The organism is Stappia sp., from assembly GCF_048268045.1.
In the GTDB taxonomy this organism is placed as follows: domain Bacteria; phylum Pseudomonadota; class Alphaproteobacteria; order Rhizobiales; family Stappiaceae; genus Stappia.
Window position 1 is genome coordinate 511,438 of sequence record NZ_JBLWWG010000001.1, and the last position, 47,525, is coordinate 558,962.

53 protein-coding genes and 1 pseudogene are annotated in these 47,525 nt (G+C 64.9%); 31 read left to right on the forward strand and 23 right to left on the reverse strand.

Annotated elements, in window-relative coordinates; translation table 11 throughout:
* Positions 1-52: 52 nt before the first annotated feature.
* The 5 genes from ACN0WF_RS02300 to ACN0WF_RS02320 all read left to right on the forward strand — a co-directional run bounded on the left by ACN0WF_RS02300 (position 53) and on the right by ACN0WF_RS02320 (position 3,676).
* Complete coding sequence (locus ACN0WF_RS02300; RefSeq protein WP_417771147.1) at positions 53-571, forward strand: GNAT family N-acetyltransferase; 519 nt, start codon at positions 53-55, stop codon at positions 569-571.
* Positions 568-1,422: a 23S rRNA (adenine(2030)-N(6))-methyltransferase RlmJ gene (locus ACN0WF_RS02305; protein ID WP_417771148.1), complete on the forward strand. Its 855-nt coding sequence runs from the start codon at positions 568-570 to the stop codon at positions 1,420-1,422. Before ACN0WF_RS02300 ends, ACN0WF_RS02305 begins: the two co-directional genes overlap by 4 nt.
* Positions 1,423-1,507: 85 nt before the next feature.
* Positions 1,508-1,960, forward strand: coding sequence for a cytoplasmic protein (locus tag ACN0WF_RS02310; protein WP_417771149.1), 453 nt, complete (start codon positions 1,508-1,510; stop codon positions 1,958-1,960).
* A 38-nt stretch (positions 1,961-1,998) separates the two neighbouring features.
* A complete protein-coding gene (locus ACN0WF_RS02315; RefSeq protein WP_417771150.1) occupies positions 1,999-2,646 on the forward strand; it encodes a ribonuclease T2 family protein in 648 nt (215 codons plus the stop codon).
* Positions 2,627-3,676 (forward strand): DUF1176 domain-containing protein, encoded by a 1,050-nt coding sequence (locus ACN0WF_RS02320; RefSeq protein ID WP_417771151.1) that lies wholly within the window; start codon positions 2,627-2,629, stop codon positions 3,674-3,676. The genes ACN0WF_RS02315 and ACN0WF_RS02320 overlap by 20 nt, the downstream gene beginning before the upstream one ends.
* A gap of 23 nt (positions 3,677-3,699) precedes the next feature.
* On the opposite strand, the gene ACN0WF_RS02325 is transcribed toward ACN0WF_RS02320, so the two are convergent.
* Entirely contained in the window at positions 3,700-3,954 is a 255-nt protein-coding gene (locus ACN0WF_RS02325) for a hypothetical protein (RefSeq protein WP_417771152.1), read from the reverse strand.
* Between the two features lie 276 nt (positions 3,955-4,230).
* On the opposite strand from ACN0WF_RS02325, the gene ACN0WF_RS02330 reads away from it, so the two are divergent.
* Complete coding sequence (locus ACN0WF_RS02330; RefSeq protein WP_417771153.1) at positions 4,231-4,845, forward strand: glutathione S-transferase family protein; 615 nt, start codon at positions 4,231-4,233, stop codon at positions 4,843-4,845.
* A 12-nt stretch (positions 4,846-4,857) separates the two neighbouring features.
* Here ACN0WF_RS02330 and ACN0WF_RS02335 read toward each other — a convergent pair whose 3' ends face one another.
* Positions 4,858-5,679, reverse strand: a complete 822-nt coding sequence (locus tag ACN0WF_RS02335; RefSeq protein ID WP_417771154.1) for a phosphate/phosphite/phosphonate ABC transporter substrate-binding protein — start codon at positions 5,677-5,679, stop codon at positions 4,858-4,860.
* 126 nt (positions 5,680-5,805) lie between these two features.
* A complete protein-coding gene (locus tag ACN0WF_RS02340; RefSeq protein ID WP_417771155.1) occupies positions 5,806-6,483 on the reverse strand; it encodes an outer membrane protein in 678 nt (225 codons plus the stop codon).
* 418 nt (positions 6,484-6,901) lie between these two features.
* Here ACN0WF_RS02340 and ACN0WF_RS02345 point away from each other — a divergent pair, with 418 nt between their 5' ends.
* The 5 genes and pseudogenes from ACN0WF_RS02345 (at position 6,902) to ACN0WF_RS02365 (ending at position 11,701) form a co-directional block, all read left to right on the forward strand.
* Positions 6,902-7,924 (forward strand): calcium/sodium antiporter, encoded by a 1,023-nt coding sequence (locus ACN0WF_RS02345; protein ID WP_417771156.1) that lies wholly within the window; start codon positions 6,902-6,904, stop codon positions 7,922-7,924.
* Positions 7,925-8,101: 177 nt separating this feature from the next.
* Positions 8,102-8,860, forward strand: a complete 759-nt coding sequence (locus ACN0WF_RS02350; RefSeq protein WP_417771214.1) for an SDR family oxidoreductase — start codon at positions 8,102-8,104, stop codon at positions 8,858-8,860.
* A gap of 104 nt (positions 8,861-8,964) precedes the next feature.
* A complete protein-coding gene (uvrC, locus tag ACN0WF_RS02355; RefSeq protein WP_417771157.1) occupies positions 8,965-10,953 on the forward strand; it encodes an excinuclease ABC subunit UvrC in 1,989 nt (662 codons plus the stop codon).
* Between the two features lie 194 nt (positions 10,954-11,147).
* Positions 11,148-11,339 (forward strand): annotated as a pseudogene (locus ACN0WF_RS02360) (thymidine kinase); the annotation flags it as partial.
* A gap of 65 nt (positions 11,340-11,404) precedes the next feature.
* Positions 11,405-11,701, forward strand: coding sequence for an HlyU family transcriptional regulator (locus ACN0WF_RS02365; RefSeq protein WP_417771158.1), 297 nt, complete (start codon positions 11,405-11,407; stop codon positions 11,699-11,701).
* Between the two features lie 18 nt (positions 11,702-11,719).
* Here the strand turns inward: ACN0WF_RS02365 and ACN0WF_RS02370 are convergent, their stop codons facing one another.
* A complete protein-coding gene (locus tag ACN0WF_RS02370) occupies positions 11,720-12,427 on the reverse strand; it encodes a GNAT family N-acetyltransferase (protein WP_417771159.1) in 708 nt (235 codons plus the stop codon).
* 224 nt (positions 12,428-12,651) lie between these two features.
* Between ACN0WF_RS02370 and pgsA the strand changes: the two genes are divergently transcribed.
* The 4 genes from pgsA to ACN0WF_RS02390 all read left to right on the forward strand — a co-directional run bounded on the left by pgsA (position 12,652) and on the right by ACN0WF_RS02390 (position 15,529).
* The gene (gene pgsA, locus ACN0WF_RS02375; RefSeq protein WP_417771160.1) at positions 12,652-13,230 is read left to right on the forward strand and encodes a CDP-diacylglycerol--glycerol-3-phosphate 3-phosphatidyltransferase; all 579 of its coding nucleotides are present in this window, start codon (positions 12,652-12,654) and stop codon (positions 13,228-13,230) included.
* A gap of 28 nt (positions 13,231-13,258) precedes the next feature.
* The gene (gene moaD / locus ACN0WF_RS02380; RefSeq protein WP_417771161.1) at positions 13,259-13,510 is read left to right on the forward strand and encodes a molybdopterin converting factor subunit 1; all 252 of its coding nucleotides are present in this window, start codon (positions 13,259-13,261) and stop codon (positions 13,508-13,510) included.
* Between the two features lie 10 nt (positions 13,511-13,520).
* Complete coding sequence (locus ACN0WF_RS02385; protein WP_417771162.1) at positions 13,521-14,000, forward strand: molybdenum cofactor biosynthesis protein MoaE; 480 nt, start codon at positions 13,521-13,523, stop codon at positions 13,998-14,000.
* A gap of 251 nt (positions 14,001-14,251) precedes the next feature.
* The gene (locus ACN0WF_RS02390; RefSeq protein WP_417771163.1) at positions 14,252-15,529 is read left to right on the forward strand and encodes a multidrug effflux MFS transporter; all 1,278 of its coding nucleotides are present in this window, start codon (positions 14,252-14,254) and stop codon (positions 15,527-15,529) included.
* A 94-nt stretch (positions 15,530-15,623) separates the two neighbouring features.
* Here the strand turns inward: ACN0WF_RS02390 and ACN0WF_RS02395 are convergent, their stop codons facing one another.
* Complete coding sequence (locus ACN0WF_RS02395) at positions 15,624-16,526, reverse strand: branched-chain amino acid aminotransferase (RefSeq protein ID WP_417771164.1); 903 nt, start codon at positions 16,524-16,526, stop codon at positions 15,624-15,626.
* A gap of 316 nt (positions 16,527-16,842) precedes the next feature.
* Between ACN0WF_RS02395 and ACN0WF_RS02400 the strand changes: the two genes are divergently transcribed.
* The 3 genes from ACN0WF_RS02400 (at position 16,843) to ACN0WF_RS02410 (ending at position 19,539) form a co-directional block, all read left to right on the forward strand.
* On the forward strand, positions 16,843-17,367 hold the full coding sequence (locus ACN0WF_RS02400; protein WP_417771165.1) for a MarR family winged helix-turn-helix transcriptional regulator: 525 nt from the start codon (positions 16,843-16,845) through the stop codon (positions 17,365-17,367).
* Positions 17,368-17,377: 10 nt separating this feature from the next.
* The gene (locus tag ACN0WF_RS02405) at positions 17,378-18,115 is read left to right on the forward strand and encodes a response regulator (protein ID WP_417771166.1); all 738 of its coding nucleotides are present in this window, start codon (positions 17,378-17,380) and stop codon (positions 18,113-18,115) included.
* A 128-nt stretch (positions 18,116-18,243) separates the two neighbouring features.
* The gene (locus tag ACN0WF_RS02410; protein ID WP_417771215.1) at positions 18,244-19,539 is read left to right on the forward strand and encodes an ATP-binding protein; all 1,296 of its coding nucleotides are present in this window, start codon (positions 18,244-18,246) and stop codon (positions 19,537-19,539) included.
* Positions 19,540-19,581: 42 nt separating this feature from the next.
* On the opposite strand, the gene ACN0WF_RS02415 is transcribed toward ACN0WF_RS02410, so the two are convergent.
* From ACN0WF_RS02415 to ACN0WF_RS02435, 5 genes are all read right to left on the reverse strand, one after another.
* A complete protein-coding gene (locus tag ACN0WF_RS02415) occupies positions 19,582-19,947 on the reverse strand; it encodes a tRNA-binding protein (protein ID WP_417771167.1) in 366 nt (121 codons plus the stop codon).
* Between the two features lie 216 nt (positions 19,948-20,163).
* Positions 20,164-20,856, reverse strand: a complete 693-nt coding sequence (locus tag ACN0WF_RS02420; RefSeq protein ID WP_417771168.1) for a TetR/AcrR family transcriptional regulator — start codon at positions 20,854-20,856, stop codon at positions 20,164-20,166.
* Between the two features lie 145 nt (positions 20,857-21,001).
* Positions 21,002-21,835: a pyrroline-5-carboxylate reductase gene (gene proC / locus ACN0WF_RS02425; RefSeq protein WP_417771169.1), complete on the reverse strand. Its 834-nt coding sequence runs from the start codon at positions 21,833-21,835 to the stop codon at positions 21,002-21,004.
* Positions 21,832-22,332 carry a YbjN domain-containing protein gene (locus ACN0WF_RS02430; RefSeq protein WP_417771170.1) on the reverse strand — a complete coding sequence of 167 codons (501 nt, stop codon included), beginning with the start codon at positions 22,330-22,332 and terminating at the stop codon, positions 21,832-21,834. The genes proC and ACN0WF_RS02430 overlap by 4 nt, the downstream gene beginning before the upstream one ends.
* A 414-nt stretch (positions 22,333-22,746) precedes the next feature.
* Positions 22,747-23,016 (reverse strand): accessory factor UbiK family protein, encoded by a 270-nt coding sequence (locus ACN0WF_RS02435; RefSeq protein ID WP_417771171.1) that lies wholly within the window; start codon positions 23,014-23,016, stop codon positions 22,747-22,749.
* Positions 23,017-23,219: 203 nt separating this feature from the next.
* Between ACN0WF_RS02435 and lgt the strand changes: the two genes are divergently transcribed.
* The 5 genes from lgt (at position 23,220) to ACN0WF_RS02460 (ending at position 27,886) form a co-directional block, all read left to right on the forward strand.
* Positions 23,220-24,053 carry a prolipoprotein diacylglyceryl transferase gene (gene lgt, locus ACN0WF_RS02440; protein WP_417771172.1) on the forward strand — a complete coding sequence of 278 codons (834 nt, stop codon included), beginning with the start codon at positions 23,220-23,222 and terminating at the stop codon, positions 24,051-24,053.
* Positions 24,054-25,181 carry a class I SAM-dependent methyltransferase gene (locus tag ACN0WF_RS02445; protein ID WP_417771173.1) on the forward strand — a complete coding sequence of 376 codons (1,128 nt, stop codon included), beginning with the start codon at positions 24,054-24,056 and terminating at the stop codon, positions 25,179-25,181.
* Between the two features lie 105 nt (positions 25,182-25,286).
* Positions 25,287-26,057: a peptidoglycan editing factor PgeF gene (gene pgeF, locus ACN0WF_RS02450; RefSeq protein WP_417771174.1), complete on the forward strand. Its 771-nt coding sequence runs from the start codon at positions 25,287-25,289 to the stop codon at positions 26,055-26,057.
* Positions 26,058-26,226: 169 nt separating this feature from the next.
* Positions 26,227-26,703: a hypothetical protein gene (locus ACN0WF_RS02455; RefSeq protein WP_417771175.1), complete on the forward strand. Its 477-nt coding sequence runs from the start codon at positions 26,227-26,229 to the stop codon at positions 26,701-26,703.
* Positions 26,704-26,953: 250 nt separating this feature from the next.
* Positions 26,954-27,886 (forward strand): ribose-phosphate pyrophosphokinase, encoded by a 933-nt coding sequence (locus ACN0WF_RS02460; RefSeq protein ID WP_417771176.1) that lies wholly within the window; start codon positions 26,954-26,956, stop codon positions 27,884-27,886.
* 112 nt (positions 27,887-27,998) lie between these two features.
* Here ACN0WF_RS02460 and ACN0WF_RS02465 read toward each other — a convergent pair whose 3' ends face one another.
* Positions 27,999-28,436: a DUF4399 domain-containing protein gene (locus ACN0WF_RS02465; RefSeq protein WP_417771177.1), complete on the reverse strand. Its 438-nt coding sequence runs from the start codon at positions 28,434-28,436 to the stop codon at positions 27,999-28,001.
* A gap of 190 nt (positions 28,437-28,626) precedes the next feature.
* Between ACN0WF_RS02465 and ACN0WF_RS02470 the strand changes: the two genes are divergently transcribed.
* Entirely contained in the window at positions 28,627-29,079 is a 453-nt protein-coding gene (locus tag ACN0WF_RS02470; RefSeq protein WP_417771178.1) for a DUF411 domain-containing protein, read from the forward strand.
* Positions 29,080-29,089: 10 nt separating this feature from the next.
* Here the strand turns inward: ACN0WF_RS02470 and ACN0WF_RS02475 are convergent, their stop codons facing one another.
* The 5 genes from ACN0WF_RS02475 to ACN0WF_RS02495 form a co-directional block, all read right to left on the reverse strand.
* Positions 29,090-29,911 carry an ABC transporter permease gene (locus ACN0WF_RS02475; RefSeq protein ID WP_417771216.1) on the reverse strand — a complete coding sequence of 274 codons (822 nt, stop codon included), beginning with the start codon at positions 29,909-29,911 and terminating at the stop codon, positions 29,090-29,092.
* 10 nt (positions 29,912-29,921) lie between these two features.
* On the reverse strand, positions 29,922-30,695 hold the full coding sequence (locus ACN0WF_RS02480; protein ID WP_417771179.1) for an ABC transporter ATP-binding protein: 774 nt from the start codon (positions 30,693-30,695) through the stop codon (positions 29,922-29,924).
* Between the two features lie 42 nt (positions 30,696-30,737).
* Positions 30,738-31,748, reverse strand: coding sequence for an ABC transporter substrate-binding protein (locus tag ACN0WF_RS02485; RefSeq protein ID WP_417771180.1), 1,011 nt, complete (start codon positions 31,746-31,748; stop codon positions 30,738-30,740).
* 231 nt (positions 31,749-31,979) lie between these two features.
* Positions 31,980-34,109 (reverse strand): methyl-accepting chemotaxis protein, encoded by a 2,130-nt coding sequence (locus tag ACN0WF_RS02490; RefSeq protein ID WP_417771181.1) that lies wholly within the window; start codon positions 34,107-34,109, stop codon positions 31,980-31,982.
* Between the two features lie 152 nt (positions 34,110-34,261).
* Entirely contained in the window at positions 34,262-34,834 is a 573-nt protein-coding gene (locus tag ACN0WF_RS02495; protein WP_417771182.1) for a hypothetical protein, read from the reverse strand.
* Between the two features lie 424 nt (positions 34,835-35,258).
* Between ACN0WF_RS02495 and ACN0WF_RS02500 the strand changes: the two genes are divergently transcribed.
* The 7 genes from ACN0WF_RS02500 to ACN0WF_RS02530 all read left to right on the forward strand — a co-directional run bounded on the left by ACN0WF_RS02500 (position 35,259) and on the right by ACN0WF_RS02530 (position 41,449).
* Positions 35,259-35,879, forward strand: a complete 621-nt coding sequence (locus ACN0WF_RS02500; protein ID WP_417771183.1) for a 50S ribosomal protein L25/general stress protein Ctc — start codon at positions 35,259-35,261, stop codon at positions 35,877-35,879.
* A gap of 63 nt (positions 35,880-35,942) precedes the next feature.
* A complete protein-coding gene (pth, locus tag ACN0WF_RS02505; RefSeq protein ID WP_417771184.1) occupies positions 35,943-36,680 on the forward strand; it encodes an aminoacyl-tRNA hydrolase in 738 nt (245 codons plus the stop codon).
* Complete coding sequence (gene ychF / locus ACN0WF_RS02510) at positions 36,680-37,780, forward strand: redox-regulated ATPase YchF (protein ID WP_417771185.1); 1,101 nt, start codon at positions 36,680-36,682, stop codon at positions 37,778-37,780. The genes pth and ychF overlap by 1 nt, the downstream gene beginning before the upstream one ends.
* Positions 37,781-37,954: 174 nt before the next feature.
* Entirely contained in the window at positions 37,955-39,040 is a 1,086-nt protein-coding gene (locus ACN0WF_RS02515) for a linear amide C-N hydrolase (RefSeq protein ID WP_417771186.1), read from the forward strand.
* Positions 39,041-39,171: 131 nt separating this feature from the next.
* On the forward strand, positions 39,172-39,630 hold the full coding sequence (locus ACN0WF_RS02520) for a MaoC family dehydratase (protein WP_417771187.1): 459 nt from the start codon (positions 39,172-39,174) through the stop codon (positions 39,628-39,630).
* Entirely contained in the window at positions 39,627-40,130 is a 504-nt protein-coding gene (locus ACN0WF_RS02525; RefSeq protein ID WP_417771188.1) for a MaoC family dehydratase, read from the forward strand. Before ACN0WF_RS02520 ends, ACN0WF_RS02525 begins: the two co-directional genes overlap by 4 nt.
* Positions 40,131-40,372: 242 nt before the next feature.
* A complete protein-coding gene (locus ACN0WF_RS02530; RefSeq protein WP_417771189.1) occupies positions 40,373-41,449 on the forward strand; it encodes a hypothetical protein in 1,077 nt (358 codons plus the stop codon).
* On the opposite strand, the gene ACN0WF_RS02535 is transcribed toward ACN0WF_RS02530, so the two are convergent.
* From ACN0WF_RS02535 to petA, 7 genes are all read right to left on the reverse strand, one after another.
* The gene (locus ACN0WF_RS02535) at positions 41,446-41,928 is read right to left on the reverse strand and encodes a GNAT family N-acetyltransferase (RefSeq protein WP_417771190.1); all 483 of its coding nucleotides are present in this window, start codon (positions 41,926-41,928) and stop codon (positions 41,446-41,448) included. The two genes, ACN0WF_RS02530 and ACN0WF_RS02535, sit on opposite strands and share 4 nt — an antisense overlap.
* Positions 41,929-42,030: 102 nt before the next feature.
* Positions 42,031-42,723, reverse strand: coding sequence for a 5,6-dimethylbenzimidazole synthase (gene bluB / locus ACN0WF_RS02540; RefSeq protein ID WP_417771191.1), 693 nt, complete (start codon positions 42,721-42,723; stop codon positions 42,031-42,033).
* Positions 42,720-43,268 carry an adenine phosphoribosyltransferase gene (locus ACN0WF_RS02545; protein ID WP_417771192.1) on the reverse strand — a complete coding sequence of 183 codons (549 nt, stop codon included), beginning with the start codon at positions 43,266-43,268 and terminating at the stop codon, positions 42,720-42,722. Before ACN0WF_RS02545 ends, bluB begins: the two co-directional genes overlap by 4 nt.
* Positions 43,269-43,367: 99 nt before the next feature.
* Complete coding sequence (locus ACN0WF_RS02550) at positions 43,368-44,249, reverse strand: S-methyl-5'-thioadenosine phosphorylase (protein WP_417771193.1); 882 nt, start codon at positions 44,247-44,249, stop codon at positions 43,368-43,370.
* A gap of 144 nt (positions 44,250-44,393) precedes the next feature.
* Positions 44,394-45,281 carry a cytochrome c1 gene (locus ACN0WF_RS02555; RefSeq protein ID WP_417771194.1) on the reverse strand — a complete coding sequence of 296 codons (888 nt, stop codon included), beginning with the start codon at positions 45,279-45,281 and terminating at the stop codon, positions 44,394-44,396.
* Positions 45,282-45,310: 29 nt separating this feature from the next.
* Positions 45,311-46,576 carry a cytochrome b gene (locus ACN0WF_RS02560; protein WP_417771195.1) on the reverse strand — a complete coding sequence of 422 codons (1,266 nt, stop codon included), beginning with the start codon at positions 46,574-46,576 and terminating at the stop codon, positions 45,311-45,313.
* A 26-nt stretch (positions 46,577-46,602) separates the two neighbouring features.
* Positions 46,603-47,202 (reverse strand): ubiquinol-cytochrome c reductase iron-sulfur subunit, encoded by a 600-nt coding sequence (petA, locus tag ACN0WF_RS02565; RefSeq protein WP_417771196.1) that lies wholly within the window; start codon positions 47,200-47,202, stop codon positions 46,603-46,605.
* Positions 47,203-47,525 lie beyond the last annotated feature (323 nt).

Below are 47,525 nucleotides of genomic sequence, written 5' to 3' on the forward strand. Positions count from 1 at the left end.
CTTCGTCTGCGGACGCCGGCCCCGCATTCCCAGATCGCACCGGACCGTACCCATGGTGGATATCAGACCCTTCTCCCGCGCCGACACGGATGCCGTTCTCGCTGTCAACGAGGCCAGCCTTCCGGCGGTCAACAGCATAGGCGCGGCCGAATTGCATGCGCTGGCGGATGCCAGTGTCATGACCCTCGTCGCGGTCGAGGACGAGATCCCGGTCGGCGTGCTGATCTGTCTCGACCATACCGCGACCTACGACAGCCGTAACTTCGCCTGGCTGAAGCGCGAGGTCGGCGAGTTCCTCTATGTCGACCGCATCGCGCTGGCGCCGTCCGCGCGGGGCAAGTCCTATGGCCAGAAGCTCTACGAGGCCGTTCTTGAGCGCGCGGTGGCGGATCCGCGCAACGCTGCGCTGCCGCTTGCCTGCGAAGTCAACACCCGCCCGGCCAACCCGGGTTCGCTGCGTTTTCATTCCCGCCTCGGTTTTTCCGAGATCGGCGCCGCCGACCATGGCGACAAGGCGGTTGTTTTTCTAGCCCGCCCCGTGGCGGCCATACTCAAGGAGGCCGGACAGTGAACTACCGCCACGCCTTTCACGCCGGCAACATCGGCGATGTGCTCAAGCACATGGTCTTCGCCCGCGTCATCACCTACCTGCAGTCGAAACCCGGCGGGTTCCGGATTATCGACACACATGCCGGCCTGGGCCGCTATGACCTGACAAAAGGCGATGCGCAGCGCACCGGCGAATGGCGCCAGGGCGTCGGCCGAGTGCTCGAAGCCGACATGCCGAAGAAGGTCGCCGAGATCCTGGCACCCTGGCTCGACGTCGTGCGCGGCATGGAGGAGAACGCGAAAAAGCTCTCCGTCTACCCGGGATCGCCGCTGCTTGCCCGCAAGCTGATGCGCGAGCAGGACCGCCTGACGGTCACCGAGCTGCATCCCGACGATTTCCAGAAGCTGGCCGAGCTTTTCGCCGGCGACGTTCACGTCAAGGCGATCGAGCTTGACGGCTGGAACGCCTTGCGCGGCTTCGTGCCGCCGAAGGAAAAGCGCGGCATCGTGCTGATCGACCCGGCCTTTGAGGAAACCAACGAGTTCGAGAAGCTGGCGACCGGCCTCTACAAGGGGTGGCGGCGCTGGGGCACAGGCTGCTTCATCGCTTGGTATCCGATCAAGGACAAGAAGACCGTGAAGCGCTTCTACGACGCGATGAGCGTTTCGGGCATCGAACGGATCATGGTCGCAGAGCATTTCGCCGGGCAGGCGCGTGCCGACGGTCCGATGATGGGAAGCGGCCTGATCATGATCAATCCACCCTGGACGTTGAAAGGCGAACTCGACACCGTTCTGCCCTGGCTGACGACGACGCTCGCGCAGGGCCGAGGCGCGGACTGGCGCGTTCTCCAGCTCACGGGCGAGAAATGATCCGCGTGGAGCCCCTCCCGCCAGCTTGACCGCCAAGACGCACTGCCGCATCGTGCATTCGAAGCAGCCTCCCGAGGAGACCGACATGCCCGCTTTCGCTTCGCTGCGAGCCCTTGCCCCCCTGTGCGCCGGCGCAATTCTGATTGCCGCTTCGGCATTCAGTGGAGCAAAGGCCGAAGAACGCCCCTATTTATCCTGGAACGGGGATCCCCGCGTTCCCGCCTGCGAGGATGTGGCGGTTCAGAACGCGGTTGCCGGTCGCGTTGCCCGTGCCGACGTCGAATACGGTCGCGGCCTGACGATCCGCGCCATGGAACGCATCGTAGAGACAGGCTTTTCGGTCAACCGGCCAAGCCCCTATGCACGGCGTTTCTGCGAGGCCCGCGCCGCGATGAGCGACGGGCGCGAGCGCCGCGTCTACTACGCGATCATGGAACACGCCGGTTTTGTCGGCCTGGGGTGGAAGGCTGAGGCCTGCGTTGCCGGCGTCGATCCCTGGCGGGTCTACGACGCACGTTGCCGCACTGTCCGTCCGTGAGGCATCGCATTGCCAGCGCGGCATATCGTTGCCGCGCTGTGGATCTCTGTCTTGTCGCCCTGCTCGTGTTCTTCGGTCTTGCAACGGCGGGACCGCAGTCGGCGCATGCGGCCGAAAGCGGAGAGTTCGACTATTATGTGCTCTCGCTCTCATGGTCGCCGAGCTATTGCGCCCGCGCCGGGCGCAAGGCCGATCCGACCCAGTGCAAGGTGGCAAAGCCGTTCCGCTTCGTCGTTCACGGCCTCTGGCCGCAGAACGAGCGCGGATATCCCTCATCCTGCCGGACGCGATACCGTGAGCCGGGCCGCGGCACGGTGGAGCGCATGCTCGACATCATGCCGAGCCGGGGGCTGATCCGCCACGAGTGGCGCAAGCACGGCAGTTGCTCGGGGCTCGAGCCCGACGACTATTTCGCTCTCACCCGTCAGGCATTCGAGAAGATAAGGATCCCCGCTGCTTTCGCCACGACGCGCGACGGCGGACGCGTCGCCCCGGCTGCGGTCGAAACAGCATTTCGTCTCGCCAATCCGGGCCTGCGCGATTCGGCGATGGCCGTCACATGCGAGGCCGGAAGGCTCTCCGAGGTGCGCATCTGCCTGACCAGGGATCTCGACTTCAGGTCCTGCCGCGCGGTGGACAGACGCGGCTGCAGGCAAAGGCAGATCAATGTTCCCGCGCCGCGCTGAAACACCCGTCTTTCCGCTGCGCGGCCTCTGGCTGACGCTGCTGCTCGTCTGCGCGCCAACGGCGCAGGCCCGCGATGACACCGGCGGCTGGCGGGTTTCCTGCGCCGCGCAGGCTCCCTGCTTCGCCGAGGCAACGGGCGTTGATGCGGCGACAGGCGCCCCCGTCTACCGCCTGCGCCTGGAACGGACGCTAGGCGGCATCGCGCTTGCCTTCGAGACGTCGTCTCCACGTCCCGACGACCGGCGCGCCATGCAATGGGAGATCGACGACCGGCCCGTCCATGTGCTTCGGCCCGACGAGTTCGCACCCGCAGACAGGATAGAACGGCTTCATGTGACCGCGCCGCGCGCCGGACGCACGCTTGTCGAGGCCCTGCGCCAGGGCCAAGGCCTTCGGATTTCCTTTCTCGATGCACTCGGCGGCGCTCATGAGGCCCTGTTTTCTCTGAGCGGATCGAGAGCTGCGATGGACGAGCTTGCCAGCGACACGGGAGACGCCGGAGCATTCGCGCCGATACCGCCCGCGCGCCGGTTGCCGCGCCTCAGCCGGGAAGAAGCGGTGCGCGCCCTCGGCGTCCCTTATGCCGTGCTGGAACGCCATGCCCGCACCTCCGACTGCGAGGCATCCGAAAGCCCGGGGCTGGCGGATGCCCCTGTCGTCATCGGCGTGCTCTCCGATGTCGCGACTTTCTACGCGCTCCCCTGCACATCAGGTACCTCCGGAGGCGAGACATACCGGCTCTATCTGCGGGATTCAGGTGAGATCGGCGGCGTCGAGACACTCGTCTTCGCCGTTCACGACCCCCGGTTCGGCTGGGTCGGAACCGATCTTCTGCCCCGCCCGCGCTTCAACGCGGACACGGGAGAACTGACGGCGGAGCACGTCGGCCCCTCCGACCGCCATTGCGGATATCGCGCGACCTGGAAATGGCAGGACTATGCCTTCCGCCTCGCGAGCCTGTGGGGACCCGACACCTGCAAGGATGCGGCGCGCCCGGCGCGCTGGCAACGCATCCACCCGCCAGGCTGAGGGCTGCGGAAAGGTGCGAGGGATTACCTCTTCAGCATCGCCTCAAACCGCTGGCGCACGACCTCCGGCATCCGACGCAGGGCGTCGGGAACCTGGTCGAAACTGCCCCAATTGTCCGTGAAGATGGAATTCACGGCCGCATGATAGCGGGACAGCGGTGCGTCGATTACCTCGGGACGCAGCGGCGCAAGCAGCGGAAGGGACGCCAGATAGACCAGCCCCATCAGCAAAAGCACGCGCCGCACAGCGACAAATGGAGAGGCAAGGGAGAAGCGCATCCGGCGGTCCTGCTGCTCGTCGCACCGACCTGCGACCGGCACTTTTCAGCAAGCTAGAAACCGCCTGTTAACGCTCCGTTACCCCTTCGAGCGCAATTTTCGACAATAAAGCACTGAAGATATTGCTTCTTTTCAAGCGACAGGCATTCAATACAATCTCGCGTTAACCAGCCGGTGTCGGGTTCCGGCAAAAACCGCCCGACCCGTATTCGTTTCACGCCCGGGCCCGGGAGCATCGAATCGACTGCTCCCGCCCCATGAAACAGGGATCCATCCGTGCTCGTTCTTCGCTCGTCTCCCGCCTCCCCGTTCGGCCGCAAGGCCAAGATCGCCGCCGCCGTCCTCGACCTTGCCGCCCTGCTGCATGTCGAGGCCACCGACACGACCGATCCGGGCGACTCCATCCGCACGCAGAACCCCCTCGGCAAGATACCAGCCCTCCTGCTCGAGGACGGCACCGCGCTCTATGACAGCCGGGTCGTGGTGGAGTATCTCGACCACCTGGCGGGCGGCGGACGTATCATTCCAGCAGGCGACGCCCGTTTCCCGGTGCTCCGCCTGCAGGCGCTCGCCGATGGCATCGCCGATGCGGCGCTGCTTCAGGTCTATGAGGTGCGCTTCCGCCCCGAGGAACGCCGGCATCCGGACTGGCTGGCCTATCAGGCGGAGAAGGTCTCCCGCGGGCTCGGGGAACTGGAAAAGACGCCGCCGGCAACGGTGAACGAGGGCACAACGCCCGATATCGGCCAGATTGCCCTGGCCTGTACGCTCGGCTATCTCGACCTGCGCTTCGAGGGCTCCTGGCGCAATCAGCACCCGACGCTCGTTGCCTGGCTCGACGCCTTCGAGGCGGCCGTTCCGTCCTACGGCACGACACGCTTCGCCGGCTGAAGCCGGCCGCGATCAGGCCAGGCAGCCATACCCGAGCGCGGCTGCCTTCCGGTCGCGCTCGCGGATGACCTCATAGTCCCGTGGCTCGAACGCGACGAAGCCAGCCAGGAGCAGAGCCTCGCGGATCCCCGGGTCGAGCGCTGCGATGCCCTGTGCGACCCCGCGCCTGATCCTGGGCAGATCCGCCGCGCGCCCGACGGCCGAAATGAGCGGCAGGCCGGGCGTCGGCGGCGTATAGGCAAGCACCCTCACGCTGGCTGCGGCCGGCTCGTGCCGCTTCGCCAGCTCCCAGCTCACCGCATCGAGGCAGGCGATGTCGGCCGCCCCATCGGCAACCGCACGCAAGGCATCGCGGTGGGAACCCGCCTCCAGCGCCTGCGAGAAGAACCGCCCCTCCTCGCTCAACGGCGCAACCAGATGCCGCAGCGCGCCCTCCCCCGACTGAGAGCCCGGGTGGTTGAAGGCGACCCTTCGGCCGCGAAACGCGGCGATCCCCTCCGACAGGTCATCTTCCCGCACGACGAGCGCACTGCGGTACTGGCCCGGCGCGCAGCCGTCCAGCCGGTAGGCGGGGGCACCGACAAGCGTCACCCGCCCGGCAAGATGGCGCACGTAGGGCAGGCCACAGGTCTGAGCCAGGAGAAGGTCGGGATCGCTCCAGAGCGAGAACAGCTCGCGCTGTCGCTCCAGCACTTTCGGCGGGTCGAGCCCCTCGTCGCGCAGCGCGCGCGCAAGCGCCGCCCACAAGGCATCCGTTTCAGTGCGGATTTCCGGCCAATCATACATGGCAAGCGCGGCTGGCCCCGCTCCAGCACCGTTTCCCGCGTCGCTCATCTCGCCCCTCTTCACCGCCCACTTCGAGGCGGCAAGCCTAGGGCGGAGGCAACGACACCTCAACCGCACAAAAAAAGAGGGAGCCCAACGGCTCCCTCTTGGCATTTTCCCGATCGAATTCGTTGATCAGAACTTGTAGCTCATGCCGAAACGGACCTGATTGTTGGACAGATCCGTCTTGTAGGCCTGACCGCCGAGCGCGAAGGTCTCGCTGCCGAAGCCCTGGTGCTGGTATTCAAGGCGGGCCGTGACGTTCTGGGTAACGGCACCCTCGACACCGGCACCCGCGGCCCAGCCGACCTTGGTCGTGCTATCCTTGACGCCATTCGCCGCAACATCGATGTCGGCGATGGCAAGGCCAGCGGTACCGAACACGAGGAAGCGATCAAACGCCCAGCCTGCACGGGCACGCACGGTGCCGTTCCAGTCGCTCGACGTCTTGTAATTGACGCCCGCAACCGTGCGGGTCTTGTCGATGGCCGACAGATTGAAGTCGGCCTCGGCGCCCAGCAGGAACTCCGGCGTCATCATGTAGTTGTAGCCGGCATGCACACCGCCGGTGAAGCCGTTGTCGACGTTCTTGAAACGGCCGGTCGTCGTGGCGCTCGTCTCGAAGTCGGAACGATTGCCGCCGATCTGCCCACCGAAGTAGAAGCCGGTCCAGTCGAAACGCGCGGCCGGCACCGGGTCGTCGTAGGTGTAGGACTGGGGCTCGGCCGGCTGCGGAAGGTCGGCCGCGTGTGCCGTCGCGGCCGCGGCGAATGAGACGACGGCTGTCATGCCTGCAGCTGCTAGACGTTTCATGCGGATACTCCAATTACAAAGGTGGTTCGTGCGAACGGCCAGAAGCCGCGTGCCCCCCGAGCCTCCTATATGGGATCCGAATGTGGCAGCGCCCGTCATGAATTGAGGAGATCTGCGGGCAAAGATTGATTTTTTCGTGACAGGGTAAGCAAATGGTTACCATACCGGCACCGGGCGGATCCGCCCTTGGCGGCGGTTCCCTCCCGCACGCAACCCGCCATGACGGGTTTTCATCGGCCCGCGAATACATATATAGGGTCGGAGCGCGTCGGAAGGCGTGCTCAAAGACGGTGGAGCGGGATGACGGAAGACGGTGAAGGGCGCGAGAATGTCGCGCGCCTCGAGCTTGCTGTTCCGCGTGTCACGCGCTGCTCGCCAGTTTCCGCAAGCCATCCTTACGCCCGGGTCCTCAGAGTTCATGATCATCGACTATGTCAGCCTCATTGGCGGCCTCGTCGTCCTTATTGTTGCGGGCGACGTTCTTGTGCGGGGTGCGGTTGGCATAGCCGAAAAGCTCGGCATTCCGGCCCTCGTGATCGGCCTGACGATCGTTGCCTTCGGAACCAGCGCTCCTGAAATGGTGATCTCGCTCGATGCCGCGCTGAGCGGCCAGCCAGGCATAGCCATCGGCAATGTTGTCGGATCCAATATCGCCAATGTCCTTGCCGTGCTCGGGCTTCCCGCGATCTTCGCCGCCACGCGCTGCTGCGAGGACGGCGCGGTGCGCAACTCGATCTTCATGGTGGTCGTCAGCGCGGTCTTCGTCGCCATGTGCTTTCACACGCCGATATCGCGCGTCGACGGGGCCATCCTGCTGCTGCTGCTTGCCGTGTTCCTATGGGAATCCGTACGCGCGACCCGCAAGCATCGTGCCGCCAGCGGCCACGGGCAGCCTGTCGCCGAGGCCTGCGGGCCGGCTCCTGCGGATGACGCCTGCGCAAGCGGCGAGCCTCCCTTCGAGGAGGTTGAGGGCGTTCCGGAGAGTTCGGCTCTTGCAATCGTCTTCATCGTGGTCGGCCTTGTCGGCCTGCCGCTTGGCGCGCATTTCACCATCGAAGGCGCATCGGCGCTCGCCCGAAACTGGGGTGTCTCCGAAGCGGTCATCGGCCTTACGGTGGTCGCGCTTGGAACCTCTCTTCCCGAACTGATGACATCGCTGATGGCAGCCCTGCGCGGCCATGCTGCCGTCGCGCTTGGAAACGTCATCGGCTCCAACGTCTTCAACCTCGTCGCCATCATGGGCATCACCGCCATGGTCGTGCCGGTCGACATTCCCGCCGAGGTTCTGAAGCTCGACGTCTGGGTGATGCTGGCAGCAGCCGTGCTCGTGCTTGCGCTCGCCTATTTTCGCGCCACGATACGCTGGCCCGCAGGCGTCGTTTTGTGCACACTCTATGGGTTGTATATCCTGGCCGTGTTCCAGTTGGGCAAGGTGGTCTGAGCAGGCGCAAGCGCCAGCACCGATCCGCCGCCGGGAACTCCGCGTAGGAACTCCCGACGCAGCGGGCAGCCGGACGGACGACTGCCCGCCCCCAGCCATTGAGGATCCCAGATGCGCAGCCTTGCGACTGCCGAACCGACAACCGGCTCGAACGCCCGCGACCAGGCAAGCAGCGAGATGCGGCAGCCCGTGGCGCTCGTCACGGGCGCTGCACGGCGCATCGGCCGCGCCATCGCCGCAGACCTCGCCGCCAACGGCTTCGCCCTCGCGATTCACGCCAACACCTCGCAAGACGAGGCCGCAGCCTTCGCCGCGGAGATCCGCGATGCCGGCGGGCGGGCCGAGACCGTCTCCGGTGACCTCACCGATCCCGACGTCGCACCCGATCTTGTCGACCGAGCCAACCGGGCACTCGGCCCGGTGCGCCTGCTGATCAACAGCGCCTCGATCTTCGAACCGGACGAGATCGGCACGCTGACGGGCGATCTCTACGAGCGTCACATGGCGATCCACACCCGCGCGCCGATCTTCATGACCCAGCAGATGGCCAGAGCCCTGCCGCCGGGAGAGAGCGGCCTCGTCGTCAACATCATCGACCAGCGGGTGTGGAAGCTGACGCCGCAGTTCTTCTCCTACACGCTCTCCAAGGCCGCCCTGTGGAGCGCGACTCAAACCATGGCGCAGGGCCTTGCCCCGCACATCCGCGTCAACGCCATCGGACCGGGGCCGACGCTCGCCAACACGCGCCAGAAGCCAGAAGATTTCGCCATGCAGGTGGCGGCCGTGCCGCTGCAGCGCAAGGCGGAGCTGGAGGAGTTCGGCCGCACGATCCGCTTCCTGTGGGAAACCCCCTCGATCACCGGGCAGATGATCGCGCTCGATGGCGGACAGCACCTTGCCTGGGAGACGCCTGACGTCGTAGGCATGATGGAATGAACCACGAACAAACGGACGGCGACGGCGAACGCGACGACAAGCGGACCGCGCCGGAAACACCTGACACTGCAACTCCGACAGCCGAGGCGTCGGACACGCAAGACATGTCCGCCCCCGTGTTCGAGAGCGCCGGTGCGCCGCTCGCGCCCGACTCGCGCGGCGTCGACGTGATCTCTCATTTCGTCCGCCGCCTGCCGCTCGCCCCCGGCGTCTACCGCATGCTCGATGGCGATGGCGAGGTTCTCTACGTGGGCAAGGCGCGCTCGCTGAAGAAGCGGGTAACCAGCTACACGCGGCTGCAGGGCCAATCCAACCGCATCATGCGGATGATCCTTGCCACCGCCTCGATGGAATTCGTCACGACACGCACGGAAACCGAAGCGCTGTTGCTCGAGGCGAACCTGATCAAGCGGCTGCGCCCGCGCTTCAACGTGCTGCTGCGCGACGACAAGTCCTTCCCCTATATCCTCGTCACCGGCGATCACGATGCGCCCGCGCTCGTCAAGCACCGCGGCGCCCGCCGGCGCAAGGGCAGCTATTTCGGCCCCTTCGCCTCTGCCGGTGCGGTCAACGGCACGATCAACGCGCTTCAGAAAGCGTTCCTCGTCCGAAATTGCAGCGACAGCTACTACGCCAATCGCAGCCGGCCCTGCCTTCTGCACCAGATCAAGCGCTGCGCGGCGCCGTGCACGGGCGAGATCTCGCTGGAGGACTACGCCGGCCTCGTCGCCGAGGCGAAGGCCTTCCTGTCCGGACGCAGCCAGATCATCAAGAAGGAACTGGCGACCCAGATGGAGCAGGCTTCGGAGACGCTCGACTTCGAGCGTGCCGCCGTCTACCGCGACCGGCTCGCCGCCCTCTCCCACGTCCAGTCGCACCAGGGCATCAATCCGCAGACCGTGGAAGAAGCCGATGTCTTCGCCGTCCACCAGGAAGGCGGGCAGACCTGCGTCCAGGTGTTCTTCTTCCGCACAGGGCAGAACTGGGGCAACCACGCGCAGTTCCCGCGCGCCGACCGCTCGCTCACGGAAGCGGAGGTGCTGGAGAGCTTTCTCGCCCAGTTCTACGACGACAAGCCCGTTCCCCGCCTCGTGCTTCTGTCGCATGACATCGAGGAGCGCGACCTGCTCGCCGCGGCCCTCACGGAACGCTCCGGGCACAAGGTCGAGGTCTCGGTGCCGCGACGGGGCGAAAAGAAGGAACTCATCGAACACGCCGTCAGGAACGCCCGCGAGGCGCTCGGGCGCCGGCTTGCCGAGACGAGCAGCCAGGCGCGTCTTCTCAAGGGTGTCGCCAAGGTGTTCGGCCTCGACGCCACGCCGCACCGGATCGAAGTCTACGACAACTCGCACATCATGGGCACCAACGCCGTCGGCGGCATGATCGTCGCCGGGCTCGAGGGGTTCGCCAAGGGCCAGTACCGCAAGTTCAACATCAAGTCCCAGGACCTTGTCCCGGGCGATGACTACGGCATGATGCGCGAGGTTCTGACGCGCCGCTTCTCCCGCCTCCTCAAGGAACACGCCGACGAACGCCCCTCCGTGCGCAAGGCGCGCGCCGAGGCGGATCTGCGTGCCGAGGGGGCACCGATCGCCGCGGAGACCGAAGCTGAGGGCGCGGAGAATTCCGAGCCCGTCGTCATGCCGGCCTGGCCGGATCTCGTCTTCATCGACGGCGGTCTTGGCCAGCTCAACGCGGTTCGCGAAACGCTTCAGGAAATGGGCATCGACGACGTGCCGCTGGTCGGCATCGCCAAGGGGCCGGACCGCGACGCGGGCCGCGAGAAGTTCTTCATTCCGGGTCAAGACAGCTTCATGCTGCCCGAACGCGATCCGGTGCTCTATTTCGTCCAGCGCCTGCGCGACGAGGCGCACCGCTTCGCCATCGGCACCCACCGGGCGCGGCGCAAGAAGGACATCTCCAAGAGCCCGCTCGACGAAATCGCCGGCGTCGGCCCGGCGCGCAAGCGCGCGCTCCTTCGCCACTTCGGCACGGCAAAGGCCGTTTCCAAGGCGGGCATTTCCGACCTGATGGCCGTCGAAGGCGTGTCGGAATCCGTCGCCCGCACGGTCTATGACCACTTCCACGAATAGGCGCCTGCCGCGCAGCGCGGCGAACCTGTGAAAATCCCGACCGGCCCCTACCAGTGGAATCCGGCGGAAATAGCCAAAACAGTGGATCAGGCACGGAGGCGGACCTGTTCAAGATCGGCACGAACCTCATGGCCGTGGTCGAGGCCTAATTCCTGACCAGGCACAGGTCTGGCAACTTGCAACCATCGCCGACACTGCGCGAGGTGAAGACGATCTGCCGGTGCGGCCGCAAGGCGACGATGGTGTCCCGGATCGACGGGGGCGAACAGGTGGTGATCGTCGGCGAGGACCGCTATGTTTCCCTGCGCCGTCGTCACTGGCGTGAGCGCGATCTCGGCCATGACAGAGCCGAGACCAGGCGGGCGGAGCCGGAAGCCGCAGTCTGACATAGCGCCATCGGGACAGCAGCAGCGACGAGCGATCGGATCAACGACGGGAAGGAACGGACAGCATGGTGTTCGGCAAGATCTTTGACGGGCTCTTCGGCGGCGGAACGGAAAAGAGCGGAGGCGGTACGCGTTTCGACGCGACCGACTACAAGGGCTTTGCGATCACCCCCGCCCCAACGAACCGCGACGGGCAGTGGCAGGTCGCCGGCGTAATCGCCAAGGCGGGAGCCGATGGCGAGATGCGCGAACAGCCATTCATTCGCGCCGACCTGATGCCGACGGCGGAGCAGGCCGCCGAATTCGCGTTGCGCAAGGCTCGCCAGATCATCGACGAACAGGGCGACCGCCTGTTCTCCTGAGCGACAGGACCTGTCAGGTCACCCCCGGCGGGCATCGAGCCGGCGCTTCTGGCGGCCGGCCTCATCGAAATTCGCCGGATCGAGCCAGCTTTCGAAGGCGTCTCGAATTGCAGGCCATTCGCCGTCGAGGATCGAGAACCAGGCGGTGTCCCGGTTCCGCCCCTTGTAGATCATCGCCTGGCGGAAGGTTCCCTCGTAGGTGAAACCCAGGCGCGCCGCGGCGCGGCGCGAGGGGGCGTTCAGCGCATCGCATTTCCACTCGTAGCGCCGGTATCCCAGTTCGTCGAAGACGCGACGCATCATCAGGTACATCGCTTCCGTCGCCAGTGCGGTGCCCTGCATTGCCGGAGAGAAGTGGATATGCCCGACTTCGACGACGCCATTCGCCGGGTCGATGCGCAGATAGCTGGCGACGCCAACCGCCCTGCCCGTTTCCCTGTCGATGATCGCATGAAACAGCGGATCATCGCCGGTGTAGGTGGCTTCGGCGAAACGCGCGAACTCTTCCGACGTCGCGAACGGTCCATAGCCGAGATAGGTCCAGTTGCGCGCCTCCGCATCCAAGGCATAGGCGGCAAAGAGATCCTGCCCGTGGCGGGCGCCGTCGTAGCTCTCCAGACGGCAGAGCCTGCCCTGCATCGGCGTGCGCGGCGGTGCCGGCCGAGCCGTCCAGCCGGCCAGTTCCACGCCGACCGGCTGGCCCAGATCGTTCGTCCTCTCGCTCATCTCGCAGTCCTCTCGCATAATTGAACCGTTGCCCGGCGCACCGCCTCGCGATCTTTGCCAGTGCATCCTTCCCTCCGCCAGTGCCACTTGCCCGGTAAAATGCCTGTCGGCTGGCTCCCTGGTTACCACCTGACGGACGCTGCCAGATTGACGGCGGCCTGCCTACATGGTTGAAGGTTCGCAACCATCCGTGCCGCTCGGCAAACCGCGAGACCGTCAGAGACATGTCGCGATCCCACGTCTGGAGCCTTCCCAACATCCTGACCTACGGGCGCATCCTTGCCGTGCCCGCCGTCATGATGTGCCTGCTTCCCGATTTTCCGGGCCATGGCGCCCGTTGGACCGCGCTCGCGATCTTCATCGTCGCCGCGATCACGGACTTCTTCGACGGCTATCTTGCCCGTGCCTGGCAGCAGCAATCACGCCTCGGACGGATGCTCGACCCGATCGCCGACAAGCTTCTGGTCGCCGTATGCCTGCTGCTGCTTGCCGCCAAGGGCGATATCGGTGGCTGGTCGATGATAGCCGCCGCCATTATCCTGTGCCGGGAGATCCTCGTCTCGGGCCTGCGTGAATATCTGGCGGAACTGCGCGTCAGCGTGCCCGTGACGAAACTGGCCAAGTGGAAGACGACGGTGCAGCTCATCGCCATGGCGCTACTGCTCGCCGGGCCCGCAGGCGAGGCGGTTCTTCCGGGAACGCAGATCGCCGGGCTGACCGCCCTTTGGATTGCCGCGGTTCTGACGCTATATACGGGATACGACTATTTCCGCGCGGGCATCGGCCACCTGATGGGCGACTGAGAACCGCGCGACGGAAACGGGGGACAGGATGCAGCTTCGCTATTTCGCCTGGGTGCGAGAGCGCGTCGGTCTCGAGACGGAAACGATCGAGGTTCCGGCCGGTGTCGGGACGGTCGGCGAGCTGATCGATTGGCTCGCCGAGCGCAACGAAGCCCATGCGCATGCCTTTGAGGAACGCGACGCAATCCGCGTCGCCCTCGATCACGAGCACGCCGAACACGATGCATCAATTGCCGGCGTGCGCGAAATCGCGTTCTTCCCGCCGATGACCGGCGGCTGAGCAAAGCGCCATGGACGCCCCCGCCGCCATTCCTATCACCGTGCGCATCCAGGCCGAGGACTTCGATGCCGCACACGAGGTCGCGGCGCTGTCCGCTGCCAGCGCGAACATCGGTGCTGTTGTCACCTTCAGTGGCCTTTGCCGAGACGAGGATGGGCGTCTGGAGGCTCTCGAGCTCGAGCACTATCCGGGCATGGCGGAAGCCGAGATCATGCGCATCGCCGAGGAGGCCTCCCGGCGCTGGCCGCTCGCCGGTCTCACCGCGATCCACCGCCACGGACGAATTCCGCCCGGTGGAAACATCGTTCTGGTCGTTGCAGCCTCGCGCCATCGCCGCGCGGCGTTCGAAGCGGCCGAATTCCTGATGGACTATCTCAAGACCCGCGCCCCGTTCTGGAAGAAGGAACATCTCAGGGACGGAAGCGCCGGTGCCTGGGTGGATGCGCGCGAGGCCGACAGCGCCGACGCGGAACGCTGGCGTCGCCTCTGACACGGCCCTCCCCGGACCGTCAAAAAACAGTGGCTTGACCCCGGCACGGTTTGGACCGAAGGTTCCGGACCTGCCTGGTTGGTCTGCAGTATCTGCAACCCGGCGCGCCTCCACGCGCCGCATCCACCGGGTCGCCCCGTTTCAGCAATGCTGCCGCACCAGAGCGCCAGCCTTCCTTCTTCCCGCACGCCAAGGTGTGCCCACGCCCCTCGAACCCGTTTCGCGGAGCGCGACATTCGTTCGGAAAAGACATGCCACCCTCCTCTGCCCCCGCCACCACCGCCGCACCGCTTGCCGGTGCCATGCTCGGTGCCACCACCGGCGGGCAAACTCCTCGCCACGGCCTTTCCTTCCGCGAGTTCGTGGCGCTTGCGGCCGCGCTAATGGCGCTGAACGCTCTCGCAACCGACATCATGCTGCCCGCGCTCGGCGAGATAGCCCGCGACTTTCTGGTCGGCGATCCGAACGAGCGCCAGAAGGTGGTGATCGTCTATCTGCTTGGCTTTGGCGCCGCACAGCTCATCTGCGGACCGCTTTCTGATCGCTTCGGGCGTCGATCCGTGTTGCTGTGCGGGATCGCGCTGTATGCCGCCGCAGCGCTGCTCGCGATCTTCGCCACCACCTACGAGCAGTTCCTGTTCTGCCGCTTGCTCCAGGGAGTCGGCTGCGCTGCCCCGCGTGTCGTCGCCGTCTCCATGGTGCGAGACTGCTACTCCGGAGCCAAAATGGGACGCATCATGTCGCTGGTCATGATGGTGTTCATGACGGTGCCCATTCTCGCTCCCTCGGCCGGACAGGCGGTTCTGCTGTTCGGGCCATGGCGAGCAATCTTCCTGCTTCTCGCCTTCGGCGGCTTCGCCCTGTTGGCATGGAGCGGATTGCGTCTCGGCGAGACACTGCCGGGCGAGGAACGGCATCCGTTCTCGTTGCGCGGCATGTTTGCGGCATTCGCGCATGTTCTGACCAACCGTACGTCGCTGGGATATACGCTCGCCTTCACCTGCATCATCGGCGCACTCTTCGCATTTATCGCTTCCGCCCAGCAGATCTTTGCCGAAGCCTTCGGCCTTGGCGAGTTGTTCCCCCTCGTCTTTGCCATGACCGGTCTGGCGCTTGCCGTGTCTTCCTTCTTCAGCGCCTCGGTGGTGGAGCGGATCGGACTGAAGCCGCTGTCGCACATGGCTCTGACCTTCTATGCCGTCGTCTGCGTGTTGCAGGTCATCGTCGCAATGGCCTTCGGGCCGAACCTCTTCACGTTCACCGGCCTGTTACTGCTCGGCATTTTCGCCTTTGGCATGATCGGTCCGAACTTCAACGCGATCGCCATGGAGCCGCAGGGCCACGTCGCCGGAACGGCTTCCGCCCTGATCGGTTTCATCACGACTTGCGGCGGTGCCGCGCTCGGCTTCCTGGTATCGAGCCAGTATGACGGCACGGTCGTGCCGCTGACAGTCGGCTTCGCCGTCTTCGCGGTGGCAGCCTTGATCATCGTTGCGATCACCGAGCGCGGACAGATGTTCAAGGCCTGAGCGGCGGCCTCTGGATCCGAACAAGGACATACAAAAAAGGCGGCCCTTTCGGACCGCCTTTTTTCTTCCGCGTTCAGCTTGAGCGCTGTTTGGGTCAGACCGCGGCGGCGAGCTTCGCTTCCGCCTTCGGCTGAACCTCCGCCTGATAGTCTTCCATCAGGGCGGTCGTGATCGCGTCGACAGCAAAATTATACGATCCGATCTCCGAGACCGGCGTCACCTCGGCGGCGGTTCCGGTGAGGAAGCAGGCCTCGAAGCCTTCCATTTCCTCCGGCAGGATCACCCGCTCGATCACCTCGATGCCACGACGCTTGGCAAGGTCGATGACCGTACGGCGCGTGATGCCGTCGAGGAAACAGTCCGGCTTCGGCGTGTGCAGCTGGCCGTCCTTCACGAAGAAGACATTCGCACCGGTCGCCTCGGCGACATTGCCGCGCCAGTCGAGCATCAGGGCGTCGGCATACCCCTTCCGCTCCGCCTCGTGCTTGGAGATGGTGCAGATCATGTAGAGGCCGGCGGCCTTCGAGCGGCTGGGTGCCGTTGCCGGGTCCGGGCGACGGTAGGGCGCCATGTCGAGGCGGATGCCCTTGAGGCGCGCTGCCGGATCGAAGTAGCTCGGCCACTCCCAGGCGGCAATGGCAAGGTGGATCGTGTTGTGCTGCGCCGACACGCCCATCATCTCGCTGCCGCGCCAGGCGATCGGACGCACATAGGCATCGACCAGATTGCCGCGGCGCAGCAGTTCGCGTGTCGCATCGTTGATGGTCTGCGCCGAATAGGGAATCTCGAAGCCGAGAATGCGGGCCGACTCATGCAGGCGGTCGGTGTGCTCGCCAAGCTTGAACACCTCGCCGCCATAGGCGCGCTCGCCCTCGAACACGCCGCTGGCATAGTGCAGGCCGTGGCTCAGCACATGCAGCTTGGCATCGGCCCAGGGCACGAATGCACCATCGTACCAGATGTATCCGTCGCGTTGATCAAAAGGGATCTGCGCCATCTCGTCTAAACTCCCGATCTGCAGCGGGCTTCATCCCGCTTGCGATTGCCTGCGCGGCGCCTTCGCACGCCACGTCCCGAATGTCCTTCCCGTCCGACCGGGCCATGGCCCGGCAACTCCCTTTTGCGCGCTTCGTCAACTCTTTGTATGGTGTCGAAACCGCAAGGCAGGACCACCTGAAACAAGGCCGTCACGACCGGGAATGAGACGCTCTGCAAAGCCGAAGGACAACATCCACCATGCTTGACGGACGATGACGTACGATCGTTTCGCAGAAGACCTCCAACGTGTAACAATCGGTCGGATATAAGTCAATATGACTGACGTAAATTTCTCAAACCCCGGAATCCCGCCGTCGAAGGCCGCCTCCGGGACCGATCCGACGGGACCGGACTGCGCCGTGGACCTGATCGAGTTGCTGTTCTTCGCCTATCGCGATTTCACTTCCGATCCCGACGCAGTCCTCGCGGAATTCGGCTTCGGGCGGGCGCATCACAGGGTCCTGCATTTCGTCAATCGCAACCCCGGCCTGCGCGTTTCAGATCTCCTCGGCATCCTGCGCATCACCAAGCAGAGCCTGGCCCGCGTGCTCAAGCAACTCGTCGAGGAGGACTTCATCCTCCAGGAGCCGGGCCCGCACGACCGGCGGGAACGTCTTCTTTTCGCCACCGAACGCGGTCACGCTCTGGCGGAGCGGCTGACGGATCTTCAGGCGCGCCGCATCCACCGAGCTCTCGACGACATGGCGCCCGAGGCCCGAGGCATCGCACGCCAGTTCCTTTTTCACATGATCGACACCGACCAGCGCGCCGACGTGGCCCGACTGATCGAGAGAAGCTGAGGAGCCCGCGTTGAGCCCCGATACACTCGATGCCCGCGCCCAAGGCGACCGAAAAGGCAGCGCGCCGGATGACGATGCCGCGCACCTGCTGCTCGTTGACGACGACACGCGGATCAGGACGCTGCTGCGCCGCTTCCTGAGCGAGCACGGGTTCCGCATAACCACCGCCGCAACCGCCGCCGAGGCCCGCCGCCGGCTTGAGGGACTTTCCTTCGATCTGCTCGTCGTCGACGTGATGATGCCCGGTGAAAGCGGTCTCGAACTGGCTGCCGCCCTGCGCGCGCGCAGCGATGTGCCGATCCTGATGCTGACCGCGCGCTCTGATTCATCCGACAGGATCGCCGGTCTCGAGGCCGGCGCCGACGATTATCTCGTCAAGCCCTTCGAACCGCGCGAACTGCTGCTGCGCATCCGCGCCATCCTGCGCCGGCGCACCGACACCGACACGCCGCCGCCCGCCGATATCCGCTTCGGCCCCTTCATCTTCGACGCCGCCCGCCGCGAGCTCAAGCGTGGCGACGAAGCCGTGCGCCTGACCGACCGCGAAAAGGAGATTCTCTCGATCTTCGCCGACAAGCCGAACGACACCGTGCCCCGCGCGGAGATCGTCGGCAGCGACAGCGGCCTGGGCGAACGCACCGTCGACGTGCAGATCAACCGCCTCCGCCGCAAGATCGAGGCCGATCCCGGCAATCCGCTCTTCCTGCAGACGGTGCGCGGCATCGGCTATCGTCTCGTATGCGACTGACCCGCTTCGCCGGGGAACGGCTGCGCGCCCTTCGCCGCAAGGTTCCTGCGTTTCCCGCCCCCGCAAGGCGCCTCGCGCTCAGTCTCGTGCTGCCCTATCGCTGGCTCGCGCACACGCTCTATCGGCACATGCCGAAAGGCCTGTTTCCGCGCACGCTTCTGATCCTGGTGGTTCCGCTCGTGATCATGCAGGCGGTGCTCGCCTTCGTCTTCATGGAACGCCACTACAATCTCGTCACCCAGCGCCTGTCGGATTCCGTCGTGCGCGACATCGCCATGCTGGCGGAACTGATAGAGCGCCATCCCGACGAACAGGACATCGAGCAGCTGGTCGAACTGGCTCGCCTGCAACTCAACCTGGCGGTCACCGTTCTGCCGCCCGAGCCGCTGCCGCCGCCTCGGCCCAAGCCCTTCTTCGACATCGTCGACCGCTATCTTTCCCAGCAGATCAGCCAGCGTATCGGACGACCGTTCTGGATCGACACCGTCGGTCGGTCGAGCTTCATCGAGATCCGCATCCTGCTCGAGGACCACACCCTGAGGGTGATCGCCCGACGCAGCCAGACCTACGCTTCCAACTCTCATTTCTTCATCGTCTGGATGGTGTCGACATCGCTTGTCCTGATGATCATCGCGCTGCTGTTCCTGCGCAATCAGACAAGACCCGTGGAACGCCTTGCGAATGCTGCCGAAAGCTTCGGCAAGGGACGCCCGATGGAGAATTTTCGCCCAAGCGGCGCCCGCGAGGTGCGCCGCGCCGCGCAGGCTTTCATCGAGATGCGCCGCCGCATCGAGCGCCAGATCGAACAGCGCACGGCAATGCTCGCTGGCGTCAGCCACGATCTGAGGACAATCCTCACGCGCTTCCGCCTGCAACTGGCGCTGTTTCCGCAAAGCGAGGAAGTGAACGCGCTCCAGCATGACGTGGACGAGATGAAATCCATGCTGGAAGACTATCTCGCCTTCGCCCGCGGCGAAGGCGACGAGCAGGCCCAGCCGACCGACATGGCGCTCGTCTTCGAGGAGTTGGAGGCGGAAGCCGAGATCCTGGAGGCCAATGTCTCCTCAAGCTTCACCGGACCGCCGACGGTCACGGTCAAGGCGCTCGCCTTCAAGCGCGCGCTCACCAACCTGGTCACCAATGCCGCACGCTATGGCGACAACGTTCATATCGAGGGTCGCAATTCCGACGGCTGGCTGACCATCGTCATCGAGGATGACGGCCCCGGCATACCGGAGGAAGAGCGCGAAAGCGTGTTTCGGCCGTTCTACCAGCTCGACCAGGCGCGAAACCGCGACGCGGGAGGCAGCGGCCTGGGACTGGCGATCGCCCGCGATGTCGTGCGCGCCCATGGCGGTGATATCGTTCTGGGCGAGAGCGCGACGCTGGGAGGGCTGTCCGCGCGGGTTCGGATCCCTATCTGAAAGATGCCGGGCGTGAAACCTACAGGCCGCGCGGAAAGCGCCTCAAAAGAGGCGCCCACCCACCGGCACGTCCTTGTCGGGACACAGCAGCACCACCTCGCCATTTTCGTCCGGAACGCCAAGGGTCAGGACCTCGGACATGAGCGGGCCGATCTGGCGAGGGGGGAAGTTGACCACTGCCATCACCCGCCGGCCGACGAGTTCCTCGGGCGTATAGTGCACCGTGATCTGGGCCGAGGATTTCTTGACGCCGATGATCGGGCCGAAGTCGATCATCATGCGGAACGCCGGCTTGCGCGCTTCGGGAAAGGGCGCTGCCTCGACAATCCGACCGACGCGAACATCCACTTTCATGAAGTCGTCGAAGGAAATCGTCGGGGCGACCTCGCTTGCGTCATGCGTTGCCATGCTGCGCTCCTGCCTTGTCTATCTGTCTGCCTGTCCGTCGTCCGGCCCGCCCCGGTGGGGACGCACTCCGGAACGACAGTCTTCCAGCATGTCTGCCTTGTCTTTTCGGGATTGCCAACCGCCGGGCGGCGGAAGCGAAGGAGCGTCAAGACTAGACCAACGGCATGTAGCCTGCCTGCCACACCGGTGGAAAATCAATGGTGACACCTGCCTTGGTCAGGCCGGCGCGGAACCGGGTTCATCCGACGACGGGGGCGCTGATGCGGAGGTTTCAGCCTTGCCGGTTGCGCCCCTGCGTGTCGCACCAGCTGCCCTGAACAGCGGTTTCAGGAAGGATCCAAGCCTGTCGGCGCGACCGATCCAAGTCTCGCCCTCGTCGAGTTGTCTGTCCAGCGCGGCCATGGTCTTGGCAAGGCCCGGATCCTCATCGTCGAGCCACACATCCACGACCCGTGCAAAGCCAAGCACCAGACCTTGCGCAATCATGCGCGCGCGAAACCCGCTTGCAGGAATTCCGGCTGCCGTGAGCATCCAGCGCTGGGAGCGGGCGCTCTCGCCGTTGAGAGCAAGGGCGAGCTGCGGATCGCGTCGTACATCCCGGCTAAGGGCCCGCAGCGCAGGCTTGCTCGGCTCCAGCGCATCGAGGCGCGCCATCAGCACGTCGAAAAGGCGGTCGCGGGCGGGCTCGTCCTTCATCGACGGATCGATGCTGTCGAGAACGGTCTGGTCGACCTGGGAGAGGAACGCCTTGTAGCAGTGGATCTTGTCCGGAAATTCCGCACGCAACGCCGACAATTTCACGCCGGCGCGCTCGGCGAGCTCGGCCATCTCGAAGCCGCCCCAACCACGCTCGCCAACAAGCTCGAGAAAGGTCTCGACGATCTTCCGTCTGGTCTTCTGGCTGGCCATCTCGTGCTCCTGTCTGCTGTCGGCGGCACCCGCCTGGCAAACCTACATGTAGGAACGATATGCGAGGATGGCGACCCCACCGCAAGGCGCAGCGGAGCCTGGAGCAAACACGCGGCGAAGGGAGACGGGCCGCACGGGCCCGCTTTCAGCCGGCGAGTTCTTCCGAGCGACGCTTCGCAGCGGCAACCGCCGCGTCCATCACCGGCTGAATGCCGTCCGGCGCCATCAGGGCCTCAAGCGCGGCCGCCGTGGTTCCGTTGGGCGAGGTGACATTGCGCCTCAGTTGCTCTGCCGGCAGGTCCGAGCGGAAAAGAAGCTCGCCCGCTCCGCACACCGTCTGACGCGCGAGCGTCATCGCGAGATCCTCCGAAAGCCCGGCCTTGACACCGGCGGCAGCCAGGGCCTCGACAAGGTAGAACACATAGGCCGGCCCGGATCCGCTGACCGCGGTCACCGCGTTGATATCGGCCTCCGCGTTCACCCATGCGGTCTTGCCGATTGCCTGCATCAAGGTGTCGACGGTTTCGCGATCATCAGCATCGGCATGCGCATTGGCGAAACCCACGCTCATCCCGCGCCCGACCTGCGACGGCGTGTTCGGCATGACGCGCACGACACGCGGCGTACCGGACGCGGCTCCCGCGAAGGCCCCCTCGAATACGGCGGCAGGCGTTCCCGCGGCAACCGAAATGACGAGCGTGTTCGCATCGACGGCGCCGGCAAGCGCGCCCAGCGCTCCCGCCATGATCTGCGGCTTCAGCGCCAGTATCATCACACCGGCGATCTGCCCGTCGGAAAGGCCCGGGGCATGAGAAAAACCGCTCTTCGCGGCCATCGCCTTCAGCTCGTCGGAAGGATTGGGATCGACCACCAGGATCGCGGCGGGATCGACACCCGACTCAAGCCATCCGGCGAGCATTGCGCCACCCATCTTGCCCGCACCGACCAGAACAAGGGGACGCGCCTTCGAAAAACTCATGCTTCACCCGCAGTTTCGAAAAGAGCCGTATCGATCGCCTCAGAGGCGGACTTGCCCGCCCAGACGACGAACTGGAAGGCCTGATAGTAGCGCTCGCAGGATTCAAGCGCATTCGCCAGAAGCCCCTCGATCTGGCGCGATGTCGCCTCGGCTCCGCCGGCAAGCAGCAGCGACTGCCGGAAAATGACCACGCCCTCGCGGTTCCAGAGGTCGAAATGCCCCATCCAGAGCTGCTCGTTGACAAGCGCGAGCAGGCGTACGACTTCCGTACGCCGCGGCTCCGCGACCTTGAGATCGAAGGCGCAGGCAAGATGCAACGCCTCCAGATCCTCCATCCAGGAGAAGGAAATGTGATAGTCGCACCAGCTTCCCGAGACGGAGATTGTGATCTCCTCGTCGCAGGAACGCTCGAAAACCCAGTCGTTGATCGCCGCGACATGCTCGATCGTGTCGACTGGATTGGCGGGCCGTTCGAATTCGATGTCGATGAGGCTCATGAAGGTTCCTCTCGGCTTGCGGTAACCCGCGCCGTCGCACCAGGCGCGCATCCGCCGTGTCGGTCCGCAGGGTGCTGGCCTGCCGTTCGCGAAACTTAGATGACCGCCGCGATGATCTTCTCCGGAAACGGACGCGGCGCCCGCGAATCTTCGCTTGTTCTCAGTATACAGGCAGTTTTCCGCCCAATGATATGTTCACTCTAAATTTACGCTTTTCGAACTGTGGACCGCCAGTCGCGAAACCACAGGAAATCTCAAGCCCGAAACCGCCGGAAGCCCGAGACTTCCACGAAAATTCAGCCGATTTCTCAAGGACTTGAAAGAGAGAAAACAACGCCCCCTCAACACCTCTCGCACTGCGGCGGGTGGCACGATTTTCCGTGGATCGTCTCGGCCCTTACCCGGCCCGCCAGGTCACTCCCCGGCCGGAGCCTCCTTGCCCGCGGCCTTTTCCAGCTCCGCCACGCGCGCTTCCAGCGCCTCGACCGCATCGAGCGCGCGCGCGGCCATGTCGCGCACCACGTCGAACTCCTCGCGCTTCACCAGATCCATGTCGCCGAGAAAGCGCTCGGCCTGGGCGCGGAACATCGTTTCCACCTCGCGCCGTGCTCCCTGCGCGACACCCGCCGCGTCCGTCATAAGCTTGGCGAGATCGTCGAGTACGCGATTGGGACCCTGTGTCATCCTGGAAGCCCTTCCATCGAAGATTTACCGCGCCCCTTTCAACCCGGAGCGCCTCTCTTACCTAATGCGGTTTGCGACGCGGTAAAACACCCGCGCCATGCGAAATTGTCGCGGCCCACGGGAAAGCGCCCGCCCGCCTGCTTGACGGGGCCCTGCGTTCGGCGGCAACGTCGCGCCGCGCCAGCTCACCCCCCGGAGACGACATGCCGACACTGGTCCTGCCCTTTCCCGCGATCGACCCGATTCTGATCGAATTCGGCCCCTTCGCGATTCGCTGGTACGCCCTCGCCTATATTGCCGGCCTGATGCTTGGCTGGCACTACATGCGCCGGCTTGTCGCCAGCGAGCGCCTTTGGGCCGGCATGGCCCGCCCGAGCCTGCTCGATATCGACGATTTCGTCGTCTATGCCACGCTCGGCACGATCCTCGGCGGACGGCTCGGTTATGTGCTGTTCTACGCGCCAGGATACTACCTCAGCCACCCGCTGGAGATCCTCGAGGTCTGGACCGGAGGCATGTCCTTCCATGGCGGCTTCCTCGGCGTCGTAGCGGCGATGGTGGTCTTCGCCTGGCGGCGCAAGCTTTCGCTCTGGACCCTGTTCGACCTGGCCGCCACGGTCGCCCCGATCGGCCTGCTCTTCGGCCGACTGGCCAATTTCATCAATGGCGAGCTCTGGGGTCGGCCAACCGACGTGCCCTGGGCGATGGTGTTCCCGGGCGCGGGACCGGAGCCACGTCATCCCAGCCAACTCTACGAGGCGGGGCTGGAGGGGCTGGCGCTGCTTGTCATCACCGCACTTGTCGCGCGTGCCGGCGGCTACCGCCGGCCGGGGCTCGTCGCGGGTGTCTTCGCGGTCGGCTACGGCCTCGCCAGGTCGTTTTCGGAGCTCTACCGCGTTCCCGATGCACAACTCGGCTATTTCGGCCCCGGCCTTACCATGGGAATGCTGCTGTCGCTGCCGATGGTCATGGCCGGAGCCTTCGCCATCTGGCGCGCCCTGCGCAAGGAGCGCAAAGGCGGCGGGGAGACGGCCTGAATGAACAACGCAGCAAGCCCGGCGAACGCGCCCCTGCTCGACCGCATCCGCTCGCTCATCGAGCAGAACGGCCCGATGCCGGTTGCAGACTACATGTCGCTCTGCCTCGCCGACCCGCATCATGGCTACTACATGCAGGCCGAACCCTTCGGAGCGAGAGGCGATTTCATCACCGCGCCCGAGGTCAGCCAGGTCTTCGGCGAGCTGATCGGCGCCTGGCTCGTCACGGCCTGGATGCGCTCGGGCGCGCCCGAACGTTTTCATCTTGTCGAGCTCGGCCCCGGGCGCGGAACGCTGATGGGGGACATCCTGCGCGTCGCAGCCCTGCGTCCGGCGTTTCTCTCGGGCCTGACGCTGCACTTCGTCGAGACCAGCAAGCGCCTGCGCGCGGTCCAGAAAGAAACGCTGGAGACCCGTGCTCCCAAGCTGCTGCGCGCGCCCGTCTGGCACGATCGCATCGATGCGCTGCCCGACGACGCTCCCCTTTTCGTCGTCGCCAATGAATTCTTCGACGCTCTCCCGATACGCCAATACGCGTGTGTCGGCGGACAATGGCGCGAGCGCTGCGTGGCGCTCGACGACGACGGCAGGCTTTGTTTCGCCCTCGGCCCTGGGCTTCTTTCCAAGTCCGATCTGCCGGCGCTGCCGGCCGCCCCCCGGGACGGAGCCGTCCTTGAGACCCAACCACTGGCGAACGCCCTTGCCCAAACGCTCGGGCAGCGGCTGTCCGCACAGGGCGGGACGGCGCTCGTCATAGACTACGGCTACGGACAAAGTGCGCTCGGAGACACGCTCCAGGCCATGAGGAACCATGCCTATGTGCCGGTGCTCGACGATCCGGGGCGCGCCGACCTCACCGCCCATGTGAACTTCGAGGCGCTGGCGCGCGCCTTTCGCGCCGGTGGAACGCACGCCCATCCGCTGATGCAGCAGGGCGCGTTCCTGCTTGCCATGGGTCTTCTGGAACGGGCGGGCCAGTTGGGTGCGGGCAAATCCGGCGAGGAGCAGGAGAGAATCAGGGGAGAGGTGCAGCGTCTCGCGGGGCCCGAGGAGATGGGCAGTCTCTTCAAGGTCCTGGCGCTTGGCGCCGAGGACGTCGTCCTGCCACCGTTCGACCGGCAGGACTGACCGGCTCCGGCCTTCGCCATATTGCCGACGCGATCGCAGACTTGGTTTGACAGCCGTCCCGTCACCTCCCACCATCGCCGGGCCTTCACGGAGCCATATCGCCGCATGCTGACATCTCCCGACCTCGCCGCCCTCGACGGAATTGCCCACGGCTTCTTCACCCGGACAGGCGGTGTCTCCCGCGGCATCTACACCTCTCTCAACGTCGGTCACGGTTCGCGAGACGACCCGGCCGCCGTCGCCGAGAACAGGACGCGGATCAAGAGCCTGCTCGGCCTGCCGAGCGGAGCGCTGGTCTCTCCACACCAACATCATTCAACGACCGCCATCGTCGTCAGCGCGCCCTGGATCGCAGAGAACCAGCCCAAGGGCGACGCACTGGTGACGGACCGACCGGGCATCGCGCTCGGCATCTCCACCGCAGACTGCGGGCCGGTGCTCTTCGCCGATCCGCATGCCCGCGTCATCGGTGCAACGCACTCCGGCTGGCGCGGCTCCGTGACCGGCGTGCTGGAGGCGACTCTCGCCGCCATGGAGACCCTCGGCGCCAGGCGCGACCGCATCATCGCCGTGCTCGGCCCCACCATCTCGCAAACCAACTACGAGGTCGGAGCCGAATTCGTCGAACGCTTCACCCTCGTCGACCCGGACAACGAGCGCTTCTTCATTCCCGGTGCGGGAGAGGACAAGGCACTGTTCGATCTGCCAGGCTATATCGGCTTCCGGCTCACCTCGGCCGGCGTGGCAAAGGCGGCAGATCTCGCGCGCTGCACCTATGGCGAGGAAGACTTGTTCTTCTCCTATCGCCGCGCGACCCACCGCGGCGAGCCCGACTACGGCCGGCTCATGTCGGCGATCGCGCTTGCAGACGCATGAGCCGTTCGCGCGCCTTCGTCACACGCCCCCTCGACCTGCCGGCAAAGGCGGGCTAAACGATGAAACGGAAACCGCGCCCGCGTTGTCGGGACGGCACATTTCGAGACGGACAGCAGACCGACAAGGCCATATGAGCGTGACCCGACCCAAACGCCCGACCGTTTTGCGCATGACTGTCCTTTCGACAGCGATGCTCGCCCTTGCCGCCTGCGCCGGCAATCAGGTGCCGCCGGCCTATGTCAGCCCGGGTTCGACCACAGCCTCCGCGCCCGCGGTGACCGACCCGCAAAAGGTCACGGTCGCTTTCGAGCCCTTCACCGGCGCCCCCGGAAACATTGCCGACGAACTGTCGCGCGCCATCGGCACCGAAGCGCGCAAGCAGGATCTGAAGCTGGTGCGGCGCGTTGGTGCGCCGGCGACATTCCGGGTGAACGGCTATCTCTCGGCATCGGGCGATCAGTCGTCGACAACCATGTTCTATGTTCTCGATGTCGTCGACAGCGGGGGCAACCGCGTCCATCGCATCGTCGGCCAGGAGACGGCGCCTGGATCCTCCGGCGACCCCTGGGCCGGCCCGAACAGCGACACGCTCTCGCGCGCCGCACGCCGTGCGGTCACCGAGCTTGCCGCCTGGATTCGCAGCTGACCCGAACGGGCGCCAAAAGCGCCCGTTCACCAAAATTGCCACGCATGACCCAAAGCCCGGTTGTGAAAAGGCGGTGCGGTTGTTAAAACGCCGCCGCCTGTTGGAGGAACGGCGGGTCCTTGCAGAAGTAGCACTGCCCCGTCTGTCGCGTCCTATCATGGCCAACGAGAACACCTGACAGACCACGTGTGACCCTGTCGCCCGACGCTGCGCCCCCGCGGCTCGGACCCAATCAAAGGACTAGCGGGCCATGAAGATCGTCGCGGGCAATTCAAATCGCGCGCTTGCCGAAGAAGTTTCCACCTATTTGAGCGCCCCCCTGGCCAAGTGCCAGGTCCGACGCTTCGCCGATCAGGAAGTTTTCGTCGAGATCCAGGAAAACGTTCGCGGTGAGGATGTTTTCATCCTCCAGTCGACCAGCTTCCCGGCGAACGATCACCTGATGGAGCTGCTGATCATCATCGATGCCCTGCGCCGGTCCTCGGCCAAGCGGATCACGGCCGTGATGCCGTACTTCGGCTATGCCCGCCAGGATCGCCGCGCCACGGGCCGCACGCCGATCTCGGCCAAGCTGGTCGCCAACCTGATCGCCCATGCCGGCGCGCACCGCGTGCTGACGCTCGACCTGCACGCCGGGCAGATCCAGGGCTTCTTCGACATTCCGACCGACAACCTCTTCGCCGCCCCGGTGATGACCCGCGACATCAAGGAGCGCTACTCGACCGACAACGTTCTCGTCGTCTCTCCGGACGTCGGCGGCGTGGTTCGCGCCCGCGCGCTGGCCAAGCGCATCGATGCCCCGCTCGCCATCGTCGACAAGCGTCGCGACAAGCCTGGCGAGTCCGAGGTGATGAACATCATCGGCGATCCGGTAGGCCGCGACTGCATCCTCGTCGACGACATCGTCGATTCGGGCGGCACGCTGTGCAATGCCGCCGAGGCCCTGCTCGACAAGGGCGCGCGCTCTGTGACCGCCTACATCACCCACGGCGTCCTGTCCGGCGGCGCGGTCGCCCGCGTCACGTCCTCCAAGCTCAAGGAACTGGTCATCACCAATTCCATCGAGCCGACCGCCGCCGTGCTCGCCGCACCGAACATCCGCACGATCTCCATCGCCCCGCTGATGGGAGAGGCGATCTCGCGCACCGCGCTCGAGCAGTCGGTGTCGAGCCTCTTCAGCTAAGGCGCGACAAGCGTTTCTTACATCATGACGATCTGAAGAACGGCGGGGCTCTGCTCCGCCGTTTTGCGTGAGGCCCGCCAACATCGCGCCACGACGGACCTCCCTGCCCGCCCTATTCGACGGTCACGGTGATCACGGGCGATTCGACCGAGGGGTCGAACGGGACGTGGTTCATGTCGCCGAGCAGAAGCTGCAGTGTATGCGTGCCGGGCGTCAGCTCGACCATGGTCTCCGTCTGACCGCCGCCGAAGTGGCGATGCGTCTCGTCTGACGGGATGGCGCTGTTGTAATCCTCCAGCTTCTGATCGATGAGAAGATGGTGATGGCCGGTCTTCTCCTTCTCCACCCCCGCCGGCGCGACCCCCATTCCCTTCAGACCGAAAGTTACCTTGAACGGGCTCTTCACCGTGTCCCCATCCTTGGGAGAGATGAAATAAACCTCGGCGCCCTCGGGCGCCGGCGTACGGTGATCCTGTGCGAAGGCGGCCGCTTGCGGCAAGAGCGCCGAAAAGGCAAGCGCCGCAACGGCGACAGTGACTGGCTTCAGCATGGATATCTCCTCGGGTCTGCAAGGGTGACCTGCCGGTTGCCCTCGCCTGCATCGCCCCCTCATCGATACTAGGCCACGCAGACGCGGCGGCAAGGGGCGAAGCGGCGCCGCGGTCCGGCATGCGCGGCCTTGACCTTCCCTCTGGTGGAAGGTGCATGACAGGCGCATCGACACCGACAGGACGAACGCCATGACCCTCCGCGCCACGCTATCGCTGATCGCACTTCTGCCGCAGATCGCCCTCGCCCAGCCGGCGATGGCCGACGAGACGGCAATGACCGTGTTCAAGTCGCCCTGGTGCGGCTGCTGCGAGACCTGGAGCGAAGCCATGCGCGCCGCCGGCTTTAGCGTTACCATCGAGGACCGCGAGGATCTCGCCCCGATCAAGTCGAAGGCCGGCGTTCCCGCGGACATGGAAGGCTGCCACACGGCGATGATCGGCGGCTATTTCGTCGAGGGCCATGTGCCCGTCGCCTCCGTCCGGCGCCTGCTGTCACAACGCCCGGACGTGGCTGGCATCGCCGTTCCCGGCATGCCGGCGGGCTCCACCGGCATGGGCGACGACCCGCAGGCCAGCTATGTCGTTATGGCTGTCGGGCGCAACGGCAACGCCTCGCTCTACGAGCGGATCGGCCCGCGCTAGTCGCGGGTCCTCAGCTGCGCCAGCGCAGAAGCCAACGCTCCGCCCGTCCGATGAGCCAGGAAACCACGAGCCCGAGCATCGACAGGATCGCGACGCCGGCAAGAAGCTGGTCGGTGGCGAACAGGCTTCCGGCCATCAGCACATAGGCGCCAACGCCATATTCGGCGCCAATCATTTCCGCCGCGACAAGCAGGATGATGGCGATCGACGCCGAAATCCGGCAGCCGGACAGGATCGCCGGCATCGCGCCGGGCAGCACGATCTTGCGCACGATCGACCACCACGAAAGCCCGAACGACTGCCCCATGCGGATCAGCGTGCGGTCGACATTGTCGACGCCGCCATAGGTGGCGATCACCGTGGGAAAGAACGACCCGAAGAGAATGGTGGCGACCTTCGACCCCTCGCCTATGCCGAACCAGATGACGAACAGCGGCAGCAGGGCGATCTTCGGGATCGGGAACAGCGCCGAAACGAGCGGCAACAGCCCGGCCCGGGCGAGCGAGAACAGCCCGACCATGAGACCGACGGCGACGCCCAGCGCCGTTCCAAGCGTCCAGCCGATGGCCAGTCGCTGCAGCGACGCACCGAGGTGCAGCCAGATCTGGCCACTCTCCACCAGATAGCGGAACGCGGCGAAGGCTTCGCTTGGAGCCGGCAGCACCAGGTCGCTGATCACGCCGGTCTGCGAGCCGAGCTCCCACACAGCAATAAGCAGGAAGAACACGGCCAGCCCGACAAACCGGATCTTCACCGGGCGAAACCCGCCACCGCGGTAGGGAACCGGACGCAGGTCCGGGCCGGACCCGGCGACGCCTGTCCGTGCGTCCATGGTCTCGCTCTCAGAAGGAGGCATCGGCAAGCTCCCGATCGGCGGCACGCGCCTCGTCGCGCAGGAGATGCCAGAGATCCCGCTGTATCGCCTCTAGCCGGGTATCTCCCGGTCCGCGATCCGCCAGGTCACGGTCGATCGATACGATCTCGCGGATCTTTCCCGGTCGGCGGGACAGCAACACGATGCGATGACCGAGACGCACGGCCTCTGCCAGATTGTGGGTCACATAGCAGGCGGTGAAGCGCTCGCGCTGCCAGAGCCCGACCAGATCGTCCATCAGCAGTTCCCGGGTCTGGCTGTCGAGCGCGGAAAGCGGCTCGTCCATCAGCATCACGGCGGGCCGGACGGCCAGCGCCCGGGCGATGGCAACCCGTTGGCGCATGCCGCCGGAAAGCTGGCGCGGAAGCGCCTTGCGGAAATCGGTCAGCGAGGTGCGCGCAAGCACGTCGTCGATCACCCGGGCGCGCTCCGCCGCGCTCAGAGGATGGTCCTCCAGCACCAGCGAGATATTGCCCTCGACACTGCGCCAGGGCAGAAGGGCAAAGTCCTGGAAGACATAGGTCAAGGGGTTGAGGCATCCCTCCGGTGCGGTGCCGGAGACCAGCACCTCGCCGGCCGTGGGCAGCTCCAATCCCCCGATGAAGCGCAAAAGCGTCGACTTCCCGCAGCCGGAAGGGCCGATGATGCAGACGATTTCCCCCTCGCTGATGGCGAGATCGATGCCGCTAAGGACCTCGGTCTCGCCATAGCTGTGGCAAATGCCTTTCAAGATGAGATCCATCGGACCTTCCGTTCCGGTTGTCAGGCCCCTTGGCCTGTCCTGTCACTCGGTTTCGACGAACTGGCTGTCGACAAGCATGTCGAGCGTCACGCCTTCCGGCACGAGCTTCTCGGACTTGAACCAGTCAAGCTGGTCGGTGATGGAGGTCAGGTTCAGCTTGGCGTTCTCATTGACGCGCATCGCGCCATTGCGGATCGAGGTCGATGCCTTTTCCAGCGGCTGGTCGGCATAAACGTACTTGTGCAGGAGCTCGACCATCGCCGCCGCATCCTCCTCGCCCGAGGTCTTGTCGACCAGCGCCGCGTTGAAATCCGCAGCGCCCTTCGAGAAGGCGACAAGGAAACGCTTCACCAGCTCCGGCTTGTCGACAGTATTGGCCGTGGAAGTGAAGACGGTCGTGACCTGGTAGTTGGGAATATAGTCGGCGACCATGCCGATGGCCTCGATCTGGTCACCGGCGGCAAGCGGCTTGGCAATGTGCGGCACGATTGCCCAGGCATCGATCTGGCCGCTCTTCAGCGCGCCGATCACCGCACCCACCTTCTGCAGCGGACGCAGGGTGATCTCGGACCGGTCGAAACCTTCCTTGTCAGCGATCTTGTGGGCGATGTAGTGGAACGAGGAGCCTGTCTGTGTGATGCCGAAACTCCGCCCCTTGAGCGCGGCCGGAGTGGTCAGGCCCGCGTCATAGGCAGCCTTCGAGGCAAGGATCATCTGCCCCTCGATGCCCGGCTCCTCCTGCAGCGCGCCGCCAACCACCTTGATCGCGCCCTTGCGCGCAAGGCTGATGAGACCGCCGGAGATCGCCGTGACGCCGAAGTCGACATCGCCCGAGGCGATGGCGACCGCCATCGGCTGGGCCGCCTGAAAATACTCGAAGGTGACATCGAGCCCCTGCTCGGCGAAATAGCCGCGCTCGAAGGCGACAAAGCTCGGCGCGTGCGAGGTGAAGCGCAACGCGCCCACAGTGATCTTGTCATTGGCTTCGGCCGCGCCATGGCCAGCAACGAGGCTGACTGCGACAAGGCCGGCGATGGCCAGTTTCCTGAACATGATGAATTCCTCCCCGATAGGCGACCTTCGCGGACACCCATCTGTCCCGGTCGTCCGAAACCCGTGCCGCAACGAGCTGCACGCCGGAGCGCGTGCGCCGTCACGGGGTGGTGAAGTGAGCGCAGCGGGGAAGGATTGTCAATCCGGACAGGGAGGAAGCCTGTCCGAAACAGCAAGGGCCGGGGCAAAATGCCCCGGCCCTTGCCTCGAACAGAGGATGCCTGTCGCCTGTCAGGCCGCGGAGACACTCTGGAGGAAGCTGTCGACGCGGGTGCGCAACGTCGTCGCCCTGTCGTTCACCTCGGCGGAAGCCGACAGAACGCGCGTTGCGGACTCGCTGGTTTCCTCGACCTGCTGCGTGATCTCCGCGATAGAGCCGGACACATTGCGCGTGCCATTCGCCGCAACCTGCACGCTGGAGGAGATCTCGTCGGTCGCCGCCCCTTGCTGCTCGACCGCAGCCGCAATCGAGGAAGTGTACTGGCTAACCTCGTCCATCGTCGTGCTGATCTCGCCGATGGCGCCAACGGCCTCCGTCGAGGCGGCCTGGATCGCCGCGATCTGGGAGCCGATTTCCTCGGTCGCCTTCGAGGTCTGGGTGGCGAGTTCCTTGACCTCGGCAGCAACAACCGCAAAGCCTCTGCCCGCCTCGCCGGCGCGCGCGGCCTCGATGGTTGCATTCAGCGCCAGCAGGTTGGTCTGCTCGGCAATCGCCTGGATCAGCGAAACCACATCACCGATCCGGCTTGCCGCGTCGGCCAGCCCTCCGATCCGCGTGTTGGTGTGGGCGGCCTTGGCGACGGCTCCGGCGACAATGTCGTTGGTGCTGGAAACCTGGCGGCCGATCTCCTGGATCGAAGCGGCGAGTTCCTCCGCCGCCGAAGCGACGGACTGCACGTTCTCCGAGGTTTCGCTTGCCGCCGTCGTCGCCGTGTTGGCGCCTCCCGCTGCGGTTTCTGCAACCCGGGTCAGAGCCTCGGCGGTTGCCTGCATCTGATCGGCGTTGGCATTGACCCCGTCGAGCATGCCCGAGACATCGACGCGGAAGGCCTCGACGAGCTTGCCGATCTCCGCCGCGCGTTCCTCGACAGCCTTCTGTGTCTGCTCCTGGGCCCGGGCCAGTTCCTGGCGTTCGCGGGCATTGTCGCGAAAGACCACCACCGAGCGGGTCATGTCGTCTATCTCATCAGCCTGACTGTCCTCGGGCAGTGTCACGCCCACGTCGCCACCTGCGAGCTGGTGCATGGCAGACGAAAGCCGCCGGATGCGGCCAGACAGCCAGCGCGAGAATATGATGCCGACCGCCAGTGCCGCAATCAGGGCGGTGACGCTGATCGCCAGGATCCATGTCTTGAGACTGCCAAGCGGCGCCATCACCTCGGCCAGATCCTGAACCACCAGGATCGCATAGTCGCGACCGAGAAAGGAGATAGGTGCCGCGGCTGCCTCGACGGAGCGCCCGTCGAAATCGTCGATGGTCTCGAAGTTGATCTCCGAACCGCCGAGGGACCCGCGCACCAGCGGCACATCGGCCATACGGCTCATCAGCTCGTTGCGCGAGGGCGTGCGCGGGCTGTCGTTGAGGATAAGCCCGTCCTGGCTGACCATGAAGACGTTGCCCGTCTCCCCCAGCCCCGCATAGCGGGCCAGGATCGCTTCCAGGACCCCATTCGGGAACTCGAACACCAGCACGCCAAGCATCTTGCTTCCAAGCGTGATGGGAACGGCGACATGACCCGCCGGCGTGCCGCCGAGCGGCGCATAAGGGGCGATGTCCGCCATATGCGATGCCCCAGGGTCTCCGGCCACAGATGCCTCGAAAACCTGCGCGATCGTCGTATCCTTCCACGCGGGGTCGCGCAGATTGACCGCAAAATCGGATCGTTTCTCGACGCTGTAGAGAACATTGCCCTCGGGATCGACAAGCAGCATGTCGCTGAGCTTGTTGTCGCGCGCATGCTGGCGCAGCATGGGATGCAGCTTCTTGTGCACCCGGTCATAGGGTTTGCGCCCGGCGCTGTCGAGTTCCGAACGCTGCCCTGCCTCGTGCGGATTGTCCGTCACATAGGCTGCGGCGAGCGTCCCACTCGCCGCGTCGCCGTATTTGCTCCAGGCCGTCGCGAATTCCGCGACTGCGGCGCGCACGGTCTTGCTTTCGGCAAAGGAAGCGAGCCCTGCGCTCAGGTTCTCGAGATAGTCGTTGAGTGCGTCGCGACGGGTCTCCGCCAGCGCGGTCAGACGGTTGTGCGCCAGGTTCTGGATGGTCGACGAGCTTGAGAGATAGCTGGCCAGTCCGACTCCCGTCGAGCAGACGAGCGCAAGACCGACGATGATCGACGGCAGTTTTGCGGAAATTTTCACGTCGAACTCCCTGGATCAGGGCATCTTCCTTGATGCCTCTGTGAGTGATTCACGCGAGGGAAGGACGCGGGTCCGTATATCCGGACTTTCCGTCGACCGTCTGCCTGCGTAGCCGGGCGCCCGCATCTGTGCGCGGGCGCCCGATGCGGGGCCTAGAGCTTCTCGACGTTGACGCCGAAGGTCGCCGCGCCGATGACCTCCCCGGTCGCCGGATCGACGACGGGCACGCTCACCTGGCTCTGGACGGTCTGGGTGGACTCGTCTTCTTCCAGATCGCTGATATGAGTTGCACCGGCGCCCTTGGAGAAAGTCTCCTGCCACTTGGCCTCGTCGCCCTGCCAGAAGTCCGAGGTGACCTCGCTCTGGCCGACGTTCAGCCCCTTCGCATCCATCACGAAGATCTCGGTGAACAGGCCGTCGCTCGCCTCCTGAACCTCGGACAGGAATACCGAAACGGGCCGCTCCATGACCTCATCGATCATCGGCTGATCGGCGGAATCGGCTTCCGCGCGCCACGTCTTGTCCAGTTCGTCGATCTTCGCCTGGTCGTAACCCGCCGTCTGCGCGTTCTGCGCCTTGATGGCATCGATCACGGACGCAGACGAAACCACCTCGGCGATCCTGCCGGTGGCAAGCGCCTTGAGCTCCGCCTCGAATTGGTTGGCAAGCGCCGGCGTGGCAAGCCCGAACAGCGCAATCATCAGTCCAGCAACAAAAGCTTTCATTCTCTCTTCCCTTCTTGCGTCCTCTCCCTTGGGATGCCCTTGCGGAGACCGCGGAACACCAGTCGGACGAGATTAATTCAATCACCTTTAGAGGCGACCTTTATCAAAATCCCCTACGTCAATATTGCGATTTTTACTTAAAATCACGTGAACACAGACAAACCCTTCCCGCAGAGGAACTTGGCTCGCGCAGAAATTTGCAAGGCAGATGCAAATTGGGATCAGCAGGCGTGCGCGATGAACGCCGAAGGCAGGTTTTCCGCCGCACTCTTGCCCTTTCAGGCGGCTTCGGCTATGAGAGCCGCGCGCACCTGCACCCCTGGAGGCGGCGCGACCGGGCCGTTGCCCGCTCATCCGGAAGCCGCTTGCGGACAACGGCTGGGCACAAGGGCCCATTATTTCATGAAACCCAAGGAGAACTGCCATGGCTGAAGGCTATGTGCTGAAGGCATCGGCTCGGGACCGGGTTGGCAAGGGGGCCGCTCGTTCGCTGCGCCGTGAAGGCCTTATCCCCGCCGTCATTTACGGCGACAAGAAGCCCGCCCTGCCGATCGCGATTCCGCTGAAGGAAGCCACGCTCGCCCTGCATCGCGGCGGCTTCATGACCCATCTCGGAAGCATCGACATCGACGGCACCACGCACACCGTGATCGCCAAGGATTACCAGCTCGATCCGGTCCGTGATGACCTCATTCACGTCGACTTCCTGCGCGTTGCCAAGGGCAGCGAGCTGACGGTCGACATTCCGGTTCACTTCATCAACGAAGAGAAGTGCCCGGGCATCAAGGCTGGCGGCGTCCTCAACGTCGTGCGCCACACCGTCGAGATGACCGTCCCGGCTGACAGCATTCCGGATTCGCTGGTCGTCGACCTCGCCACCGCGAAGGTCGGTGAGTCGATCCACATCTCCTCGGTCACCATTCCGGCTGGCTGCGTCCCGACGATCTCCGACCGTGACTTCACGATCGCCACGATCGCGGCTCCGGGCGGCGGCGCCTCTTCCGACGACGAAGAGACGACGGAAGCCGAGACCACCGAAGAGTGATACGTACGGTCGGCCGGAGCCTTTTCCGGCCGACCCCTTGCCTCGCGGTGACGGAGAGAAACGATGCGCCTCATCGTCGGCCTCGGCAATCCGGGCGCCAAATACTCCCGCAACCGGCACAGTATCGGCTTCCTGGCCGTCGATGCCATTCATGAACACAACGCCGGTTTCTCGCCCTGGCGCGGTCGCTTTCACGCCGAAGTGAGCGAAGGCCTGCTCGCCGGGGAGAAGGTTCTCCTCATGAAGCCGCAGACGTTCATGAACGACTCCGGCCGCGCCGTCGGCGAGGCCGCCCGTTTCTTCAAGATTTCTCCTGCCGACGTCCTCGTGCTTTACGACGAACTCGATCTCGTTCCCGGCAAGGTGCGGGTCAAGACCGGCGGAGGCAGCGGCGGCCACAACGGCATCCGTTCCATCGACGCGCATCTCGGCAAGGACTATGTCCGCGTCCGTCTCGGCATCGGGCATCCCGGCCACAAGGACCGGGTCATCGGCTATGTCCTCGGCGACTTCGCGAAGGTCGACGCCGACTGGCTCGATCCGCTCCTCGACGGGATCGGCCGAGAGGCGGCGCTTCTGGCAGGTGGACGCGAGGCGGAATTCTGCAACCGCATGCACCGCGTCCTGAATCCGGCTGACGACGGTTCGGCCAAGACTGGCAAAAAGACGACACCCGCAGCCGTCGATGCGCACGCGCGGCCCCCAGCCGCGGCCGCCGCACCGCTTGCGGGAGAACAGAAAAAAGGCGGCGCGCTCGCCGATCAGTTGGCGCGCATGTTTGGAAAGAAGGATCACTCCTGATGGGTTTTCAGTGCGGCATCGTTGGCCTGCCGAATGTGGGCAAGTCCACGCTCTTCAACGCGCTGACGCGCACCGCGGCGGCACAGGCCGCCAACTATCCCTTCTGCACGATCGAGCCGAACACCGGCGAAGTCGCCGTTCCCGATCCGCGCATGAAGGCGATTGCCGGCATCGCCAAGTCTGCGAACATCCTGCCGACCCGCCTGACCTTCGTCGACATCGCCGGTCTGGTGCGCGGCGCCTCCAAGGGTGAGGGCCTGGGCAACCAGTTCCTTGCCAACATCCGCGAGGTCGACGCCATCGCGCACGTGCTGCGCTGCTTCGAGGACGACGACATCACCCATGTCGATGGCCGCATCGATCCGATCGCCGACGCCCAGACCGTCGAAACCGAGCTGATGATCGCCGACATGGAGAGCCTTGAGCGCAGGCTCGCCCCGCTGAAGAAGAAGGCGACCGTCGGCGACAAGGAAGCCAAGGCCGCTGTTCCGGTGATGGAAGGCGCGCTTGAGCTGCTGCGCGAAGGCAAGGCCGCGCGCCTGCTGGAGGTTTCCACGCCCGAGGAGAGGAAGATCCTCGACGGGCTGAACCTTCTGACGACGAAGCCGATCCTCTATGTCTGCAATGTCGAGGAAGCCTCGGCCTCAAGCGGCAACGCCCAGTCCGAGCGCGTGCGCGAGATGGCCGAAGCGGAAGGTGCAGCCTGCGTGGTCATCTCGGCAGCCATCGAAGCCGAGATCGCCCAGCTGGACGACGAGGAGCAGGCCGAATACATGGAATCCATGGGGCTCACGGAGCCCGGCCTCGACCGGCTTATTCGCGCCGGCTACGAGCTTCTCGGCCTGATCACCTATTTCACCGCCGGACCGAAGGAAACCCGCGCCTGGACCATCCGCCAGGGCACCAAGGCACCGCAGGCCGCCGGCGTCATCCACAGTGACTTCGAACGCGGCTTCATCCGCGCCCAGACCATCGCCTTCGACGATTATGTCGCGCTCGGCGGCGAGGCAGGGGCCAAGGAAGCGGGCAAGGCGCGCGACGAAGGCAAGGAATATGTCGTGCGCGATGGCGACGTTCTGCTGTTCAGGTTCAACACCTGACCGGTTCTCGTTCGAAGAACTCATGACGGGGCGGTGATCCGGATCACCGCCCTTTTTCGTTTCATTGTTCCAGTTTTTCTCGCATTTTTTTCTCTCCCTTAAGGGGCTACGGGCTAGGCAACAGGCAATGATGTTTCGTCATTCGTTCCATGACACAGGCCGGGGACCCGCCAAATGATCCGACAGAAGCTTCTTGCCGCCGCCACCGCCGCCATGATGGCCGGCGCGAGTTTCCTCCCGAGCGTCGCGCTCGCCTGCACCCGCACGGTCTACGTCGGCGACGACAACACGGTGATCACCGGTCGCAACATGGACTGGATGGAGGACATGCAGACCGACCTCTGGGTGTTCCCGCGCGGCATGGCCCGCTCCGGCAACGCCGGCGAGGGGTCGCCCGAATGGACCTCGAAATACGGCAGCGTGATCGCGTCGGGCTACAACATCGCCAGCGCCGACGGCATGAACGAGAAGGGTCTTGTCGCCAACCTGCTCTATCTCGCCGAATCCGACTACGGCGACAGCAAGACCGGTGCGCCGATGGTGATCGGCATGTGGGCCCAATACGTGCTCGACAATTTCGCCAGCGTCTCGGAAACGGTGCAGGCGATGCAGGACAAGCCTCTGCGCATCATCGCACCGAAGCTTCCCAACGGCTCCGCCGCGACGCTGCACCTGTCGATTTCCGATGCCACGGGCGATTCCGCAATCTTCGAGTACATCGGCGGTAAGCTCGTCATCCACCATGGCAAGCAGTACAAGGTGATGACCAACTCGCCGACCTTCGACCAGCAGCTTGCCCTCAACGCCTATTGGGAGCGCATCGGCGGCGATACCTTCCTTCCCGGCACCAACAGTGCGGCGGACCGGTTCGTGCGCGCCTCCTTCCTGCTTGGCGCGACGACCAAGTCGACGGACAAGAACTTCATCTCCGCCGTTCCCGGCCAGACCTACGCCCACCAGGCGGTCGCCCAGTCGCTGTCCGTCATGCGCAGCGTCAGCGTTCCCCTCGGCATCACCACCCCAGGCCAGCCAAACATCGCTTCCACGCTCTGGCGGACGGCATCGGACCAGACGAACCTGGTCTATTATTTCGACTCCGCCACGACCCCCAACACGTTCTGGGTGAATTTCGCCGATATCGACTTCGCGGAAACAGTGAAGCCGAAGAAGCTCGCTATCGCCGGCGGCCACTATTACGCCGGCAACGCCGCCGACTCCTTCGTGGAAAGCGAACCTTTCACCTTCATGTCGGTGAAGTAAAAGCCGCCAGGTCTCCCGGGCCGCAGGTGCTCCAGGACACACAGCCCCCCTTGCGGCAGGTCACCAACCTGCCGCAAGGGCAGCCGCACCACGCACTCGACAGCCATCACACTGGCGTATAGACCGGCTGCATGAGCACGTTCCGCCATTTCGAGGACTTCGAGCCGGGGCAGGTCATCCCGCTCGGCAGCAAGCTCGTCGACCGCGACGAAGTGATCGCGTTCGCGACAGAATTCGACCCGCAGCCCTTCCACCTCGACGAGGAAGCAGGCAAGGCCTCCGTGCTGGGCGGTCTCGCGGCCTCCGGCTGGCATACAAGCTCGATGCTGATGCGGCTGATGTGCGACGGCCTGCTGCTCGCCTCAAGTTGCAACGGGTCGCCCGGCATCGACGAAGTGCGCTGGATGCGCCCCGTGTTTCCTGGCGACACACTGAACGCAACGGCCGAGGTGCTCGCGACGCGCGCCCTGCGCTCGCGCCCCGGTCTCGGCGTCGTCACCCTGCGCATGACCCTCGTCAATCAGCACGGTGTCCCGGTCATGACGCTCGAGAACAGCATCCTCTTCGGTCGCAGGGAGAACGCTGCATGATCTGGTTTGAGGATCTCGAGATCGGCGCCAGGCGCGAACTCGGCAGTTTCACCTTCACCGCCGAGGACATCATCCGCTTCGCGACAGCCTTCGATCCCCAGCGGTTTCATCTGTCCGAGGAAGGCGCGGCCGAGACCCATTTCGGACGGCTGTGCGCGTCGGGATGGCACACCGCCGCCATCTGGATGAAACTGATGGTCGCGAGTTTCGCCCGCGAGGTCGCCGAGACCGGCGATCACCTGCGCGTCGGTCCCTCCCCCGGCTTCACCGACATGAAGTGGCTCAAGCCCGTCTTTGCCGGCGACACGATCACCTATTCCTCGACGATCATCGAGACCAAGCCGCTGAAGACACGCCCCGCCTGGGGCATTGCCGTGCATCGCAACGAGGGCGTCAACCAGGACGGCGAGACGGCATTCTCCTTCATCGGCAAGGTTCTGGTCGCGCGCCGGCCCAAGAGCGATGACGCCGCGCCGCCCCCGGACGCCACCAGCGTCTGAGACACCGGAAGGGCCAGCCAGCGGGCACGACCGCGGCCGAGACCGGGCAAGACCGGTCGCCACGGCGCCAGCCGGCGTTTCATCGTTAACACCTTGTTCACTCTTAACTCTTTTTTAACAGGTGCCGGTCGATACAGAATACATCTGATGGTTGCAGGACTTTGCCTGCCCCTGTGCCGACAGTTCGGTGCCATGCGGGCGACGACGTCAGGCATCCATCCTCGAGGGCGGAGGACGTCGCGGTGTCGGTGCTATCTCTTCTCAAGACGGCTTCAAGCCTCGCAGGGCTTTCCTCCCGCGTCTCCCAGGAGCGGAACGCCCGCCTTTTCAATGCTTTCGCGAGCCAGACCGACGCAACACTGAAAAACCTCGCCAGTGGCGGCATCTCCTTGAGCGAGGACACGGTCAAGGAGATCAAGGACACCGTCGAGATCAGCCAGCAGCTGCAGCGCGCGGTCGACCAGATGAAGGACGCTGCACGCTCGAACAAGGCCGCCGAGATCAAGCAGAAGATCGAGGAGCTGAAGCAGCGCCTGCAATTCGCAACGCCGAAGCAGGCCAAGGCGATGCTTCGCGAACTCAAGGCTCTGGCCCAGGACTTCAAGGGCGCGGCCGCGCAGCTGGGCTCAGATGCAGCCGGGTTGTCATCGGGCGCCTCGGGTACCGGTGTCCGCGATGCGCAAGGCACGGCCGCCTCCGAAGAGGCACAAGGTGCCATGGCAGCTGGCGTGGCAAGCAATGAGGCGAACGCCGGCGCGGATACGCAAGCCCCCACGTCCGTACCGGGCACAGCCACAGCCGCAACCGAGGCAAAGCCATCCGGCAAGCCCGGGGAAGAGAGTGACACAAACTCGGCGAGCAAGACCGACAATGAGCCGAGCCAGGAAGAGCTGAAGTCCGCCCTGCAGGCCTATATCGGCGCGCAGCAGTCGGAAGAGGAGGCGGCGAACCGCTCCCGAGCCGTGGGGATGAAAAAAGAGCGCGAAGATCTGAAGAAGCTCGGTGAGGAATTGAAGCAGCTGGCGAAGAAGATCGAGGAACTTGCCCGCCGCGACCAGACGGACGAGACGGAAAGCCGAGCCGACAAGCGCGCAATCGATGAGGCCGTGAGCGAGGGCAAGCAAGCCCTCAACAGCCCGGGGCTAGCCCAGTCGCTCAACCGGGCGCTTTCCGATGGGTCGGTGAGCGCCACCACGGCTCAGGCCTCGGGAGAGGCCGGCATCGCCCCCGCGCAGGCAAGCCTTGCCTATTCCGCCGGCCTCCCCCCTGCCGGACTGAGCGTCCCGTCCCTGACGTCCCCCCAGACGCTGATCCTTTAGAGCGCCCTTGCGAAGACGACTTCGTCGCGGATCGGGATACCGTATTCTCCGAGAAGCGGAATCTCCGGCTTGAGCTTGCGTTCCTCGTCGATCGCGCCAGGCACGATCTTCTCCAGCCGGAACCCGCGCCTCTGATAGAAGCGAAAGGCATCGAGGTTGTCGTTCGACGTGCGAACCAGCAGCCGGCGAATGCCCGTCTCGATGGCCGCGCCGACCACCGCATTGAGCAGAAGCGTTCCAACACCGCTCCATCGGCTGAGAGAATCCAGCGTCAGGATCTCCCACTCACGATCTCGCTGGATCAGGGTGACAAGACCGAGAATGACGGCTTCCTCGTCCTCGGCGATGAAACCGGGCAGGAGCGACCCGTCGATCATCTCCCCTTCGATGAGGATATGCGGGCTCGTCCACCGGCGCGTCAGCAACTCGACGACGGCGTCATGATCGGCATCCTGCTTCTCGCGAATGTTCACGGCCATGGCCAGCTCCCCTTGTCCGCGCGGTCGTCCTGCCGCGCCTTGATCGATTATGGCTCCGGTCCCGGCGGGGGACCAATGAGAAATTCCCGCTGGAAAGTCCGCTCAGCGCCGCAGCAGGCGCTCTGCCAGACTCGTGCGAACCTGCCAGCGCGACCTCTCCAGTTCGGGATCGAGATGCTCCTCGACCGGCAGGCCAAGGCAAAGATAGGCAACGAGCCGCCACCCCTCGGGCACATCGAGCGCGGTGCTCACCCGGTCCGGCTCGAGGATCGAAACCCAGCCAACCCCGACACCGCGCGCCCGCGCCGACAGCCACAATGTGTTGACCGCGCAAACGCAGGAATAGGCCAGCATCTCCGGCATGGTACGCCGCCCCAGACCGTGCCCCTGGCCGGTCTCCTCGTCACAGAACACGGCGAGTTGCACGGGAGCCGCATCCAGACCCTCGAGCTTCAGCCGGGCGTAGTCCGCCCCCTTGTCGGAAGCGTAGCTTTCAAGCGCGTCGCGATTGGCCCTCAGGAAGCTTTCGCGCACCAGCCGGCGGCGGCCCGCCTCCTCCACAAGCACAAAGCGCCAGGGTTGGCTGTTGCCGACCGACGGAGCCATGTGGGCTTCGGCAAGGATGTCCTCGACAAGTGCCGGCCGGAGCGGATCTCGGCGGAAGCGCCGCACGTCGCGCCGCCAGGCGAGCAGGTCGTGAAAGCCTGCCAGAAACGTCTCGTCGAAGGGGGACGCCCCGTGCGTCGGTCCGGGTCGCGCGTCCGATGCGCGCTGCGGGGCGTCCTCCTGCGTCAATGTCCCGCGAACTCCACGAGCGTGCGGACGGGAACGCCAAGCGCCTCGACCTTCGCACGACCGCCGAGGTCCGGCAGATCGATGATGAAGCAGGCGGCGAGGACCTCGGCTCCCATCTGCTGGAGAAGCCGGGTGGCGGCCTCGGCCGTCCCGCCGGTCGCGATCAGGTCATCGACAAGGATCACCTTGTCGCCCGGCAGGATCGCATCCTTGTGCATCTCCATCTCGTCGAGCCCGTATTCCAGCGAATAGGCAATACGGACCGTCTCGTGCGGCAGCTTGCCCTTCTTGCGGATCGGCACGAAACCAGCGGAAATCTGATGCGCAACCGCGCCGCCGAGAATGAAGCCACGGGCCTCGATACCGGCGACCTTGTCGACCTTCGATCCGGCCCAGGGTTGCACCAGCGCGTCGACGGCACGGCGAAACGCCCGCGCATCGCCAAGCAGCGTGGTGATGTCACGGAAAAGAATACCGGGCTTGGGATAGTCCGGAATGGTGCGGATCGCGGCCAGCAGTTCAGCCGATACGCTGTCGTTCGTCATGTTCAGTCCCGTGTTCGGCGTGCCGAGCGTCAAGCATCATCGGCACCTGTCGTTCATGTTCAAGCCTGCGATTTTTCGGGAGGCTCGCCCGCTATCAACTCAACCCTTTGACGCCAGCACTCGACCGGCGACGGCATCGAGCTTGGACAGCAGGGCCGGATCGCGCATTTCGGGCGCGGTCATCAGCGCATATTCAAGCGCCGTGTCGGAGCCGATCGGGCACGCCTCATGCTGGCGCGGCAGGTCTTTCGCCAGCCGTCCGACCAGCCGACGGGCGTTGTCGGCGTTCTCATGCAACACGCGCACGATGGCCTGGATATCGACCGCCCCGTGGTCGGGATGCCAGCTGTCGTAGTCGGTCACCATGGCGACGGTCGCGTAGCAGATCTCTGCCTCGCGGGCGAGCTTCGCCTCGGGCATGTTGGTCATGCCGATCACGTCGCAGCCCCACTCCCGGTACAGCCTGCTTTCTGCGAGCGAGGAAAACTGCGGCCCCTCCATGGCAAGATAGGTTCCACCGCGGTGGAAGGTCAGCGCTTCCGCGCCAGCGGCCGCTGCAATGTGATCGACGAGCAGCGGAGACACGGGATCAGCCATCGAGACATGGGCCACGCAGCCCTTGCCGAAGAAGCTTTTCGGCCGGGCAAAGGTCCTGTCGATAAACTGGTCGACAAGAACGAAGTGTCCCGGCGCATAGGCCTCGCGCAACGACCCGCATGCGGAAACGGATACAAGCGAGGTAACGCCGCAGCGCTTCATCACGTCGATGTTCGCCCGGTAGTTGATGTCGGAGGGCGCGAGCCGGTGGCCGCGTCCGTGACGCGGCAGGAACACGACCTTCATGCCGTCGACGCGGCCAATGCGCACGGCATCCGAGGGCTCCCCCCACGGGCTTTCCACCGCCACCCATTCGGCGTCCTGAAGATCGGGAAGGTCGTAGAGGCCCGATCCGCCGATCACGCCCAGCACCGCATCGCTCATTCGCTCAAGCTCCCTGTCGAGGTCTTCCGTTTCTCTTGCCACATTCGTCCGCCCGCGCCAATCAGAAGGCCACGGCAACGAAAAGGGCCGCCGCATCGGATGCGGCGGCCCTGATTTTCGAACTCCTGGCAAAGCGCCGTCGGATCAGTGCTCGACGTCGCGCCAGATCGCCTTCTTGGTGAAGTAGAGGAGCGATGCGAAGACGATCAGGAAGATCATCACGCGGAAGCCCATCTCCTTGCGCGCCTCGAGCTTCGGCTCGGCCATCCACATCATGAAGGCCGCGACGTCGCGCGAATACTGGTCGACCGTCATCGGCGTGCCGTCGGTGTACTCGACCTGCTCGTCGGACAGCGGCGGAGCCATGCCGATCGGACCGCCCGTCAGATGGGTTTCGCCCTTGCACGCCTCAAAGGTGATCGAGCCACCAAGGAACTTCGTGTTGTAGTTGCCCATGAAGTCCTCGCCGAAACAGGCGGGAGCTTCCTCGTAGCCGGTCAGCAGGCCGTAGATGTAGTCCGGCCCCTGCTCCTGATACTGGGTGAAGGCGTCGAAGATGAAGAGCGGGAAGCCGCTGTGCCCGGCGCGGGCCTTGGCCAGCGTCGAGAAGTCAGGCGGATAGGCGCCGCCATTGGACGCGCGCGCAGCCTGCTCGTTGGGGAACGGCGACGGCCAGTGATCGGACAGGACCGCCGGCCCTTCGATCGGCTCGCCGGTGTCGTCGACGCCCTTGGGGACGGTGTATTCGGCCGCGATCACCTTGGCCTGATCATCGGTGTAGCCGAGGCCACCATCCTGAGACAGGTTGCGGAAGGCCAGGAACTTCGCCGCGTGACAGGACGAACAGACTTCCTTGAAGACCTTGAATCCGCGCTGAAGCTGAGCTTCGTCATAGGACCCGAACGGGCCGGCGAACGACCACTGCTGGCGCTCGATGTGCGGCGCCTGTCCGGCGGCGAAGGCCGGGGTGGCAAGCGCAACGCCCGCCACCACCAGAACTGCGCCACGCACGGATGCGATCATAGTTTTCATGAGTGAGAACTCCCAATCCCGTCCGTGGTTCACTTGGTCTCAGGCGCCGCGACAGCACCAGCCGGCTTGCCGCTTCCCGATCCCAGCACCGACTCCGAGATGGAGTTCGGCAGCGGCTTCGGCTTCTCGATGAAGCCAAGCAGCGGCAGGATGATCAGGAAGTGCGCGAAGTAGTAGGCCGTGCAGATGCGCGCCGCGATCACGTAGCCACCCTCGGGAGGCATGGCGCCGAGGTAGCCGAGCGCCACGGCCACAATCGCAAACACCCAGAAGAACTGCTTGAACAGCGGCCGGTAGGTGCCCGAACGGACCTTCGAGGTGTCGAGCCACGGCAGGACGAACAGGACCGCGATGGCGCCGAACATCAGGATGACGCCGCCGAGCTTGTCCGGAACGGCGCGCAGGATCGCGTAGAACGGCAGGAAGTACCATTCCGGAACGATGTGCGCCGGCGTGACCAGCGGGTTCGCCTCGATGTAGTTGTCAGCATGCCCCATGTAGTTCGGCACGTAGAACACGAAGTAGGCGAACAGGATCATGAAGACCACGATCGCGAACAGATCCTTCATCGTGTAATACGGATGGAAGGGCAGCGTGTCCTGCTTCGACTTCGGATTGATGCCGGTCGGGTTGTTGTTGCCGGTGGTGTGGAACGCCCACACGTGCAGCAGAACGACGCCGAAGATCATGAACGGCAGCAGATAGTGAAGCGAGAAGAAGCGGTTGAGCGTCGGGTTGCCGACGGAGAAGCCGCCCCACAGCCAGTTCACGATCGGCTCGCCGACAAGCGGGATCGCCGAGAACAGATTGGTGATCACGGTGGCGCCCCAGAAGGACATCTGGCCCCAGGGCAGCACGTATCCCATGAAGGCGGTGGCCATCATCAGCAGGAAGATCACGACACCAAGGATCCAGGAAATCTCGCGCGGGGCCTTGTAGGAGCCGTAGTACATGCCGCGGAAGATGTGGATGTAGACCGCGATGAAGAACATCGACGCGCCGTTGGCGTGCAGGTAGCGCAGCAGCCAGCCGTAATTCACGTCGCGCATGATGTGCTCGACGGAGGCAAAGGCGATTTCGGTGTTCGGCGCGTAGTGCATCACCAGCACGATGCCGGTGATGATCTGTGCCACCAGCATGATCGCCAGAATACCGCCGAAGGTCCACCAGTAGTTGAGGTTCTTCGGGGTCGGAAAATCGACGAAGGACCCGCGCACGAGCGAGATCACCGGCAGACGGCTCTCGACCCACTTCGCCGCAGCGCTCTGCGGCACGTAATTGGAATGTCCAGCCATGGCTGTCTCCTCTGGATTGCCGCTTATCAACCGACCCGAACGACGCTGTCCGAGACGAACTCGTACGGCGGGATCAGGAGATTCTGCGGCGCGGGGCCCTTGCGGATCCGGCCGGCGGTGTCGTAGTGCGAGCCATGGCACGGGCAGAACCAGCCACCGAAGTCACCCGATTCTCCGAGCGGAATGCAGCCAAGGTGGGTGCAGACGCCGACCATGAGGAGCAGGGCTTCCTTGTCCTTCATGCCGCGGTTGGCGTCGGTCGCCTGGGCGTCGGCGGGAAGGTTCAGGTTGCGCGCCAGCGGATCGGGCAGGTTGTCGACCGGCACTGCGTTGGCCTCGGTGACTTCCTTGGGCGTGCGATTGCGGATGAACAGCGGCTTGCCGCGCCACATCACCTTGATCGACTGGCCTTCCTCGATCGGCGAGATGTCGACCTCGATCGAGGCCAGCGCCAGCGCCGAGGCGTCAGGGTTCATCTGATTAATGAAGGGCCAAGCAAGCGCCCCCGCGCCAACCGCGCCCATCGCACCGGTCGCGATATAGAGGAAATCGCGGCGAGTGGGTTCGACCGTATCCTGCTGTGCCAAGGTCGCGTCCTCTTTTAACCTGTGGCCCGACGACAGCATGCGCCGGTCGCCTCCCACCCCGGTAGCGGGGCAAGGGGGCGGACGACGCGCGTCCTTTCGGGCGGCAAGTGCGGCTTTCCGCACCTTTCCAAGCGGTGGGTTTTTGGCACCCTTGCCAGCACTTGTCCAGATACTCCGTCATGGCAATGACGCTTTGTCGCGGTTTTTTCGCCGCATCGGCAGCTTCACGACACGTCGCGCCGACTATCGATGAAGCCGCCGGACTGGCGTTGCCACAGTTGGGCGTAGAGCCCGCCGCGCGCCAGAAGCTCCTCGTGGGTGCCATCCTCGACGATCCGCCCCTGGTCCATGACGATCAGACG

What these genes read in the sequence shown, in the direction of transcription:
- ACN0WF_RS02300 (WP_417771147.1), top strand. Translation starts at nt 53, where the DNA reads ATGGTGGATATCAGACCCTTCTCCCGCGCCGACACGGATGCCGTTCTC.
- ACN0WF_RS02310 (WP_417771149.1), top strand. Translation starts at nt 1,508, where the DNA reads ATGCCCGCTTTCGCTTCGCTGCGAGCCCTTGCCCCCCTGTGCGCCGGC.
- ACN0WF_RS02320 (WP_417771151.1), top strand. Translation starts at nt 2,627, where the DNA reads ATGTTCCCGCGCCGCGCTGAAACACCCGTCTTTCCGCTGCGCGGCCTC.
- ACN0WF_RS02325 (WP_417771152.1), bottom strand. Translation starts at nt 3,954, where the DNA reads ATGCGCTTCTCCCTTGCCTCTCCATTTGTCGCTGTGCGGCGCGTGCTT.
- ACN0WF_RS02335 (WP_417771154.1), bottom strand. Translation starts at nt 5,679, where the DNA reads ATGAGCGACGCGGGAAACGGTGCTGGAGCGGGGCCAGCCGCGCTTGCC.
- ACN0WF_RS02340 (WP_417771155.1), bottom strand. Translation starts at nt 6,483, where the DNA reads ATGAAACGTCTAGCAGCTGCAGGCATGACAGCCGTCGTCTCATTCGCC.
- ACN0WF_RS02345 (WP_417771156.1), top strand. Translation starts at nt 6,902, where the DNA reads ATGATCATCGACTATGTCAGCCTCATTGGCGGCCTCGTCGTCCTTATT.
- ACN0WF_RS02350 (WP_417771214.1), top strand. Translation starts at nt 8,102, where the DNA reads ATGCGGCAGCCCGTGGCGCTCGTCACGGGCGCTGCACGGCGCATCGGC.
- uvrC (WP_417771157.1), top strand. Translation starts at nt 8,965, where the DNA reads ATGTCCGCCCCCGTGTTCGAGAGCGCCGGTGCGCCGCTCGCGCCCGAC.
- ACN0WF_RS02365 (WP_417771158.1), top strand. Translation starts at nt 11,405, where the DNA reads ATGGTGTTCGGCAAGATCTTTGACGGGCTCTTCGGCGGCGGAACGGAA.
- ACN0WF_RS02370 (WP_417771159.1), bottom strand. Translation starts at nt 12,427, where the DNA reads ATGAGCGAGAGGACGAACGATCTGGGCCAGCCGGTCGGCGTGGAACTG.
- pgsA (WP_417771160.1), top strand. Translation starts at nt 12,652, where the DNA reads ATGTCGCGATCCCACGTCTGGAGCCTTCCCAACATCCTGACCTACGGG.
- moaD (WP_417771161.1), top strand. Translation starts at nt 13,259, where the DNA reads ATGCAGCTTCGCTATTTCGCCTGGGTGCGAGAGCGCGTCGGTCTCGAG.
- ACN0WF_RS02385 (WP_417771162.1), top strand. Translation starts at nt 13,521, where the DNA reads ATGGACGCCCCCGCCGCCATTCCTATCACCGTGCGCATCCAGGCCGAG.
- ACN0WF_RS02390 (WP_417771163.1), top strand. Translation starts at nt 14,252, where the DNA reads ATGCCACCCTCCTCTGCCCCCGCCACCACCGCCGCACCGCTTGCCGGT.
- ACN0WF_RS02395 (WP_417771164.1), bottom strand. Translation starts at nt 16,526, where the DNA reads ATGGCGCAGATCCCTTTTGATCAACGCGACGGATACATCTGGTACGAT.
- ACN0WF_RS02400 (WP_417771165.1), top strand. Translation starts at nt 16,843, where the DNA reads ATGACTGACGTAAATTTCTCAAACCCCGGAATCCCGCCGTCGAAGGCC.
- ACN0WF_RS02410 (WP_417771215.1), top strand. Translation starts at nt 18,244, where the DNA reads ATGCCGAAAGGCCTGTTTCCGCGCACGCTTCTGATCCTGGTGGTTCCG.
- ACN0WF_RS02415 (WP_417771167.1), bottom strand. Translation starts at nt 19,947, where the DNA reads ATGGCAACGCATGACGCAAGCGAGGTCGCCCCGACGATTTCCTTCGAC.
- ACN0WF_RS02420 (WP_417771168.1), bottom strand. Translation starts at nt 20,856, where the DNA reads ATGGCCAGCCAGAAGACCAGACGGAAGATCGTCGAGACCTTTCTCGAG.
- proC (WP_417771169.1), bottom strand. Translation starts at nt 21,835, where the DNA reads ATGAGTTTTTCGAAGGCGCGTCCCCTTGTTCTGGTCGGTGCGGGCAAG.
- ACN0WF_RS02430 (WP_417771170.1), bottom strand. Translation starts at nt 22,332, where the DNA reads ATGAGCCTCATCGACATCGAATTCGAACGGCCCGCCAATCCAGTCGAC.
- ACN0WF_RS02435 (WP_417771171.1), bottom strand. Translation starts at nt 23,016, where the DNA reads ATGACACAGGGTCCCAATCGCGTACTCGACGATCTCGCCAAGCTTATG.
- lgt (WP_417771172.1), top strand. Translation starts at nt 23,220, where the DNA reads ATGCCGACACTGGTCCTGCCCTTTCCCGCGATCGACCCGATTCTGATC.
- ACN0WF_RS02445 (WP_417771173.1), top strand. Translation starts at nt 24,054, where the DNA reads ATGAACAACGCAGCAAGCCCGGCGAACGCGCCCCTGCTCGACCGCATC.
- pgeF (WP_417771174.1), top strand. Translation starts at nt 25,287, where the DNA reads ATGCTGACATCTCCCGACCTCGCCGCCCTCGACGGAATTGCCCACGGC.
- ACN0WF_RS02455 (WP_417771175.1), top strand. Translation starts at nt 26,227, where the DNA reads ATGACTGTCCTTTCGACAGCGATGCTCGCCCTTGCCGCCTGCGCCGGC.
- ACN0WF_RS02460 (WP_417771176.1), top strand. Translation starts at nt 26,954, where the DNA reads ATGAAGATCGTCGCGGGCAATTCAAATCGCGCGCTTGCCGAAGAAGTT.
- ACN0WF_RS02465 (WP_417771177.1), bottom strand. Translation starts at nt 28,436, where the DNA reads ATGCTGAAGCCAGTCACTGTCGCCGTTGCGGCGCTTGCCTTTTCGGCG.
- ACN0WF_RS02470 (WP_417771178.1), top strand. Translation starts at nt 28,627, where the DNA reads ATGACCCTCCGCGCCACGCTATCGCTGATCGCACTTCTGCCGCAGATC.
- ACN0WF_RS02475 (WP_417771216.1), bottom strand. Translation starts at nt 29,911, where the DNA reads ATGGACGCACGGACAGGCGTCGCCGGGTCCGGCCCGGACCTGCGTCCG.
- ACN0WF_RS02480 (WP_417771179.1), bottom strand. Translation starts at nt 30,695, where the DNA reads ATGGATCTCATCTTGAAAGGCATTTGCCACAGCTATGGCGAGACCGAG.
- ACN0WF_RS02485 (WP_417771180.1), bottom strand. Translation starts at nt 31,748, where the DNA reads ATGTTCAGGAAACTGGCCATCGCCGGCCTTGTCGCAGTCAGCCTCGTT.
- ACN0WF_RS02495 (WP_417771182.1), bottom strand. Translation starts at nt 34,834, where the DNA reads ATGAAAGCTTTTGTTGCTGGACTGATGATTGCGCTGTTCGGGCTTGCC.
- ACN0WF_RS02500 (WP_417771183.1), top strand. Translation starts at nt 35,259, where the DNA reads ATGGCTGAAGGCTATGTGCTGAAGGCATCGGCTCGGGACCGGGTTGGC.
- pth (WP_417771184.1), top strand. Translation starts at nt 35,943, where the DNA reads ATGCGCCTCATCGTCGGCCTCGGCAATCCGGGCGCCAAATACTCCCGC.
- ychF (WP_417771185.1), top strand. Translation starts at nt 36,680, where the DNA reads ATGGGTTTTCAGTGCGGCATCGTTGGCCTGCCGAATGTGGGCAAGTCC.
- ACN0WF_RS02515 (WP_417771186.1), top strand. Translation starts at nt 37,955, where the DNA reads ATGATCCGACAGAAGCTTCTTGCCGCCGCCACCGCCGCCATGATGGCC.
- ACN0WF_RS02520 (WP_417771187.1), top strand. Translation starts at nt 39,172, where the DNA reads ATGAGCACGTTCCGCCATTTCGAGGACTTCGAGCCGGGGCAGGTCATC.
- ACN0WF_RS02525 (WP_417771188.1), top strand. Translation starts at nt 39,627, where the DNA reads ATGATCTGGTTTGAGGATCTCGAGATCGGCGCCAGGCGCGAACTCGGC.
- ACN0WF_RS02535 (WP_417771190.1), bottom strand. Translation starts at nt 41,928, where the DNA reads ATGGCCGTGAACATTCGCGAGAAGCAGGATGCCGATCATGACGCCGTC.
- ACN0WF_RS02545 (WP_417771192.1), bottom strand. Translation starts at nt 43,268, where the DNA reads ATGACGAACGACAGCGTATCGGCTGAACTGCTGGCCGCGATCCGCACC.
- ACN0WF_RS02550 (WP_417771193.1), bottom strand. Translation starts at nt 44,249, where the DNA reads ATGAGCGATGCGGTGCTGGGCGTGATCGGCGGATCGGGCCTCTACGAC.
- ACN0WF_RS02555 (WP_417771194.1), bottom strand. Translation starts at nt 45,281, where the DNA reads ATGAAAACTATGATCGCATCCGTGCGTGGCGCAGTTCTGGTGGTGGCG.
- ACN0WF_RS02560 (WP_417771195.1), bottom strand. Translation starts at nt 46,576, where the DNA reads ATGGCTGGACATTCCAATTACGTGCCGCAGAGCGCTGCGGCGAAGTGG.
- petA (WP_417771196.1), bottom strand. Translation starts at nt 47,202, where the DNA reads ATGCTGTCGTCGGGCCACAGGTTAAAAGAGGACGCGACCTTGGCACAG.